Source organism: Pontibacter sp. E15-1, assembly GCF_022601975.1.
Lineage (GTDB): Bacteria > Bacteroidota > Bacteroidia > Cytophagales > Hymenobacteraceae > Pontibacter.
In genome coordinates this window covers 52,771-110,441 of sequence record NZ_JAKVIR010000021.1, presented here as the reverse complement: position 1 = coordinate 110,441, position 57,671 = coordinate 52,771, and the positions used below count along the sequence as shown (strand labels likewise).

Annotated in this window: 47 protein-coding genes (1 of these 47 running past the window's edge); 22 read left to right on the top strand and 25 right to left on the bottom strand. The window is 55.0% G+C overall.

Features of this window, described 5'->3' with window-relative positions; translation table 11 throughout:
- Window positions 1-246, top strand: partial view of an OmpA family protein gene (locus MKJ04_RS15550; RefSeq protein ID WP_241642570.1) — the final stretch only. It extends 633 nt beyond the left edge of the window; the window shows 246 of its 879 coding nt (coding positions 634-879); its start codon lies off the left edge, out of view; its stop codon occupies window positions 244-246.
- A 275-nt stretch (window positions 247-521) separates the two neighbouring features.
- Here the strand turns inward: MKJ04_RS15550 and MKJ04_RS15545 are convergent, their stop codons facing one another.
- Complete coding sequence (locus tag MKJ04_RS15545) at window positions 522-962, bottom strand: DUF2062 domain-containing protein (protein ID WP_241642569.1); 441 nt, start codon at window positions 960-962, stop codon at window positions 522-524.
- Window positions 963-1,467: 505 nt separating this feature from the next.
- On the opposite strand from MKJ04_RS15545, the gene MKJ04_RS15540 reads away from it, so the two are divergent.
- A complete protein-coding gene (locus tag MKJ04_RS15540; RefSeq protein WP_241642568.1) occupies window positions 1,468-4,245 on the top strand; it encodes a TonB-dependent receptor in 2,778 nt (925 codons plus the stop codon).
- A 97-nt stretch (window positions 4,246-4,342) separates the two neighbouring features.
- Here MKJ04_RS15540 and MKJ04_RS15535 read toward each other — a convergent pair whose 3' ends face one another.
- Window positions 4,343-5,437 (bottom strand): AI-2E family transporter, encoded by a 1,095-nt coding sequence (locus tag MKJ04_RS15535; protein WP_241642567.1) that lies wholly within the window; start codon window positions 5,435-5,437, stop codon window positions 4,343-4,345.
- A gap of 145 nt (window positions 5,438-5,582) precedes the next feature.
- Between MKJ04_RS15535 and MKJ04_RS15530 the strand changes: the two genes are divergently transcribed.
- From MKJ04_RS15530 to MKJ04_RS15515, 4 genes are all read left to right on the top strand, one after another.
- Entirely contained in the window at window positions 5,583-6,962 is a 1,380-nt protein-coding gene (locus MKJ04_RS15530; protein ID WP_241642566.1) for a DEAD/DEAH box helicase, read from the top strand.
- A gap of 236 nt (window positions 6,963-7,198) precedes the next feature.
- Complete coding sequence (locus MKJ04_RS15525; protein WP_241642565.1) at window positions 7,199-8,185, top strand: zinc dependent phospholipase C family protein; 987 nt, start codon at window positions 7,199-7,201, stop codon at window positions 8,183-8,185.
- 168 nt (window positions 8,186-8,353) lie between these two features.
- Window positions 8,354-9,688 carry a DNA recombination protein RmuC gene (rmuC, locus tag MKJ04_RS15520; protein ID WP_241642564.1) on the top strand — a complete coding sequence of 445 codons (1,335 nt, stop codon included), beginning with the start codon at window positions 8,354-8,356 and terminating at the stop codon, window positions 9,686-9,688.
- Window positions 9,689-9,798: 110 nt separating this feature from the next.
- Complete coding sequence (locus tag MKJ04_RS15515; protein ID WP_241642563.1) at window positions 9,799-11,643, top strand: M2 family metallopeptidase; 1,845 nt, start codon at window positions 9,799-9,801, stop codon at window positions 11,641-11,643.
- A gap of 87 nt (window positions 11,644-11,730) precedes the next feature.
- On the opposite strand, the gene MKJ04_RS15510 is transcribed toward MKJ04_RS15515, so the two are convergent.
- From MKJ04_RS15510 to MKJ04_RS15470, 9 genes are all read right to left on the bottom strand, one after another.
- Window positions 11,731-12,999 (bottom strand): pyridoxal phosphate-dependent aminotransferase, encoded by a 1,269-nt coding sequence (locus MKJ04_RS15510; RefSeq protein WP_241642562.1) that lies wholly within the window; start codon window positions 12,997-12,999, stop codon window positions 11,731-11,733.
- A 284-nt stretch (window positions 13,000-13,283) separates the two neighbouring features.
- Entirely contained in the window at window positions 13,284-13,628 is a 345-nt protein-coding gene (rplT, locus tag MKJ04_RS15505; protein ID WP_241642561.1) for a 50S ribosomal protein L20, read from the bottom strand.
- A gap of 83 nt (window positions 13,629-13,711) precedes the next feature.
- Window positions 13,712-13,906 (bottom strand): 50S ribosomal protein L35, encoded by a 195-nt coding sequence (rpmI, locus tag MKJ04_RS15500; protein WP_241642560.1) that lies wholly within the window; start codon window positions 13,904-13,906, stop codon window positions 13,712-13,714.
- A gap of 23 nt (window positions 13,907-13,929) precedes the next feature.
- Entirely contained in the window at window positions 13,930-14,454 is a 525-nt protein-coding gene (gene infC / locus MKJ04_RS15495) for a translation initiation factor IF-3 (RefSeq protein ID WP_241642559.1), read from the bottom strand.
- Window positions 14,455-14,572: 118 nt separating this feature from the next.
- A complete protein-coding gene (gene thrS, locus MKJ04_RS15490; protein ID WP_241642558.1) occupies window positions 14,573-16,510 on the bottom strand; it encodes a threonine--tRNA ligase in 1,938 nt (645 codons plus the stop codon).
- Window positions 16,511-16,515: 5 nt separating this feature from the next.
- Window positions 16,516-17,511, bottom strand: coding sequence for a tetratricopeptide repeat protein (locus tag MKJ04_RS15485; protein ID WP_241642557.1), 996 nt, complete (start codon window positions 17,509-17,511; stop codon window positions 16,516-16,518).
- A gap of 233 nt (window positions 17,512-17,744) precedes the next feature.
- Entirely contained in the window at window positions 17,745-18,533 is a 789-nt protein-coding gene (locus MKJ04_RS15480; protein ID WP_241642556.1) for a hypothetical protein, read from the bottom strand.
- A gap of 64 nt (window positions 18,534-18,597) precedes the next feature.
- A complete protein-coding gene (locus tag MKJ04_RS15475; protein WP_241642555.1) occupies window positions 18,598-21,348 on the bottom strand; it encodes a DNA gyrase/topoisomerase IV subunit A in 2,751 nt (916 codons plus the stop codon).
- Window positions 21,341-23,206, bottom strand: a complete 1,866-nt coding sequence (locus MKJ04_RS15470; RefSeq protein ID WP_241642554.1) for a DNA topoisomerase IV subunit B — start codon at window positions 23,204-23,206, stop codon at window positions 21,341-21,343. The genes MKJ04_RS15475 and MKJ04_RS15470 overlap by 8 nt, the downstream gene beginning before the upstream one ends.
- A gap of 342 nt (window positions 23,207-23,548) precedes the next feature.
- Here MKJ04_RS15470 and MKJ04_RS15465 point away from each other — a divergent pair, with 342 nt between their 5' ends.
- The 5 genes from MKJ04_RS15465 (at window position 23,549) to fbaA (ending at window position 30,366) form a co-directional block, all read left to right on the top strand.
- Entirely contained in the window at window positions 23,549-24,685 is a 1,137-nt protein-coding gene (locus MKJ04_RS15465; RefSeq protein ID WP_241642553.1) for an AI-2E family transporter, read from the top strand.
- A 135-nt stretch (window positions 24,686-24,820) separates the two neighbouring features.
- On the top strand, window positions 24,821-26,236 hold the full coding sequence (locus MKJ04_RS15460; protein ID WP_241642552.1) for an exonuclease domain-containing protein: 1,416 nt from the start codon (window positions 24,821-24,823) through the stop codon (window positions 26,234-26,236).
- A gap of 243 nt (window positions 26,237-26,479) precedes the next feature.
- The gene (locus MKJ04_RS15455; RefSeq protein ID WP_317246724.1) at window positions 26,480-27,454 is read left to right on the top strand and encodes an ABC transporter ATP-binding protein; all 975 of its coding nucleotides are present in this window, start codon (window positions 26,480-26,482) and stop codon (window positions 27,452-27,454) included.
- The gene (locus MKJ04_RS15450) at window positions 27,454-29,016 is read left to right on the top strand and encodes an ABC transporter permease/substrate-binding protein (RefSeq protein WP_317246723.1); all 1,563 of its coding nucleotides are present in this window, start codon (window positions 27,454-27,456) and stop codon (window positions 29,014-29,016) included. The genes MKJ04_RS15455 and MKJ04_RS15450 overlap by 1 nt, the downstream gene beginning before the upstream one ends.
- Window positions 29,017-29,286: 270 nt before the next feature.
- Window positions 29,287-30,366, top strand: a complete 1,080-nt coding sequence (gene fbaA / locus MKJ04_RS15445; RefSeq protein ID WP_241642551.1) for a class II fructose-bisphosphate aldolase — start codon at window positions 29,287-29,289, stop codon at window positions 30,364-30,366.
- Between the two features lie 126 nt (window positions 30,367-30,492).
- Here fbaA and MKJ04_RS15440 read toward each other — a convergent pair whose 3' ends face one another.
- The 6 genes from MKJ04_RS15440 to MKJ04_RS15415 form a co-directional block, all read right to left on the bottom strand.
- Window positions 30,493-31,437 carry a 1-phosphofructokinase family hexose kinase gene (locus MKJ04_RS15440; RefSeq protein WP_241642550.1) on the bottom strand — a complete coding sequence of 315 codons (945 nt, stop codon included), beginning with the start codon at window positions 31,435-31,437 and terminating at the stop codon, window positions 30,493-30,495.
- Window positions 31,438-31,504: 67 nt separating this feature from the next.
- Entirely contained in the window at window positions 31,505-33,922 is a 2,418-nt protein-coding gene (locus MKJ04_RS15435; RefSeq protein ID WP_241642549.1) for a glycoside hydrolase family 65 protein, read from the bottom strand.
- Between the two features lies 1 nt (window position 33,923).
- Window positions 33,924-34,751 (bottom strand): trehalose-phosphatase, encoded by an 828-nt coding sequence (gene otsB, locus MKJ04_RS15430; protein ID WP_241642548.1) that lies wholly within the window; start codon window positions 34,749-34,751, stop codon window positions 33,924-33,926.
- Between the two features lie 3 nt (window positions 34,752-34,754).
- Window positions 34,755-35,516: an HAD family hydrolase gene (locus MKJ04_RS15425; RefSeq protein WP_241642547.1), complete on the bottom strand. Its 762-nt coding sequence runs from the start codon at window positions 35,514-35,516 to the stop codon at window positions 34,755-34,757.
- A gap of 204 nt (window positions 35,517-35,720) precedes the next feature.
- Window positions 35,721-36,491 (bottom strand): HAD family hydrolase, encoded by a 771-nt coding sequence (locus MKJ04_RS15420; protein ID WP_241642546.1) that lies wholly within the window; start codon window positions 36,489-36,491, stop codon window positions 35,721-35,723.
- 424 nt (window positions 36,492-36,915) lie between these two features.
- Window positions 36,916-39,660, bottom strand: a complete 2,745-nt coding sequence (locus MKJ04_RS15415; RefSeq protein WP_241642545.1) for a cation-translocating P-type ATPase — start codon at window positions 39,658-39,660, stop codon at window positions 36,916-36,918.
- Between the two features lie 370 nt (window positions 39,661-40,030).
- Between MKJ04_RS15415 and pgi the strand changes: the two genes are divergently transcribed.
- Together pgi and MKJ04_RS15405 are read left to right on the top strand one after the other, a co-directional pair.
- Window positions 40,031-41,677, top strand: a complete 1,647-nt coding sequence (pgi, locus tag MKJ04_RS15410) for a glucose-6-phosphate isomerase (RefSeq protein WP_241642544.1) — start codon at window positions 40,031-40,033, stop codon at window positions 41,675-41,677.
- A 164-nt stretch (window positions 41,678-41,841) separates the two neighbouring features.
- Window positions 41,842-43,380 carry a hypothetical protein gene (locus MKJ04_RS15405; protein WP_241642543.1) on the top strand — a complete coding sequence of 513 codons (1,539 nt, stop codon included), beginning with the start codon at window positions 41,842-41,844 and terminating at the stop codon, window positions 43,378-43,380.
- Between the two features lie 111 nt (window positions 43,381-43,491).
- On the opposite strand, the gene MKJ04_RS15400 is transcribed toward MKJ04_RS15405, so the two are convergent.
- Entirely contained in the window at window positions 43,492-44,487 is a 996-nt protein-coding gene (locus MKJ04_RS15400; protein ID WP_241642542.1) for a 2-hydroxyacid dehydrogenase, read from the bottom strand.
- Window positions 44,488-44,959: 472 nt separating this feature from the next.
- Complete coding sequence (locus tag MKJ04_RS15395) at window positions 44,960-46,042, bottom strand: DNA topoisomerase IB (protein ID WP_241642541.1); 1,083 nt, start codon at window positions 46,040-46,042, stop codon at window positions 44,960-44,962.
- 154 nt (window positions 46,043-46,196) lie between these two features.
- Between MKJ04_RS15395 and MKJ04_RS15390 the strand changes: the two genes are divergently transcribed.
- The 4 genes from MKJ04_RS15390 to MKJ04_RS15375 all read left to right on the top strand — a co-directional run bounded on the left by MKJ04_RS15390 (window position 46,197) and on the right by MKJ04_RS15375 (window position 49,237).
- Complete coding sequence (locus tag MKJ04_RS15390) at window positions 46,197-46,601, top strand: hypothetical protein (RefSeq protein ID WP_241642540.1); 405 nt, start codon at window positions 46,197-46,199, stop codon at window positions 46,599-46,601.
- 153 nt (window positions 46,602-46,754) lie between these two features.
- Window positions 46,755-47,591 carry a M48 family metalloprotease gene (locus MKJ04_RS15385; protein WP_241642539.1) on the top strand — a complete coding sequence of 279 codons (837 nt, stop codon included), beginning with the start codon at window positions 46,755-46,757 and terminating at the stop codon, window positions 47,589-47,591.
- Between the two features lie 57 nt (window positions 47,592-47,648).
- On the top strand, window positions 47,649-48,779 hold the full coding sequence (locus MKJ04_RS15380; protein WP_241642538.1) for an App1 family protein: 1,131 nt from the start codon (window positions 47,649-47,651) through the stop codon (window positions 48,777-48,779).
- Window positions 48,780-48,979: 200 nt separating this feature from the next.
- Window positions 48,980-49,237, top strand: a complete 258-nt coding sequence (locus MKJ04_RS15375) for a twin-arginine translocase TatA/TatE family subunit (RefSeq protein ID WP_241642537.1) — start codon at window positions 48,980-48,982, stop codon at window positions 49,235-49,237.
- A 152-nt stretch (window positions 49,238-49,389) separates the two neighbouring features.
- Here the strand turns inward: MKJ04_RS15375 and MKJ04_RS15370 are convergent, their stop codons facing one another.
- Both MKJ04_RS15370 and mtgA read right to left on the bottom strand, forming a co-directional pair.
- Window positions 49,390-49,836, bottom strand: a complete 447-nt coding sequence (locus tag MKJ04_RS15370; protein ID WP_241642536.1) for a YybH family protein — start codon at window positions 49,834-49,836, stop codon at window positions 49,390-49,392.
- The gene (gene mtgA, locus MKJ04_RS15365; protein ID WP_241642535.1) at window positions 49,826-50,560 is read right to left on the bottom strand and encodes a monofunctional biosynthetic peptidoglycan transglycosylase; all 735 of its coding nucleotides are present in this window, start codon (window positions 50,558-50,560) and stop codon (window positions 49,826-49,828) included. The genes MKJ04_RS15370 and mtgA overlap by 11 nt, the downstream gene beginning before the upstream one ends.
- Before the next feature lie 184 nt (window positions 50,561-50,744).
- On the opposite strand from mtgA, the gene MKJ04_RS15360 reads away from it, so the two are divergent.
- Window positions 50,745-51,395, top strand: a complete 651-nt coding sequence (locus MKJ04_RS15360) for an LON peptidase substrate-binding domain-containing protein (RefSeq protein WP_241642534.1) — start codon at window positions 50,745-50,747, stop codon at window positions 51,393-51,395.
- A gap of 5 nt (window positions 51,396-51,400) precedes the next feature.
- Entirely contained in the window at window positions 51,401-52,630 is a 1,230-nt protein-coding gene (locus tag MKJ04_RS15355) for a metallophosphoesterase (RefSeq protein WP_241642533.1), read from the top strand.
- Here the strand turns inward: MKJ04_RS15355 and MKJ04_RS15350 are convergent.
- Window positions 52,625-53,536 carry a diacylglycerol/lipid kinase family protein gene (locus MKJ04_RS15350; protein WP_241642532.1) on the bottom strand — a complete coding sequence of 304 codons (912 nt, stop codon included), beginning with the start codon at window positions 53,534-53,536 and terminating at the stop codon, window positions 52,625-52,627. The two genes, MKJ04_RS15355 and MKJ04_RS15350, sit on opposite strands and share 6 nt — an antisense overlap.
- A 136-nt stretch (window positions 53,537-53,672) precedes the next feature.
- Complete coding sequence (locus MKJ04_RS15345; RefSeq protein WP_241642531.1) at window positions 53,673-54,482, bottom strand: M48 family metallopeptidase; 810 nt, start codon at window positions 54,480-54,482, stop codon at window positions 53,673-53,675.
- 288 nt (window positions 54,483-54,770) lie between these two features.
- On the opposite strand from MKJ04_RS15345, the gene MKJ04_RS15340 reads away from it, so the two are divergent.
- Window positions 54,771-54,962: a hypothetical protein gene (locus MKJ04_RS15340; RefSeq protein ID WP_241642530.1), complete on the top strand. Its 192-nt coding sequence runs from the start codon at window positions 54,771-54,773 to the stop codon at window positions 54,960-54,962.
- Window positions 54,963-55,096: 134 nt separating this feature from the next.
- Here the strand turns inward: MKJ04_RS15340 and MKJ04_RS15335 are convergent, their stop codons facing one another.
- Window positions 55,097-55,918: a murein L,D-transpeptidase catalytic domain family protein gene (locus MKJ04_RS15335; RefSeq protein WP_241642529.1), complete on the bottom strand. Its 822-nt coding sequence runs from the start codon at window positions 55,916-55,918 to the stop codon at window positions 55,097-55,099.
- Between the two features lie 264 nt (window positions 55,919-56,182).
- Between MKJ04_RS15335 and MKJ04_RS15330 the strand changes: the two genes are divergently transcribed.
- Entirely contained in the window at window positions 56,183-56,584 is a 402-nt protein-coding gene (locus tag MKJ04_RS15330) for a hypothetical protein (protein WP_241642528.1), read from the top strand.
- A gap of 36 nt (window positions 56,585-56,620) precedes the next feature.
- Here the strand turns inward: MKJ04_RS15330 and MKJ04_RS15325 are convergent, their stop codons facing one another.
- Window positions 56,621-57,016 (bottom strand): hypothetical protein, encoded by a 396-nt coding sequence (locus tag MKJ04_RS15325; RefSeq protein ID WP_241642527.1) that lies wholly within the window; start codon window positions 57,014-57,016, stop codon window positions 56,621-56,623.
- A 306-nt stretch (window positions 57,017-57,322) separates the two neighbouring features.
- On the opposite strand from MKJ04_RS15325, the gene MKJ04_RS15320 reads away from it, so the two are divergent.
- Entirely contained in the window at window positions 57,323-57,556 is a 234-nt protein-coding gene (locus tag MKJ04_RS15320; protein WP_241642526.1) for a hypothetical protein, read from the top strand.
- The last annotated feature ends 115 nt before the right edge of the window (window positions 57,557-57,671 follow it).

Below are 57,671 nucleotides of genomic sequence, written 5' to 3'. Positions count from 1 at the left end.
CCGATCTCGAAAGGCACTGTGGGCATGCAGGACAACTGGGACCTGAGCGTGCTGCGCGCCACCGAGATCACCCGCATCCTAACCTCTACTGGTGTCGATCCGCACCGTGTCACGCCATCGGGCCGCTCAAAATACGTGCCTTTGGATGAGGCAAGCACCAAAGAGGCGCGCCAGAAAAACCGCCGCACCGAGATCATCCTGACCCCGAAACTGGACGAGCTGTTCCAGATCCTGGAGACCACTTGATCCACCGCTTCCCGGAAGTATAAAATCTTAAACGGCAGATGCCCCGCATATATGTATGTGGGGCATCTGCCGTTTTGGGGTATAAAAGGTGCTTGACGGAATGGTTTTAGGGATGGATCGTGAAGGGAAGCCACACGCCCAGCGGCGTTAACTTTCGGAATGAAATTCTGAAAGAGCGACTTGGAATGCTGCCACAGCATTTTATACCCTCTGTTTTATACCCCCTGCCCTATCCATATATAAATAGTATAAGCGGAATGGTGCAGCAGATGGTATCAGGCAACAAGCTCCTGAGGCCTTGGCAGCACCTTTTTGAACAGCGGCACCAAAAGCAGGTAAAGCACGCCGCCCGTAGGCAGCGCCACCAGCACCCATACCAGTATACCAGCCAGATTGGCTACCCAAAGCTGATTCAACGCATCCAGCCAATCGGCGGAGAACATTCTCCGCATCTCGGAAAGCGATAGCCGCAGCGCCGCGAGGCCAAACAGCCGGATACCTGCCTGAATAAACGGAATAGCCAGCAACAGCTGCAAAGGCTGCACCAGGTAGCTGACCAGCACCGTGGCGGCGATGTTCAGCCGGAAGCGTGCCGCAAGCGCAGTGCTGAGCGCGGTGGTCACGCCAATGGCGGGGATAAGGCCTACCACCGATCCGAGTGCTACCGTGGCGGCCAGTTTATGGGGCGTCATTCCCTCCCGGAGCAAGTTGCGCATCGGAAGCACGACTTTGTTCCTGAAAAATTTGGATATAACGCGTAGCAAGGACACCCTGAAAAGTAGCTTAAAAAAGTAAAGTATAGAAACGCAGGGGAAACCGGGGAAATCCGCTAACACAGACAAGGTCCTGCGCCTGCATTTTATACGGTTTCAGCACAGAAGTAACCTACCGGGAATGGCTTTGTTTTGTGCCTGCCGGATATTTCTTTTTTTACCCGGCCGGAGTGGGCTTAACTCGGGCAGCGATGGCTGGAAAAACAGCCTGTGTTCCGGTATCAAAGACCTTGCAACTGTACGCAGCACTGCGGTATGGGATGCCCGAAAAAAATACTGCGGGGGCATTAAACCATGTTAAACTTCCGAAGTCTATACCCTTGCGCATGTTTGATAACTCGTTTGGGACGCATCCTTGTTTCTGCACCACCTGTCTACCCACTTTTCGCTCCCAGGCATAACCGCCAAACCTACGCGCAGCCATACCATTTCTTCTTAAAAAACTTCGATGAAAAAAATTCTCCTCTCTCTGGCGCTGCTGTTTGCTTCGGTGCAGGCCCATGCACAAAGCGCCACCGTTTTGGGCACGGTGAAAAGCACCACCGACGCCACTGTGCTGCCAGGTGCAACCGTATTGCTCGAAAATGCGGCCGGAACTTCTACCGCCACCGTCACAGACGCCGAGGGCGTGTTTCGGTTCGAGCGCGTATCTCCCGGCCAGTATACCCTTCGCGTGAACTACCTTGGCTTCAAGAGCTTTTCGCGCGCAATTAAGCCGGAAGGGCGGCGTATGGATGTTGGGGAAGTGATGCTGCAGGAAGAAACGACCACCATCAAGGAGGTGCAGGTAGTGGGCCGCGCCCCCTTGGGCGAGATGAAGGGCGACACGGTACAGTTCAATGCCAAGGCCCTGAAGACAAACCCCGACGCAAGCGCCGAGGACATGATCCAGAAAGTGCCCGGCGTCACGATCCAGAACGGCACGGTGCAGGCTCAGGGCGAGGACGTGAAGCAGGTGCTGGTAGACGGCAAGCGCTTTTTCGGCCAGGACGCCAGCACCGCGCTGCGCAACCTCCCCGCCGAAATAATTGAGAGCATCCAGGTGTTTGATAAAAAAAGCGACCAGGCGGAGATGAGTGGCGTGGATGACGGGAACCGCGAGAAAACCATCAACATCGTGACCCGCAAAGACCGCCGCCAGGGCCAGATGGGCAAGGCCTCCGCCGGGTATGGCACCGACGACCGCTACATGGTGGGCGCCAGCGTCAACTTCTTCAACAACGACCAGCGCATCACCGTCACGGGACTGAGCAACAACATCAACCTCTTCGACTTTTCGGTGGGCGAGACGCCGGGTGGCGGCATGCGCGGCCGACGGGGCTGGGGAGGCGGCAGCCCCAACGGCATTATCTCCACCAATACCCTGAGCCTGAACTACAGCGATGTATGGAAAGAGAAGATGGAGGTCAGCGGCAATTATACCTTCAACGGCAGGGAGATCGTGAACAACCAGTTCCGGTTTCAGGACTACATCTCCCCCCAGGACTCCGGGCGGGTATACACAGAAGACCGCCTGAACACCAACAAGGAAAACAACCACCGGTTTAACGCCCGCTTCGAGTATCAAATAAACGAGCGAAACAAGCTGCTGATCACCCCGAGCCTGACCGTGCAGGGCAGCGGAAACCTGTCGGAGGTGATGGGCCAGATCTTCAACGACAATGGCCCCGTGACCACAACCACCAACACCACGGACAGAGACGGCAACGAGTTTGACCTGCAAAACCGTATCTTTTTCTCGCACCGCTTAGAGAAGGCCGGGCGCATGTTCTCTGCCCGGCTAAACACCTCGTACGGCACCGACCAGGAAAACCGCTATTTGAACGCAAGGGAAGTATATTTCCGTGAGGACAAAGACTCCACCACAAACCAGTACACCAACCTCGACCGAAAAGGCTTCAGCTGGTCGGGCAACCTGAGTTATACCGAGCCGCTGAGCGAGAATGCCCGGTTGCAGTTTGAGTACAACATGGGCAACAAGCGCAACGACGCTGACCGCCGGACATACAACCGCGAGGAGCAGACGATGGAGTACACGCGGCTGGACACCCGCTTCAGCAACGTGTTTGAGAGCAAGTACCTGACGCAGAGCGGTGGGCTGGGGTATAACTATAATAAAGAAGCCATACGGTTGCAGCTGTATGCCAGCTACCAGTATGCTACGCTGGAAAGCAAGCAGGAATACCCGAAAAGCTACGACATCAACCGGTCGTTTACCAGTGTGCTCCCCTCGGCGGAACTGGAGTATAAAATAGACAAGACGACAAACCTGAGCCTGAACTACAACAGCAGCACCAACGCCCCTTCCGTAGGCCAGCTGCAGAACGTGGTGAACAACACTAACCCGCTAAAGCTCAGCACCGGCAACGCCAGCCTGGGCCAGGATTACCAGAACCGGTTGTCTGTGCGCTACCGCAACTTCAACCCCGAGAACAACCACATGTTTTTTGCAGGCCTCTTCAGCACCTTTACCCAGGACTATATAGGCTCCAGCACCATGATCAACCGCACCGGGGCCCCGATTGCCATTGAAAACGGGCTGGAACTGCGGGAAGGTGCCCAACTGACGCGCCCCGTTAACCTGGACGGTTACTGGAACGTCCGCTCGTTTTTCAACTACGGCCAGCCGGTCAACTTCATCAGCTCCAATATAAACGCAGGCGGCTCCATCGGCTATTCCCGCGTTCCCGGCCTGATCAACGATGAGATGAACTACGCCAACAACACGGACTTTGGGGTGCGCCTCACGCTCAGCAGCAACATCAGCGAGAACGTGGATTTCACGGTATCGACCAACTCCTCCTACAACATCATCAAAAACACACTGCAGACCACCAGAAACAATAACTATTTCAGCCAGAGAACCAACCTGCGCTACAACTGGATTTTCTGGAAAGGGATGGTGTACCGTACCGAGCTCAGCCACCAGCTGAACTCCGGCCTGAACCAGGGGCTCGACAACAACTACCTGCTCTGGAACATGAGCCTCAGCAAGAAGGTGTTCAACAACCAGAAAGGGGAAGTGAGCCTGAGCGTGAACGACTTGCTGAAGCAGAACGTGAGCGTGCAGCGCAACGTGAGCGACTTCTACGTGGAGGATGTGCAGTCGAGCGTGCTGCAGCGCTATTTCATGCTGACCTTCACCTACAACATCCGCAACTATACCGGCCCGGCACCTGCCGAGGAAAACGGCAGGCGGCGCGGGGACGGCCCGCGCCGCGACTAAGCACAAAGGCACAGCCATTTCTGCGCAACAGCCCGGCAGCTCCTGTCGGGCTGTTGCGTTTTATACCTCCGGACCAGTGCCCTCACCCAACGGAAAACTAACGAAACCACTGCTTCAACTTACTGAAGGTAAGGGCATGCTCCTCAGTTCCCTCAGTGCCCAGAAGGTAAGCCCAGGCGCGCATCGACTCGCTGTGGTCGCAGTATACCTTGAACATCCCCAGCAGCGGGACGGCCACGAACATGCCGGGCAGGCCCCAGAGCATACCACCCACAATAATGCTCAGGATCGTGAACATGGGGTTGATGCTTACCTTGCTCCCCGTGATGTTGGGCGTGAGGATGTTGTTCTCGGTGAATTGCACCAGCAGAAAGAGCAGCAGCACCCAGAAGGCTTTTTGCGGCGACCCCTGCACCAGCAAGGCATACAAGAGCGGTATAGCTCCGCCGATGAGGGTGCCAAAATACGGGATGAAGTTCATCAGGGCCGAGAGCACCCCCAGCATGATGGCATACTGCAGGCCGATCAGCAACAGCCCCACCGAGTTGATGACGCAGAGCACCAGGATAACGAGCACCACCCCGCTCATGTAGCGCCTGGTCACGTGCGAGATTTCCGCAATGATTTTGCTGGTCCTGGCATGCGCTTGCGCCGGCAGCTGCCTGTACACCACGTTTTCGAATTTGTTGCGGTAAAACAGCATCAGGAAAATGTATACCGGCATCAGGCCAAACTTGGTGATGGTGTTGGTCATGCCCAGCAGCAAATCTGCCAGAAAGCCCCCGCTGAGCTCAAAGGCGTTTTTCACCTGATGGCGCAGCCATTGCTCGTCTTCCAGGTTATTGTTGCCGAGGGCCTGATCAATGGTGTGCTGCAACCGGTCAATGTTTCCCAGCGCCTGCTTTTGCAACGCCGGGAAATCCCGCAGAAAAACCGAGAGTTGGGTATAAAGCAGCACCACCAGCCCAACAAAGACAGCCATACCGGCCAGGATAGTCACGAGGTTGGCGAAAATGCGGGGCATCCCCCACGCCTCCAGCCGCTTCACGACAGGGTATAGCAGATATGAGAACAGAAGCGCCATAAAAATCGGGTACAGGAAATTACGCGCCTCCACCAGCACGTATACCAGCAGCACCCCGCACAGCAGCAGGTACGTCAGCGACTTCAGCCGATTCTTACGTTTGCCCATACCCCTCATACCGGAACCGACGCGGCTTTAGTTGTTCTTTTTTGAGGGTTGGAGGTATAATCCCGGCCATCGTCTGCAGTGGCTTTCGCCCGGCACACGGTCATGCGGATTGGTTTGCGTACCTTTGTGTTTTATACCATGCGCCATGACATCTTTCGAAGACCTGAAGCTAAAGACCGAGCTGCTGCAAAGCCTGCAGGAACGCCAATTCACCACCCCCACCCCCATTCAGGCCAGCGCCATACCCCTGCTGTTGCAAGGGCGGGATGTGGCCGGGCAAGCCGAGACGGGCAGCGGCAAAACAGCGGCCTTTGGGCTGCCCCTGCTGCACAGCATTAACACCGACCTGCAACAGGTGCAGGCGCTGGTGCTGGTACCCACCCGGGAGCTTGCGGTGCAGGTACGGCAGGAGTTGAAGCAGCTGGGAAAAAACCTGGCGAACCTGAAGATCAGCGCCTTTTACGGGGGGCACGCCTTCTCACAGGAGCGTGCGTCGCTGGCGCACCCTCCTCAGGTGCTGGTGGCCACGCCGGGCCGCTTCACCGACCACCTTAGCCGCAGAACATTAGATTTAAGTGCCGTCCGCCATCTGGTTTTGGATGAGGCAGATAAGCTGCTGGAGATGGGCTTCGCCGAGGAGATAGATCAGGCCGTGGCCGCCTTGCCCGCCAACCGGCAAACAATCCTTTTCTCTGCCACCATGGACGAAAAGGTGAAAGAGCTGATCGCTGACTCGCTGCAAAACCCGCAGTTTGTGAAGGCCACAGCCACTACCATACCGGATCAGGTGAAACTGGTGGGTATAAAAGTAGAGCACACGCAGCGCCAGGAAGTGGTCGTGCAGCTGCTGCAGAGCATCCGGGCGGCGGGCACGGTGGTGTTTGTGAATACCCGGGTCGATGCCGACGAACAAACCGCGTTGCTGCAGGTGCAGGGGCTGGTGGCGAAAGCGCTGCACGGGGGTATGGAGCAGCCCGACCGCGACAAAGCCATGACACTGTTCCGCAATGGCACCACGCAGATACTGGTGGCCACCGACCTGGCGGCACGCGGCCTCGATATCGCCGCGCTTCAGAACATTGTGCACTACGAGCTGCCGATTAACGCGGATGCTTACCTGCACCGCAGCGGGCGCACAGGCCGTGCAGGTAGGAGCGGCACCGTCTATACCCTGGCCACTTCCCGCGACGAGCAGAAACTGCAGGAATGGAACCTGCTGGAGATGGACGAGTGGCTGAATCTAAGTACGCTTCAGAAGTCGGCCGCCACTAAACCGACCTCGCAAGCCGCCGCGTTTGCCACGCTGCACATCAGCGGCGGGCGAAAGGATAAACTCAGCCCAAAGGATATCGTGGGGGCGCTGATTGCGGAGGCTGGGCTGCAGGCAAACGAGGTCGGCAAAATTGAGGTGCAGGACCGGCAAAGTTTTGTAGCGGTGCCAGCCACTGCCGTTAACGCCATCATCGAACGCCTCAACAACGGCAAAATAAAAGGACGCAAATATAGGATAAGCCCCGTGCGTTAAAACCCCAAATATGTAATTATAAATCAGATATTTGAATCCATTTTGTAAACAATTGCATGAAGACTTACCACATCGGATAATAGACTTTGGATTGCAATTGCAGCAGCGGCAGTAGGATGCCCGGATGGCAAGAATTACGCGGCAGCTATTTTGCATTTTTACAGACTGCACCCTTCCCGTTTTTTGTAATGGCCCCAAACCGTTAATTTGCACTTGATATTATACCCCCTACTCACATGAAAAAAATTTCGCTTCTGGCCGTCCTTCTGGTGGCTTGCAGTGCCCTCTCCTATGGCTGGGGCTTCTTTGGCCACAAGCTGATCCACCAATTGGCGATCTATAACCTGCCCAAGCAGTTGCAGGGCTTTTACTTCAAGCATCAGGATTACATCATCTCGAAATCAGTGCGCCCTGACGAGCGGCGCAACGACGACCCAACCGAGGCCCCGCGCCACTACATCGACATCGATGTGTATGGCGAAGAGGCGGTGCACACCATGCCCGAGGCCTGGGAGGCCGCTGCCACCCGCTATACCCCCGACACCCTCCTGAAGTATGGCATCGTGCCCTGGCACGTGGTGGTGATGCAGAAGCGCCTGACAAATGCCTTCAGGCAGCAGAACCTGGATAGCATCCTGTACTACTCAGCCGATCTGGGCCATTACATCGCCGATGCCCACGTGCCGCTGCACACTACGGTTAATTACGATGGCCAACTCACCAATCAGAAAGGGCTGCACAGTCTTTGGGAGTCGAAGCTGCCGGAGCAATTTGCCCATACCTATAAGTTGGAGGCCAAGCAGGCACAGCACCTGGCAAACCCCGAAGAAGAGATCTGGAAAGTGGTGCGCCATACCTATTCCCTTACCCCGCAGACGCTTGCTGATGAGCAGGAAGCCAGCAAGGGCTTCACAACTGCCACCAAGTTCGACGAGGTGGAGCGCTACGGCAAAATGCGGCAATATTACTCCGACGCTTTCGCGAAAGCCTATCAGGAAAGGCTGGGCCCGATGGTAGAACAGCAAATGAGCGCGGCGGCACAGGAAGTCGCAAATTTCTGGTATACCGCCTGGGTAGACGGCGGCAAGCCCGACATGGAAAAACTGATGTATGAAAAACTCACCAAAACTGAAAAGAAACAGCTGAAGCAGGAAAAGAAAGCCTTCAGAAAAGGAAAGCTGTTTGATAAGAACCTGATAGTTGCCGCGCAAGCAACAGAATAGACATTCCGCTTAACCCGGATAGAGCTATACGGCTATACTTGCGAGGGCAGGTATAGCCGTTTTTGTTTGGATTGAAATAACCCCGACGCCGAAACTTGCTCGTACCCGAAGGCTAATTTGGTTAGCAAACAGTAGCCAGTATCTACTAAAAGTTTATACCTTTACCCTATGGAGATCTTGATAGGTATAGCGGCTTTTCTGGCTGGGTTGGTAGTGGCCTATCTGGCCCAAAGGGGAAAGATGAGCGCGTTGCAGCAAACCGCAAACCAGGCGGCAGTGGCACTTGGCGTGGTGGAGGGGCAGGCGAAGGAAAAGGCCGGTGAGCTGGAGCAACTCAAAATGCTGCTCCGCGATGCCCAGACCGAGACACTGGAGCTGACCAACGCCCTGACGAAAACCGAAACGGATTATGAACACCTGAAAGCCCGCCTGCAGGAACAGGGCAGGGAACTGGAGCAGCTGCGCGAAAAGTTCCTGCAGCAGTTCCAGAGCATCTCCAACCAGGTGCTCATGACCAACGCCGATCACTTCAACAAAGCCTCGTCCGACAACCTGGAGCGCATCCTATCTCCGCTGAAAGAACGTATCAAAGAGTTTGAAGCAAAGGTTGACCTAACCTACGAGAAAAACCTGAAAGACAGCATCTCCCTGAAAGAACAGATCACGCAGCTCGCCGCCCTGAACCAGCAGATGAGCCAGGATGCCCTGAACCTGACCCGTGCCCTGAAAGGCGAGAGCAAAACCCAGGGAAACTGGGGCGAGTACCTGCTGGAGAGCCTGCTCGAAAAATCCGGGTTGCGGAAGGGCATACACTATGAGCGCGAGGAGGTGCGGCAAAACGACGAAAGCAAGGTCTACCGCCCCGACGTGATCGTGCGCCTGCCGGATAGCAAGCACCTCATCATCGACTCCAAGATGTCGCTGGTGGCGTATGAGGCCTACAACAGCTGCGAAGACGAGCTGCAACAGCAAATGTACCTCCGTAGCCACATCAACTCGGTGCGCACGCACTTCTCAGACCTGGGCCGTAAGAGCTATCACCGCCTCGCGGGCATCAACTCCCCCGACTTTGTGCTGATGTTTATCCCCCTGGAGCCTGCCTTTAACCTGGCCGTGCAGCACGACCACGACCTGTTCACCGACGCCTTCGACCGCAACGTCGTGCTCGTGACTACCTCTACCTTGCTGGCCACCCTGCGAACCGTGGCGGGGGTATGGCGCCAGGAAGACCAGAAGCGGAACGTCCTGCGGATTGCCGAGGAAAGCGGGAAACTGTATGACAAGTTCGTGGGCTTTCTGGATGACCTGAAAACGATCGGGAAACACCTCGAAAACAGTCAGACGTCCTACAACGCCGCGATGAACAAGCTCACCGACGGAAAGGGAAACCTTATCCGGCGCGTGGAGATTTTGCGCGAGCTGGGTGCCAAAACAAGCAAGACGATCGACGAAAGCCTGCTGAAGGAAGCCCAGATAACCGAGCTGCCCGGGCATCAGGACTAAAGCCTGCGGCACTTTTTTGTCCGGCTGCGTATCGGTGCGAAGCTGTCTTCGCCACTTTTGCGCTTCCACCGTAAGGTGTAGTATCTTTATAGAAACAACTACTACGCTACATGAAAAAACTACTCCTTTCCGGCCTGTCGGCCGCTATCCTGCTCACGTCGTGCCAAAAAACGGCCACTACCAGCACCACCGCCGCAAGCACGCCGGTGGCAGACGCGCCTTCCAACAAGACGCCGCAGGAACAGGCGGCCGCGTTTCTGACGCAGTACTCCACCACGTACCAAAAACTTTATACCCTCTCAACCGAGGCAGAATGGGCATCCAACATTAAGATTGTGGAAGGCGACTCGACCAACGCCGTGGCTACACGCAAAGCCAACGAGGCACTTGCGGCTTTCACTGGCAGCGCCGAGAACATCCAGCAAGCCAGAGCCCTGCTCGGGCAGAAAGACCAGCTGACGGACCTGCAGGTGAAGCAGCTGGAAGCTGTCCTGTATGCCGGGGCCAACAATCCGCAGACCATACCGGATGTGGTGAAAGCCCGCATCAAGGCCGAGACAGAGCAGACGGAAAAACTCTATGGCTTCGATTACCGCATCTACCAAAAGTCGGTTAGCACCAACGACATCGACAACATCCTCAGGAGTGAGCGGAACGTGAAAAAGCGCCTGGATGCCTGGCAAGCCAGCAAGGAGGTTGGCCCTGGCCTGAAAGATGGGCTGCTGAACCTGCGGCAGCTGCGCAACCAAACCGTGCAAAGCCTCGGCTACGACGATTACTTCACCTACCAGGCCTCTGACTATGGTATGACCAGGGCGGAGATGATGGACCTGATGCAGCAGATTAACGAGGAGCTCCGCCCCCTATACCGCGAGCTGCATACCTACGCCCGCTACGAGCTGGCCAGGCAGTATGGCGTGAAGCAGGTGCCAGACTACCTGCCTGCCCACTGGCTTCCGAACCGCTGGGGCCAGGATTGGAGCGCGATGGTGGAGGTAAAAGGCATGGACCTCGACGCCGCACTGAAGCCGAAGGGTGCCGAATGGGTAGTGCAGCAGAGCGAGCGCTTTTACACAAGCCTGGGCTTCCCGTCGCTGCCGCAGACATTTTACACCAAATCCAGCTTATACCCCCTGCCTGCTGACGCTACGTACAAAAAGAACAACCACGCCTCTGCCTGGCACATGGACCTGGACAAAGACGTGCGCAGCCTGATGAGCGTGGAGCCTAATGCAGAGTGGTATGAGACATCTCACCATGAGCTGGGGCACATCTATTACTACATGACCTATACCAACCCGGATGTGCCTGTGCTGCTCCGTGCGGGTGCCAACCGGGCCTACCACGAGGCAATTGGCTCGCTGATGGGACTGGCGGCGATGCAAAAGCCTTTTCTGGCAGAGCTTAGCCTGGTAGATAAAAACGCGAAGACAGATGAGGTGCAGACACTGCTGAAGGAGGCGCTTAGCTATGTCACCTTTATACCCTTCTCGGCTGGCGTGATGAGCGAATGGGAGCATGATTTTTATGCGAAAAGCCTTCCCGCCGATCAGCTGAACAAGCGCTGGTGGGAGCTGGCTAAAAAGTACCAGGGCATCGTGCCGCCAGCCGAGCGGGGCGAGCAATACCTGGACCCTGCCACCAAAACGCACATAAACGATGATGCGGCGCAGTACTATGACTATGCTCTCTCCTATGTCATCCTCTTCCAGCTACACGACCATATCGCCAAAAACATCCTGCACCAGGACCCACACGCCACCAACTATTACGGCAGCAAGGAGGTCGGGAATTTCCTGCGCGACATCATGTACCCGGGTGCCTCCGCCGATTGGCGGGAAATGCTAAAGGAGAAAACCGGGGAAGAGTTGAGCGCCCGCGCCATGGTGGCATACTTTCAGCCCCTGATGGACTACCTGAAACAGCAGAACAAAGGACGCAAATACACTATCTGATCTCACGCGAAAGCTTACTTGCAAAAAGAGGAGGCCCCGGTTATGCAAACGGGGCCTCCTCTTTTATACCGCATATACTGCAGTCTTTCAATCTGATAGCTGCACCGAGAGCGAGAGCACAGGGTCTTTCTCTGCCATCGTTTTGGGCGCTTGCCTGTAGGTAGCGAAAAACCGCTCCATTCTTTCCATCGTATCCTGCAGCACCTCAACCTCGGGCAGGTACACAATCCGGAAGTGGTCAGGTTTATGCCAGTTAAAGCCACTGCCTTGCACCACAAACACATGCTGCTGCGCCAACAGGTCCAGCACGAACTGCTGGTCGTTATGAATGTCAAATTTCTTTATGTCTACCTTCGGGAACATATAAAATGCTCCCATCGGCTTCACACACGACACACCGGGTATAGCCGTCAGCAGGTCGTAGCAGGCTGCGCGCTGCTGCCCTAGCCTTCCTGTGGGCAACACCAGATCCTGTACGCCTGACCCTCCCTCCAGCGCCACCTGAATAGCGTACTGGGCAGGCACGTTGCTGCACACCCGCAAACTTGCCAGCGTGTTCAGCCCGTCTATATAATCAGCTGCCTTGTGCTTTGCGCCGCTAATCACCATCCAGCCAGCGCGGAACCCCGCTGCCAGGTAATTTTTTGACAAACCGCTCATGGTGATGCAAACGGCAGCGTCCGTCAGGGTAGCCGTCGGGATGTGTACTGTGCCATCATACAGGATTTTATCATAGATCTCATCCGAGAAGATCAGTAGCTCATGCTCTTCGGCCAGCGCCACAATCTGCTGCAGTATTTCTTTGGAGTATACCGCCCCCGTAGGGTTGTTTGGGTTGATGATGACGATCGCCCGTGTCTTCGGGGTGATCTTGCTTTTGATATCCGCGATGTCGGGATTCCAGTCGGAGGCTTCGTCGCAGAGGTAATGCACAGCCTTGCCCCCCGAGAAGTTCACGGCTGCGGTCCAGAGCGGATAGTCCGGGGAAGGCACCAGCATCTCGTCGCCGGGGTTCAGCAAAGCCTGCACCGACTGCATGATCAGCTCGCTGAGGCCGTTGCCCAGAAAAATATCGTCTACGCCAACGTTGTGTATACCTGCCTTTAGGTAATACGCCTTTACGGCTTCGCGGGCGCTCAAAAGTCCTTTATGATCAGAATAGCCCTGGGCGATGCCCAAATTCTCGATAATGTGCTGCAATACCGCTGGCGGTGCGTTAAAGCCAAAAGGGGCCGGGTTGCCGATGTTCAGTTTGGTAACCGAGTGCCCTTGTAACTCAAGCTCTTTCGACTTCTCATACACTGGCCCACGCAGTTCGTAAGAAACATTGTGGAGCCTATCGCTTCGTTTGATCATACGCTATTAAATTGACTACTGTAACATTGCCGCAGCACCTTTTTCAAGTTTCCACGGAAAGCCTGAATATATTACAAAATTGATAAAGATAAAAATCCCCGATTGCTGGTTTTATAACCAACTTCTGCATAGAAAGATTTTTCAGCTTTGGAATCAACTGTACATCCCATACCTGGACCCGCAACGCCAGAGACAGAGCAGGCGCTCAGGATTTAGTGAATGGGGTAAAAACAAAAAGGGCCTAGCAATCTGCTAAGCCCTCTTTCTCTATATGTGAAAGTAAATTACTTTACTTTGTCAACAATCGTTTTGAAAGCTTCCGGGTGGTTCATTGCCAGGTCGGCAAGCACCTTGCGGTTCAGGTCGATGTTCGCCTTCTTCAGGGCACCCATCAAGACAGAGTAAGACAAGCCGTGCTGACGGGCACCTGCGTTGATACGCTGGATCCATAGCGCTCTGAAGTCTCTCTTCTTCGCTTTTCTGTCGCGGTAGGCATAGCCTAAACCTTTTTCAACTGCGTTTTTCGCAACTGTCCAAACGTTCTTGCGACGGCCAAAGTAACCTTTGGCCATTTTCATTATTTTCTTTCTTCTGTGTCGTGCTGCTACGACATTGACCGATCTAGGCATTTCTTTTGAGTTTTAGCGGCTGGTGGGTATAAATCCTTTAAAAACCAGACACTGGGTTCGTACTAATTAGTAACCTGAAATAATTAAATGTTCAGCATTGCCTTCACTCTGTCAGTGTCAGCAGAGCTAACAAGACCGATGTGCGTGAGGTTGCGCTTCTGCTTGGTGGTTTTCTTGGTCAGGATGTGGCTTTTGTAAGCGTGCTTGCGCTTAATTTTGCCAGTACCTGTCAAAGAAAAACGCTTCTTTGCACCAGATTTAGTTTTTACTTTTGGCATGGTTATATAATTGATTTAAAAAATTACTTCTTGGCCGGTGGTGCCACCTTCGGCGAAAGGATCAGGAACATCCGTTTTCCCTCCAGCTTCGGCAACTGCTCTACTTTGGCTACCTCTTCCAGGGCCTGTGCAAATTTAAGCAGCAGAATCTCGCCCCTTTCTTTAAACACAATGGATCGTCCCACAAAGTGAACATAAGACTTCACTTTGAAACCGCTTTCCAGAAAGCCTTTCGCGTGCTTCAACTTGAACTCGAAATCGTGGTCGTCGGTGTTCGGGCCAAAGCGGATCTCTTTGATCACCACTTTCTGGGCCTTCGCCTTCATCTCACGCGTCTTCTTCTTCTGCTCGTACTTAAACTTAGAGTAGTCGATGATGCGGCATACGGGAGGATTGGCAGTGGGCGAAATCTCAACCAGGTCAAGATTCTGCTCATTTGCCATGCGCTGGGCGTCTCGCGTCGAGAACACACCCTGCTCTACATTGTCTCCAACCACCCGGACTTCTCTGGCAGTTATTTTCTCGTTGACTTTGTATGGCTCCTCCACTTTACCTCGTGGGATGTAGCGCCTATTTTGAGTAGCTATAGTATTACCTCCTTAAGTTAGTTATTACAATCAGGGTGCGAATATCGCAATTATTATATCAAAAAGAAAATTACTTTCTTTATTTGTTCAATACATCGGCAACTTTGCCCTGGAAGAAACTGATGAACTCGTCCACCGTCATGGTGCCGATATCGCCTTCGCCGTGCCTGCGCACCGACACGGAGCCGCTTTCCTGCTCTTTCTCTCCCACGATCAGCATGTAAGATACTTTTCGAACCTCGGCATCCCGTATTTTGCGGCCGATTTTCTCGTCGCGGTTATCTACGAAGCCACGGATATCCTCCAACTGCAGCCGGTCATATACCTCCTGCGCAAAGTCCTGGTATTTCTCAGAGATGGGCAGGATGGCAAACTGCTCAGGGCTCAACCACAGCGGGAAATTGCCGCCGCAGTGCTCGATCAGCACCGCCACAAAACGCTCCAGCGAGCCAAATGGGGCACGGTGGATCATGACTGGTCGGTGCTTCTGGTTGTCGGCGCCAATGTACTCCAGCTGGAAGCGCTCCGGTAACTGATAATCCACCTGAATGGTTCCCAGCTGCCACTTGCGACCCAGGGCGTCTTTCACCATGAAGTCAAGCTTAGGTCCGTAGAACGCAGCCTCTCCCAGTTCGGTTACAGTTTGCAGGCCTTTCTCTGCGGCGGCCTCGATAATCGCGGTCTCCGCTTTTTCCCAGGCCTCATCGCCCCCGATGTACTTTTGCTTGTTCTCCGGGTCGCGGAGAGAGATCTGGGCGGTATAATCCTCAAAGCCCAGGGCCTTGAACACGTACAGCACCAGGTCAATCACCTTGATGAACTCATCCTTCACCTGATCGGGACGGCAGAAGATGTGGGCATCGTCCTGGGTAAAGCCGCGCACGCGTGTCAGGCCGTGCAGCTCCCCACTCTGCTCATACCGGTATACCGTGCCGAACTCGGCATAACGCACCGGAAGCTCTTTGTAGGAGCGCGGGCGCACTTTGTATATCTCGCAGTGGTGCGGGCAGTTCATGGGCTTCAGGAAGAACTCCTCCCCCTCGTTTGGCGTCTTGATGGGCTGGAACGAATCGGCCCCGTATTTTTCGTAGTGCCCGGATGTCACGTAGAGTTCTTTGCTTCCAATGTGCGGGGTGATCACTGGCTGGTAGCCGGCGCGCATCTGGGCCTTGCGCATAAACTGCTCGAGGCGCTCGCGCAACAGCGTGCCCTTGGGCAACCACAGCGGCAAGCCCATACCCACTTTCTCGGAGAAGGCGAACAATTCCATTTCTTTACCCAGCTTGCGGTGGTCGCGCTTTTTGGCTTCCTCCAACCGCTCCAGGTACTCCGTCAGCTCTTTCTGCTTCGGGAAGGTAATGCCGTAAATTCGGGTCAACTGCTTCTTCGACTCGTCGCCGCGCCAGTAGGCACCCGCCACGTTCATCAGCTTTGCAGCTTTGATGAATGAAGTGTTCGGCAGATGGGGTCCGCGGCAGAGGTCCACAAACTTGCCCTGCTCATAAAAGGTGATGGTGCCGTCCTCCAGGTCCTTGATCAGGTCCAGCTTGTACTCGTCCCCTTTCTCGGTAAAGTAGGCAATAGCCTCCTCCTTGGACACCTCGCGACGGGTAAACTCGTTTTTGGCGCGGGCCAGCTCCAGCATTTTTTGCTCTACCTTCGGGAAGTCATCCTGTGAGAAAGTGCGGTCCCCGAGGTCGATATCATAATAAAAGCCGTTCTCCACCGGTGGGCCAATGCCGAATTTCACGCCAGGGTACAGTTCTTCCAGGGCTTCTGCCAACAAGTGCGCAGAAGAGTGCCAGAAGGCAGACTTGCCCAGCTCATCGTTCCAGGTAAGCAGCTGCACCCGCGCGTCTTCTTGTATCGGCCGGGACAAGTCCCAAACCGTGTCGTTTACTTTTGCGGCGAGTACGTTGCGTGCCAGCCCCTCGCTGATGCTTTGCGCTATTTCCAGGCTTGTGACGCCTTGTTCGTACTGACGTACAGAGCCGTCAGGCAGTGTGATATTAATCATGTTTTCTACTGTTCTGTCTGTGCCTGCCGCACTACTGTGCTGTCAGGCATTGGTTTAGCAATTTTATTCCTGAGCCGGTAGATGGCTTGATTTGCATAGGTATAACTCGGGGCCACCTGCAGCAATCGCTGGTATGTGGCCAGCGCGGCCCGGTTCTGCCCTGTGCGCTCGTAGGCATTTGCCAGCGTGCTCAGGTACTTTGGATGGGCGCCATACGCCGGTGCGGCTTTCTGCAAATGCTCCAGTGCAACGTCGTTCTGCCCCAATGCATACTGCCTAAGCCCCAGCCAGTAATGTGCCCCGGCGATGGTATCGGCGAAGGATACTGCCCGCTCATATGCCTGCAGCGCGCTGTCCTGCTTTTGCTCGGCCTGAAGCACGGTGCCCTTGTAAAACCAGAGCAGCCCATCCTGTGGAGCAGCCTTTTGCGCACTGGCAATCAACTGTTTCGCCTCCTCGTATTCGTGTCGGTTCACGAGCAGTCCGCCCAGTTCCCGCTGTGCCTCCATAAACTTCGGAGCCTGCTGCAGTGCGAGCCGGTAATTTTTCAATGCCCGGGCGGTATCGCCTGTTGCTGTGGCTATGCGCCCTTTGTAGTAAAAAGCAAATTCGTCGGTCGGGGCCAGTTCGTGCGCCTTGGTCATGTACATGCGGGACTGCTCATACTGCTTGCGCTGCAGGTATAACTCCCCGAGCAGCACATACAGCGACGCGCTTTGGTATGAGTTGCGCTCGGCAAGAAGCGCCAGTGGCAGGGCCTCATCCGGCTTGCCCAGCGCCCGCAGCACCTGTGCTTTCACAAAAAGGCTAGAGGGCTCGTTCTGTGTCAGCCGCACGGCCTCGTCCGCGTCTTCGAGGGCCTGCGGCAGTTGGCCTTTGCGCAGCAGCACCAGGGCTCTGCGCGCGTATAAACTGCCATCTTTCCCGCTTTGCCCGATGGCAACTGTAAGGTGACTGAGCTGGGCCTCCGGATCATTTTTCACCTGCTGCAGGTCCACCATTTGTTCACGGTTTCCTTCTTCAGGGGAGCACGCGGCAAGAAGAACACACACATACAGGAAAATGAATCGGGATACTCGCAGCACCATGCACGGCTATATTTACTATTTACAGGGCAAACCCTAGCGCTAAATTAAGACATTTTACCTAAAAGCCACCACCCCTGTGCGACTAGCTTTAAAACAAAAAGCCTGCAACCGTGGCGGGAGCAGGCTTCAGGTGAGTTTATCCTGACTTACGATTTATGCTGCTGTTGCAGCATGATTTTGCAGCGCCTGCTCAGTTCCAGTTCTTCTTTCGTCTCGTACCGAAGCGCTATCGCTTTCTCCAGCACGCTTTTACAGGCGACGGTGTCCTTCATTTCGGCGTAGACACTGGCCAGGTCATAATAGTAACGGATGTTGGTGGGGGAATAAGCGATAGCTCTCTCAAGCGCGTAGGCTGCCTCTTCATTTGTTGCATTGTCGCTGATGCCGCCGAAAAGCATTTTTGAGGCGAGTTTCTCTGCAAAGTTCAGGTTAGCCATTTTGAAGTACCAGCGCCCCAGGATGTGCCAGGCCCCGGCGTGGCTGCTGTCGCAGGCGAGGGCAGCATCAATATACCCTTTTATCTGGTTGATCTCCGCCAGTCGCTGTCGCGGCCCTTCCACCATGGCCTGGCAGCCTATGGATAGCCCCATCACAAAATTAGATTCCGCGTCTGTGGGGTTTAGTGCATACGCCTGCTCAGCCAACTGCCTTGCCTTCAGGAAATGATTGATCTTAGAAGTTTCGTCGCCGAACCGGTCTCCGATTCGGCAATGCAGATAGCTGGCTTTGCACAGGGCCTCGTAGTTTTCGGGGGCCACGGCCAATACCTGCTCATACACCTGTAGGGCTTCACTGTCTTTGTAATTGACCAGTAACTCTTTTGCCTGCTGCAACAATTGCTCATACCCTGCTGCCGGTTCGCCCGCTGCCATAGCGGCAGGCGAACCGGCACAGAGTAAGAAAGCACAAACAAAAGCCTTACAAAGTCTTTTCATATATAAACACTAATTCCGAATTTACAGAAATCCAAAGACTAATACAAGGGGCACTTCCCGAAGGTTAAAAAATATCCAACTGCTTCCTCCGCTTCAGCGCTTCCTTCGCTGCATCATCTGCTTCTATTATTACGTCATCATTTTCAACAGGTTGGGAGCTGCTCAGCTTCGCGGCTTCGTCGGCCATTTCCTTCAGGGCGCTCGGCACGGTTACGGGTCCTTTTCTGGATGCGGCTTTCTTCGCTTTCGCTTTGTCGTCCTCCGGCTGCTCTACTTGCTCCATCTTTGGCAGGGCCACGTCCAGCACTTTGTAATACGTGAGTTTGTTGCCCAGCGCCTTCCAGCCCTTCACATCTATAAACTCGCTCAGCAACAGTTTCTCCGTCTCTTTCTCGCTGCGCCGGTCGCGTTTGAAAGTGATACTGGCCAATGGCTCCGGATGCGAGGACACCGCCTCGAGCCGCGACCCCTTGGTTTCAGGTATAAAGGCAAAGCGCTTGCCGATGGTTGAGGTTTCTACCTTAAAGCGCTTCACATAGTATGTCTTGTTCTCTCCTTCGTAATATATGGCCGAGAGCACCAACTCCGGATCGTATTTCTGCAGCACCTTGATCTTCTCCACGGTATAATGGTTCGTCAGGTCAAAGGAGGTCAGCTCGTAACTGCCGTCTTCGTAAATCACCAGGATCGTGTCTTCGGTGTTGAAGGAGCCCAGGTAGCGGCCCCGGCCCTCCGTGTTTAAACGGCCGATCACCTCGTCGTAGAAAATCTCGCGCCCTCCCAGTGTAGACTCGCCCAGGCTTTTCTGCACCACTTTCTTCACCGAGTACTTGGTCACGATGTTGCCGTTTGATCCCTTGCCTTTGATCATCAGCTCGGCAAAATCATAGTCCAGCACCTTTACACGCGCGGAGGCTTGCGGAGACAAAGTGATCGTCACCACCTCAGACTCCGAGTTCGGGTTAGCGGTGAGGTAGAGTACCTTCGAGCCTTTGTTGCCTTTGGTCAGGTCATACTCCTTGTCGCGGGTGATGGATTTAACCGAGAAACGCTTGGCATAAGACACCCCGGATTTGCCGTCGAGATAGATCATGTTATACACCATCCGCTCGTCGTTTTTGTTGTACACGCTGGCCAGGAGGATATCTTTGCCCACAAAGGTTTTCTCGGCCACCTTGGTTACCGTGAACTTGCCGTCCTTACGGAACACGATGATATCGTCCATGTCGGAGCAGTCGCACACAAACTCGTCTTTGCGCAAGCTCGTCCCGATAAAGCCGTCCTTGGCGTTCATATATAGCTTCTGGTTGGCGATGGCCACGTTCTGCGCGTTGATCACGTCAAAGGTTTTGAGTTGCGTCTTGCGCTCGCGCCCCTGCCCATACTTCTTCAGGAGTCCCTCAAAATAAGCGATGGCATAGCGGATGAGGTGAGCCAGATGATCGTCCACCTCAGCCATCTCTTCTTCCAGCTTCCGGATATACTCGTCGGCCTTGAAGGCGTCGAATTTGGAGATACGCTTGATCCTGATCTCCGTCAGCCGCACAATGTCCTCCTCCGTCACGACACGGCGCAGGAGTGGCTTAAACGGATCCAGGCCGGTGTCTATGGCGTTCAACACCGCCTCCCACGTTTCGCATTCCTCGATGTCGCGGTAAATGCGGTTCTCGATGAATATTTTCTCCAGCGAAGAATGGTGCCACTTGTCTTCCAGCTCGGCCTTCCGTATCTCCAGTTCCCGCTTCAGCAGGTCCACGGTTTTAAGAGTAGAGATGCGCAGGAGCTCATCCACGCTCAGGAAGTGTGGCTTGTCCTCGATGATGACGCAGGTATTCGGGGAGATGGAAACCTCGCAGTCGGTGAAGGCATACAGCGCGTCGATGGTCAGGTCAGGGGAAACGCCAGTCGGCAGGTGCACCTGGATCTCTACATCGGCGGCCGTGTTGTCGATCACCTTCTTGATCTTGATCTTATTGTTTTCGCTTGCCTTCACGATAGACTCCATCAGGCCGGTGGTGGTGATGCCGTAGGGCACGTCCCGGATGATGAGCATGGTCTTGTCCGCCTTCTCGATGGTGGCGCGCACGCGGAGCTTGCCGCCGCGCATACCTGTGTTGTAGTTGGACGCGTCTACCAGCCCCCCGTTCGGGAAGTCAGGGAGCAGCTGCGTGGTGCGCCCCTTCAGCACGTCGATGGAGCCTTTGATCAGCTCGCGGAAGTTGTGGGGCATGATCTTGGTAGACAGGCCCACGGCGATGCCCTCCACCCCCTGTGCCAACAGCAGCGGGAATTTTACGGGCAGCGTGACCGGCTCATTCTTACGGCCATCGTAGCTTAGCTGCCACTGCGTGGTCTGCGGGTTAAACACCACATCCAGCGCAAATTTGGATAACCTGGCCTCTATATAACGAGGCGCGGCGGCGCTGTCGCCGGTGCGCACATCCCCCCAGTTTCCCTGCGTCTCAATCAACAGGTCCTTTTGGCCGAGGTTCACCATGGCATCGCCGATGGAGGCATCGCCGTGCGGGTGGTACTGCATGGTCTGCCCGATCACGTTAGCCACCTTGTTGAAGCGGCCGTCGTCCATCTCTTTCATCGCGTGCAGGATACGCCGCTGCACGGGCTTCAGGCCGTCTTCGATGGCGGGTACTGCACGCTCCAGAATCACATAGGAGGCATACTCGAGGAACCAGTTCTCATAAAGGCCTGCCACAGGTGTTACGTTATGGATCAGCTCTCCCTCCCCGTCGGTAAAGGTCACTTCCAGCTCGTCTTCGTGATGCGTCTCTTCCTTGTTCAGCTCGTCGTTATGCATATAATTCTTCTACTATGTCTTTCTCAATCTTCAGGTTGTCGATAATAAAACTCTGCCGCTCCGGGGTGTTCTTGCCCATATAGTAACTGAGTATCTTCTGTATCGTGGTATCCTTCTGCAGAATCACGGGCTTCAGCTTGATGTTCTCGCCGATGAACTTGCCGAACTCATCCGGCGAGATCTCGCCCAATCCCTTAAAGCGCGTGATCTCCGGTCGCTTGCCCAGCTTCTGGATCGCCTCCTGCTTTTCCGTTTCGTTGTAGCAGTAGATGGTCTCCTTCTTGTTGCGCACCCGGAAGAGCGGCGTCTCCAGGATGTACACGTGGCCGTTCTTCACGAGGTCGGGGAAAAACTGCAGAAAGAAGGTGAGCAGCAGCAACCGGATGTGCATGCCGTCCACGTCGGCATCGGTGGCCACCACCACGCGGTTGTAGCGCAGGCCATCCAGGCCCTCTTCTATGTTCAGGGCATGCTGCAGCAGGTTAAACTCCTCGTTTTCATACACCACCTTTTTCTTCAGCCCGAAACAGTTCAGCGGCTTGCCCCGCAAGCTGAAAACCGCCTCGGTGTCCACGTTGCGCGATTTGGTGATGGAGCCGCTCGCCGAGTCTCCCTCTGTGATGAAGAGCGTCGACATGAGGTTGCGCTCGTCTTTGTCCTCGTTAAAGTGCAGGCGGCAGTCACGCAGCTTGCGGTTGTGCAGGTTGGCCTTTTTGGCGCGCTGGTTGGCCAGCTTTTTCACGCCCGCCATATCCTTGCGCTCACGCTCGCTCTGCTCGATCCGCTTCCGGAGCGCCTCGGCAGTCGTGACGTTTTTATGGAGATAGTTGTCGAGGTGCTCTTTAATGAAGTCGTTGATAAAGGCGCGCACCGCTGGCCCGTCCGGTCCCATTTCGATGGAGCCCAGCTTGGTTTTAGTCTGCGACTCGAATACCGGCTCCTGCACCCGGATACTGATCGCGCCCACGATGGAGCCCCGGATATCCGCCGCGTCGTAGTCTTTCTTGTAGAAATCGCGCACGGTTTTCACTATCGCCTCCCGGAAAGCAGCCAGGTGCGTGCCGCCCATGGTGGTATACTGGCCGTTCACGAACGAGTAGTACTCCTCTCCATAGTCGTTGCCATGCGTCACGGCCAGCTCAATGTCCTCCCCTTTTAGGTGGATGATCGGGTAGCGCATGCTCTCCTCGTCTGCTTTGTTGCGCAGCAGGTCCAGCAGGCCGTTCTCAGAGTAGTATTTTTTGCCGTTGAAGTTGATGGTGAGCCCCGCGTTGAGGTACACGTAGTTCCACATCTGATTCTCCAGGTAATCGGGGTTGAACTGGAAGTTCTTGAAAACAACCTCGTCGGGCACAAATGTGGTCAGCGTTCCGTTGCGTTGGCTCGTCTCCTGCAGCTCGGCGTCATTGGTCAGCACGCCCTGCTCAAACTCGGCCACTTTCATCTGCCCGTCGCGCACCGACTGCACCCTGAAGTGGCTGGAGAGCGCATTCACGGCCTTGGTGCCCACCCCGTTCAGACCTACAGACTTCTGGAAAGCCTTGCTGTCGTACTTGCCGCCGGTGTTGATCTTGCTCACGCAGTCGATCACCTTGCCCAGCGGAATGCCGCGGCCATAGTCGCGCACCTGCACCTTGTGGTCCGAGATTTTGATCTCGATGGTCTTGCCGTGCCCCATCACATGCTCGTCGATGGAGTTGTCGACCACCTCTTTCACCAATATATAAATACCGTCATCCGCGGATGACCCGTCGCCCAGCTTGCCAATGTACATACCCGGCCGCAACCGGATGTGCTCACGCGGCTCCAGCGACCGTATGCTGTCTTCGTTGTAGTTATTTTGCGCTAACTCTGCCATTCTTTAAGCGTAAGTGTAGTTGTTGTGGTAAAATCAATCGGAAATATAGAAAAATATAAGAGATCGGGCATCATCTTTTGTTCCGGCCAGGCTGCCGCCCAGTGTATTGCCGATGCTTGTGTGCTAAAATGATTAGTCAAATATACTCATTTTTCAGCTTCCTAGCAAGTTTAACCCATATTCCCATACAGAAGTTCACCTATCCCGAACAATACGCCGAATATTTCAGCTAATTTAATTAGCATGTATAAAATGCTTTTTTTAGATACCAAACTGCTACTTTCGCTTTGCAAACACACACGCCTGCGGCGGCTGTCCGTGTTTTGATAAATGTATACCTAGATGGAAATAAAATTACCCAAGTACTTAAAGGCTGTCGTTCTCTTGCTGGGCATTATCCTGCTGGTTTGGCTGCTGCAGCTGTTTAAGTCTATTTTTGTGCCGCTGGCCTTCTCCCTTCTTTTCGCCCTGCTGCTGCTACCCCTTAACCGCGACCTGGAGAAACTCAAGGTGCCCCGGCCGCTTGCCATCATCTTTAGTATTATACTGGTGATGACGGTGCTGGTCCTCGTCATTTGGTTCATCTCCGCGCAACTGATGGGCCTCACCAGCGAGCTGGACACGATCAGCGGAAACATCGGCACGCTGCTGGAGAATGTGCAGGGGTTTCTCTTCGACAAGTTCGGCATACAGCCCAGCAACCGCACAGACCTGATCACGAACATGATCTCGAGCCTGCAGGACATTGCGGGCACCTTCCTGGGAAGCACGATCTCCATGACGACCGGATTGCTGGCCGCCCTGACGGTGGTACCCATCTATGTGTTCTGCCTGCTGTACTACCGCGATCACCTGGAGCAGTTTCTGTTTAAGCTCGTCACTAAAGACCGCCGCGGCAACCTGATCCATACCATCACCAACATCCAGCGGGTGGTGCAGAGCTACCTGTCAGGCCTGATGATCGTGATCGTGATCGTGTCGCTGCTCAACTCGGCGGGGCTGCTGCTGCTGGGCGTGAAATATGCCATTTTCTTTGGGGTGTTCGCCTCCATACTCACCATCATCCCCTACATCGGCATCCTGATCGGCTCGCTGCTCCCCGCCCTGATCACGCTGGCCACCACCGGGCACCTGCTGGACGCTTTCCTGGTGGTGGGCGTTTTTGTGTTTGTGCAGTTTCTGGAGGGCAATTTCATCACGCCCTTTATTGTGGGCTCCAAGGTGAGCATCAACCCGTTTGCGGCGATCCTCGCCTTGCTGACTGGTGGTGAGATCTGGGGTGCGGCAGGCATGGTGATGGCCCTGCCCGTGATTGCCATGCTCAAGGTTATCTTCGACTCATACCCCCCGCTGGAGCCGCTGGGCTTTTTGCTGGCTGACATTGACGACGTGAAACCGCACAAGCGTAAACGAAAGGTAAAGGACTTCTTTATGGAGATAATCAACGGCCTCGGGCACGGCAAGAAAAGCGATGACTGATTTGCGGATGAACCTGAGGAAGTTGCAGCGGGGTATGGCTGTTTTGAAACGGAATGCTAATAAAATTGGTTTACTTTACAGCTTCGGGCGCGTGCCACGGCTATACCATCCATTCAGGCTTAAAAATTTAGCAATTTGTACGCTATCATAGACATTGAGACCACTGGCGGACAGCCCGCGCAGGACAAAATCACCGAAATCGCCATTTTCATTCACGACGGGGAGAAGATCGTGGACAAGTACAACACCCTCATTAACCCGCAGCGGCCTATCCCCTATTTCATCTCACAGCTCACCGGCATCACCGACGAGATGGTGCGGGATGCCCCCAAGTTTTATGAGGTAGCCAAGGAGATCGTCGAGTTTACGGAGGGCAAAGTGTTTGTGGCCCACAACGTGCGCTTCGACTATTCTTTCATGAAGAAGGAGTTTGGCGACCTGGGGTATATGTTCCAGCGGAAGACGCTCTGCACCGTGCGCCTCAGCCGCACCCTTATCCCGGGCTTGCCATCCTACAGCCTGGGCAAGCTCTGCAAAAGCATCGACATCGAGCTGAAGCAGCGCCACCGCGCCATCGGGGATGCCGAGGCAACGGCCGTGTTGTTTGACAAGCTATTGAAAATCAACCGCCCGGTTGTGGACGGCAACATGAACATGGTGGCCGACACTGCCTCATTGGTCATCAAGCAGGAGATCAAGACGTCGCTGCTGCCGCCTAATATTCAGAGAGAACAGGTGGATGCGCTGCCAATGGTGCCTGGGGTATACTATTTCCACAACGAGGCGGGCGAGGTGATCTATGTTGGGAAGAGCATTAACATCAAAAAGCGCATCATTCAGCACTTCAACATCGACTATAAGAGCCGCAAGTCGCTGGATTTCAAGAATAGCATCGCCGATATCACCTACGAGCAGATGGGCAATGAACTGGTGGCCCTCCTCTTTGAGTCGGCGGAGATCAAGCGCATGAAGCCCCAGTACAACCGGCAGCAGCGCCGCTCGGTGTTTAACACCGGCATTTTTGTGTATGAGGACGGAGATGGCTACAAGCGGCTGTCTTTCGGAAAGTTAAACAAGGCCGACAATGTGAGCATGACGCCCATCATCGCCCTGTCTAACCAGTTTAAGGCAAAAGGGTTCCTTTTCCATAAGGTCAGCAAGTTTAACCTTTGCCAGAAGCTCTGCGACCTGTATAAAAGCAATGGGGCCTGTTTCGACTATCAGGTGCACCAGTGCAAGGGCGCCTGCATCGGTATAGAAAGCCCGGAAGAATATAACAAGCGCGTGGATGCCGCCATCGAGTCTTTCACGTTTGAACACAACAGTTTCGTCATCATCGGCAAGGGGCGCGAGCCTGGCGAGAAGTCGGTGGTAGTGGTGGAGCACGGCTCATACCTGGGTTTTGGCTTCGTAGACGAAACTTTCTCCGCCTCTACTCTCGACGATTTTAAAGGGGCCATCAAACGCTACAACGACAACAAAGACGTGCAGCAGCTCATTCGGGGGCACATGCGCAGCAAGCACAAAGACAAGGTGATTGTGTTTGACTGAGCAAGCTTTAGGCGGTTCGGTTTATACCGGCTTGCCACTGACTTTAAAGCGCTCGGTTTTATATGGCTGGCACAGAACGTAGCCTGATCGGGCTTTGAAAACTGTGTAGCCGCTGGCTATACCCTCCAATGTGATTCGGATTCCATTTGTATGCTCCCGAAAGGTTGCTTAATTTATACCTTTGGATTTTGGGAATTTCCCTGATAATGCCCATGTTGTTCAAGCGCCAAAACCCTTCCTCTTATGATTCGGCTACAAAACGTGAGTAAAAAGTATGCTGCCGCCGTGGCCGTCAATGACGTGTCGCTGGAGGTGAGCGAGGGGGAAACCCTGGTGCTGCTGGGCACGAGCGGATGCGGCAAAACCACCACGCTGAAGCTCATAAACCGGCTGGAGGAGCTGACTGCCGGAAGCATCACGGTAGCGGGCGTGGCCATACAGCAGCAAAAGCCCGAGGAGCTGCGCCGCCAGATCGGGTATGTGATTCAGGGGGCCGGGCTCTTCCCACATTATACCGTGCAAGAGAATATCGCGGTGGTGCCGCGCCTGCTAAAATGGGGCAAACCGGAAACCGCCACGCGCACCCACGAGGTGCTGGAATTGCTGGGTATGGCTCCGGCACAGTTCCTGGCCAAGTACCCGCATGAGCTGAGCGGCGGCCAGCAGCAGCGCATCGGTCTGGCCCGCGCCCTCGTCACGGACCCGCCTGTCATGCTGATGGACGAGCCTTTCGGGGCATTGGACCCGATCACGCGGGCGCACATCCGGAAAGAGTTTAAGCACCTGGAGCGGCGGCTGCAGAAAACCACGGTGCTGGTCACCCACGACATACAGGAGGCTTTTGAACTCGGCGACCGCATCTGCCTGATGGACGCCGGGAAGATTCAGCAACTGGGCACTCCGCAGGAGCTTGTGTTCAGGCCCGCCAACGCGTTTGTCTCGCGCTTCCTGCAAGACCAGCTCTTTCAGTTGCAGCTGCAGGTGCTACGGCTGCACCAACTGCGCCCGTTTCTCTCACCTGAGGCTTCGCCATACCCTGCCGCTGCGCTCACCCTGCCCGATTCCGAAAGCGTGCTGGAAGCCACGCAACAGCTGGCCTCGGCGAACCTCCCGCAGCAAAGCCTGCAGTTGGAAGCCACCGATCGTGCCCCGGCACAGTGGGCTACGCTGGCCGAGCTAATGGGCGCTGTGGCTCACTTCATCCCTACCTTGCGCTGATGATGGCTATGTTACTGGATTTCTGGGATTTTGTGCAGCTGCAGTGGGCCAAACTGCTGGAGCAGACGCTGGAGCATATCGGCCTCACCTTTGTCTCGCTGGCGCTGGCCATCCTGATCGGCCTGCCGCTTGGCCTCTTCATCACCAGGTATAAAAAAGCGGCCGGTTCGGTGCTTGCCGTGGCGGGCATCCTGCAGACCATCCCGAGCATCGCGCTGCTGGGCTTTCTGATTCCGGTGCTGGGCATCGGGCCGAAACCCGCCATCTTTGCGCTGTTCCTGTACTCGCTGCTGCCCATTATCCGCAACGCGTTTACCGGCGTCTCGCAGGTGGATGCGACTGTAAAAGAGGCGGCGCGAGGTATGGGCATGACCGACTGGCAACTGCTGACGCGCGTGGAGCTGCCGCTGGCGCTGCCGGTGCTGTTTGCCGGTATCCGCACGGCCGCAGTCCTGAATGTGGGGGTGGCCACGCTGGCAGCCTATATCGCGGCCGGGGGGCTGGGCGAGTTTATCTTTGGCGGCATTGCCCTCAACAACACGTCCATGATTCTGGCCGGCGCGCTCCCGGCTGCCCTGCTAGCGGTGCTGATTGATTTTCTGCTGGCGCGGCTCCAACACCTGCGCCAGCCCCTGCTGCGGCCTGCCTCGCTTGGGCTGGTGCTGGCTTTGCCCATACTCTCCTCCTTTTACCTGCTGCCAAACAGCGGCGGGCTTTTGGCTGGCCTTAGCCCGGAGTTCGCGGGCCGGGCAGATGGATACCCCGGTTTGCGGCACACATATGGCCTTGACCTGAACACCGTGATTATGGGGCCCGCGCTGGTGTATAAAGCCGTGCATGAGGGCGATGTGGATGTGATCGATGGCTACTCCACAGACGGGAAGATCAAGACCTTCAACCTCCGTGTGCTGGAGGATGACCAGCGTGCTTTCCCGCCCTATTACGCCTCGTTCCTGGTGCGGGAGCCCGTGCTGCGGAAGCACCCCGAATTGCGAGAGGTGCTCCAACTGCTCAGCGGCACCATCACCGACTCGACCATGACCGCCCTGAATTACCAGGTGGACTTTTCAAAGCAAGCACCGGCGCAGGTTGCCCGGGAGTTTTTGGAGCAGCAGGGCCTTTGGCGGGAAGCGCGGAACGGCACCGGCGAAACGATCCGGCTGGGCTCGAAGATTTTCACAGAGCAATACATCCTCACCGAAATGCTCACGCAGCTGATCCGGGGGTATACCGACCTGCAGGTGTCGGCGCAAACCGGGCTGGGCGGCACCAAGATTTGCTTCGATGCGCTGGCCGCCAACGAGATTGACGCGTACCCGGAATACACTGGCACGGGTCTGCAAGTGATTCTGAACACAGCACCCACCGAGGCCGCAGCGCTGTCGCAGGACAAAGACCGCGTGTTCCGGTATGTGGCCGACAGGTTTTTGAAAGAGTATGGCATTCAGTGGATGCCGCCGCTGGGGTTTAACAACACCTATGCCCTCATGATGCGGGAAGAGCAAGCCGAAGCACGCCACATCCGAACGATCTCGGACCTTAAAAACTACATGACGCACTAACCTAAGAAGCCCTGAACGCTCTATCTGGGTTAAAGCGGAGGTATAATCTCCAAGAATATCGGCCGCCGGAACTTGCCTTTCGGGCCTGTTTATATCCCTTATCAGGACGATTGCCAAAATGCTAACATTTGCCCCGATGCAATATTAATTGTGCGGCGATTTCCTTAATTCTAAACTATACAGTAAATTTACTGGTGGATGATCGCATATCGACAGCATTGGCAAGTATAAGATCATCAGAAATTTGTATAACCTTAATCTTTATAAACTGTGAGTGAAACAAAAACAAGATTCCGGGCCGGCGTATTGTACGGAGAGGAAGTAACTGAGCTATTTAAATACGCCAACGAGAACAACTTTGCCCTACCGGCAGTGAACGTAATTGGCACGAACTCCATCAACGCGGTTCTGGAAACGGCAAAAGAGGCTAATTCTCCTGTTATCATTCAGTTCTCACACAGTGGGGCACAGTTTTACGCTGGCAAGGGCCTTGCAAACGAGTTGCAGAAGTCTGCCATCGCCGGGGCTATCTCTGGTGCGCACCACGTGCACATTATGGCTGAGGCCTACGGCGTGACTGTTGTGCTGCACACAGACCACGCGGCCAAAAAACTCCTCCCCTGGATTGACGGGCTGCTGGACGCGGGTGAGAAATACTTCGCTGAGCACGGCAAGCCCTTGTTCAGCTCCCACATGCTGGACCTCTCTGAGGAGCATATCGAGGAAAACATCGAGACGTGCGCAAAGTACCTGGAGCGTATGAACAAAATCGGCATGACCGTGGAGATCGAGCTGGGCGTGACCGGTGGCGAAGAAGACGGCGTGGACAACACTGACGTTGACAGCTCCCGCCTGTACACACAGCCGGAAGAAGTGGCGTTGGCATATGAGAAACTGAACGAGATAAGCGACCGCTTTACCATCGCCGCTGCCTTCGGTAACGTGCACGGCGTGTACAAGCCGGGTAACGTGGAACTGCGCCCTGAGATCCTGAAAAACTCACAGGAGTTTATCCAGGAGAAATTCGGAACCGGAAAAAACCCTGTGAACTTCGTGTTCCATGGCGGCTCTGGCTCTGAGAAAGAGAAGATCACGGAGGCCATCGAGTATGGCGCCGTAAAGATGAACATCGACACAGACATGCAGTGGGCTTTCCTGGAGGGCATCCGCGATTATGTGGAGTCTAAGAAAGACTACCTGCAGAAGCAGATCGGTAACCCGGAAGGCGATGACGTGCCGAACAAGAAGTACTATGACCCGCGTGTATGGCTGCGCGAAGGCGAGAAAACGTTCATCACACGCTTGAAAGAAGCGTTCACAGACCTGAACGCCATCAACCGAAACGCTTAGTCTTAAGCCTATATAAAACAGAAAAGGTGGAGCCCATAGGTTCCACCTTTTCTGTTTTAGGGGGTATAAAATGCTGTCATTACGGAGGCGCAGCTTAGGTATAGCCCTTCGTAATCTGACTGCCGGTTACTTATGCTCCAGCAGCCACTGGTATATTTCTTCGGTATCCTCTTTTTTGCACAGCTGAGAGCCGGGGGTCATGGTGGCGGCGGTTCCGGCGGCCACGCCGTAGCGCACTACTTCCTCGAGGCTGCACCCTTTGATCAGACTCAGCACCATACCGGCCACCATACTGTCGCCGGCACCTACCGCGCTTTTCTGCTTCACGGCCGGCGACACGATGTAGCTGATGTTTCCCTCTTTGGTGGCCAGCATGGCTCCGCGCGGCCCTAACGACACGACCAGCACCTGGCACTTCCCCTCGTTGAGCACCTGCATGGCTAGCAGCTCCTGCTCCAGCGCCGACACCTCTTCTTTGCCTACCAGCGAAGGCAGTTCCACCATATTGGGCTTCAGGAGGTATACCCCTTCGCCAGCCGCTTTCACAAGGGCCTTGCCCGACGTGTCCACCACCAGCCGGAAGCCGCGCCGGTTGGCAATCTCGGCCACCTGCAGGTAGAAGTCGTTGGGAACACCCGGCGGCAGGCTGCCGCTGGCCACCACGTATTTGGGCAGCGCATCGTCTGCCATCTCCTCCAGCCACGTGATGCATTGCCGCCACTCCTCCTCCGCCACTTTCGGGCCGGGCATACCGAACCGAAACTGGTTTCCGGTGTTTTCCTCCATCACCATCAGGTTTTCCCGCGTCCAGTCCTTAATCTGGATAGCCTTGAAGTCAACGCCTTCCTTGCGCAGCAGATCGCACAAAATCTCACCGGAGGGGCCACCTGATAAGAACCAGGCGCAGGACGTGCCGCCCAGCTTTTTTATGGCCCTGGACACGTTCACGCCGCCCCCGCCCGGCTCGTAATACGGGTTTTTGCAGCGCATCTTTTTTTCGGGACGCACCTGGTTCACAAACGTGCTTTTGTCCAAAGCCGGGTTCAGGGTAATCGTGATGATGTCATACATATGCAGGTGCGGTTAAATTTGCGTTTATCATACGGGAAAAGGGCTTTCCACGGTAATGGGAGGCTACTCAGGAAGCAGGGTTTTTAGGCAGGGCAAACTCGCGCTGCTCCCCTGTCAGGAAGGTATACACTTGCCCGAGCACCCCGATCTTCACCTCTTTGAACCACCCGATGTCGATGGTGACGCGGAGTGTCTCGTGTGTGCAGTGCAGGGAGATCCAATGGCTGCGGTAGCGCAACTGAAAATGCAGCGAGCCGATCTCATCGGGTAAGGCCGGGTCCAGCCACAGGACATCATCGCGTATCTCCAGGCCCATAAATCCGCGCTGCACCAGATCCACGGTGCCCGCCATGGCGCCCAGGTGAATCCCCTCGGCGGTGGTGCCTCCCTGCACGTCCTCCATGTCGCTGACCAGGGCCGTCTCGAAGTTTCTCCAGGCGCGCTTGCGGTCTGAGCGGGCCAGCACCCAGGCATGCACCACCTTGCTAAGCGTGGAGCCATGCGAAGTGCGCTGCTCGTAATAGGCGATGTTCTCGGCAATGGCTTCGGCGCTGAACTTATACTGCAGGAGCTCAAAGATGTGCAGGAGCTCCTGGGCGGAGAAGAGATAGAAAAGCATGATCACGTCGGCCTGCTTGCTGGCTTTGTACTTGTTCACGTTGTCGCCCTCGCTTTCCAGAATCCTGTCAAGCCGCATCGACTCGCCATACTTCTCGGTATACTCCCGCCACGGAAACTCCTGCAGCTGGTCATACCCATCGAACTGCGCGATGATGTTGCTCTGGCCGATGAAAGGGATGTACATGCGCTTGCTGATGTCGCCCCAGCGCTGAATGTCTGCCTCCGAGATATTACGCTTCTGGAAGAGCTCCTGCAGGCGCGAGTCGTCCAGCATCTGGAAGAGCTGCAGCGCGCGCTGGATCACCCATACCGCCATCACGTTGGTATAGGCGTTGTTTCGCAGTCCCTCCTCGCCCGAGCCCGGGTAATCGGTATGGTACTCGTCCGGCCCCACTACTTTATGGATCTCATACCGCCCGGTGTCCTGGTTCAGCACCGCGATGGACGACCAGAAAAGTGCAATGCTGAAGATCATCTCGGCCCCCACAAAGGTGAGGAACTCCATGTCTTCGGTGGCCTGGTAGTACTGCCATACATTGTAAGCGATGGCCGCGCTGATGTGGCGCTGCAGATGCGTGTTATCGGGGAGCCAGCGCCCCGACTGGGGGTTGAGGTGCGTAACCTGGGTTTCCTCACGCCCATTGCTGCCGCTTTGCCACGGAAACATCGCCCCCCGGTAACCAGCCTGCGACGCGGCGAAGATGGCTTCGGGCATGCGCCGAAAGCGGTAAAGCAGCAGTTCCCGGGTAAGCTCGGGCAGGCGCAGGTTCAGGAAGGGGAAGATAAAGAGCTCGTCCCAGAAGATATGGCCCCGGTAGGCCTCGCCATGCAGCCCGCGGGCGGGCACCCCCACATCCAGCCCGACAGTGTTGGAAGAAACGGTTTGCAGCAAATGGAAAATGTGGACCCGAAGGATTTTCTGCGCCTGGTTGTTACAGGCTATCTCCAGGTCACAGCGGATCCAGAGCCGTTGCCAGGCAAGTTGGTGCTGCCCCAGCAGGTGGGCGAAGTTGCCCTGGCGGCCGATGTTTTTGCAGGCCTCCTCCAGCGGTTCCGTGATCGCCTTGTCGCGGGAGGTATGGAGCTGCACCACTTTCTCTACCCGGACTGGTTTGCCCTGCTGGCAGTCTACGGTAAACAACTGCGCGGCATACCCTGGCTCAGTCTGCAGTGCGCCCTCCAGCGGGGTGCTGCCTGGCCCGGCAAACACGTGCGTGCGGGCCGCCTGCGCCATGCGCAGGTTCGACTGGTTCGTCTGTACTTCCAGAAATATAGTATGATCGTCTTGCTGGCCTTGCTTAAGCGGGGAAAGGTGCTGGCTGGCCAGTGCACGGTATCGGGCAACCCCACGGTTGGCCACGCGCCCATCCAGCGCCGCCCGCAGCTCAACGGGCCCGGACCAGTTCAGCGGGGTCAGTTCCCATTCCAGCGCCGCCACGTGGGGGTTTGCCATGCTCACGAACCGTCGGCTCACGAGGTCGCTTTCACGGCTGCTGGTGTCCCGGAAGCGTACCCGTCTCTCCAAAAGCCCCTTTGCCAGGTCCAGCTCCTGCCGGAAGGAAATCACCTCCACCTCGCGCAGCTGAAACCAGGACGATGCGTCTTTGTGCCGGAAGGAAATGGGCAACCAATTGGGCCAGTTAACCAGGTCCTCGTTCGAAATCTCCCTGCCCGCCACCTCCGAGAGCAGGCGGTTATACCCTCCGGCCAGATACGTGCCCGGATAATGGAACTCCTCGTCGGCAGCGGCTTCCTCAAAAGCCCCACGGGTGGCTATATAGCCATTGCCCAGCGTGCAGAGCGCCTCCCGTAACGGCTGTTCGGCAGGGTTCCAGTTTTCATAAACAACGGACCAGTCCAGCATGCTATCTGTTTTTGATGGTTTGGGTCAGTTCTTCCAGTAGCGCCTTCACGTCTTCCACATCGTCCAGTCTGTAGGTGGCCGCTGTTTTCTCGTCGTGCTCCCCCACCATGATGCCGATCCCCTGCCCCTGCAGCGTGGCGAAAGCGTCTTCATCCGTAAGGTCATCGCCGATATATATGGGCAGGATATCCGGTTTGTTCAGGTCCAGCTCCTCCATCAGCCACAGCACGGCCTTGCCTTTGTGCCAGTCCAGGTTCGGTTTCAGCTCCATCACTTTTTTTCCGGGGCCTTTCTTCAGCTCCGGGTGCTGCGCAATGACTTCTTCCGTGACCTGCAGCACGCGGCCCACCTGCTCGTCGGGCACATTGCGGTAGTGCACGGCGATGGCATAGCGCTTCCGTTCTACCAGCACGCCCTGCACGTCTTTCAGTTGGGCGTCAAGGGTTTTGTTGGCCTCGTCCAGGGCAGGTATGGCCGCCTTCGCGCCGCCGGGCTCGGTGTGCATGTTGTTGGGGCCGGAAATGTCGAACCCATGGGAACCGGCATAGTAGAGGTTGTCCAGTTGCACGAGCTTTTCTACGTTCGCGCGGTCGCGGCCACTTACCACGGCCACGCTGCACACGTCGGCCAACCGACGCAGTGTGTCGCGCATCTGATCAGTCAGCACCGCCTTTTCCGGGTCTTTTACGATTGGGCTCAGGCAACCGTCGTAGTCCAGGAAAATCGCCGGCTTTTTGCCGTTCAGCAGCTTGGGGAGGTTCTCGAGTGCGTGCGGCAGCTCACTTGGGTCGCGTCGTGTCACGTCCGTGTTTTGTTGTTCTTTCGTCATAGTTTATGGTGTAGGGAATATAGCCAGTACCAGGTCGGCACCGTGCTCTGTTAATTCTTTCGCTTGATTTGTCCGGTCGATACCGACCACCAGGCCGAAGTTGCCGGCTTTGCCCGCCTCAACACCCGATATGGCATCCTCAAAAACGGCGCAGTGCGTAACCGGTATACCCAGCCGGCGGGCGGCCTCCTCGAACACGTCGGGGGCGGGCTTTCCTTTGAGGCCCAGCTCGGCGGCCAGCTGCCCGTCTACGCGCACCTCAAATAAATCCTCCACGCCTGCGGCAGCCAGTATGGTTTGGCAGTTGCGGCTGGCGGAGATCACGGCGACGCGGTAGCCATCGGCCAGCTTCTGTTTCACAAACGCGATGGTATCGGGGTATACCTCCACCCCACCCTGCTGCACCAGTTCCTGAAAGTAGTTGTTCTTCTCGTTGCCTAGCGAAACCACCGATGCGGTGTCCGGGGCGTCTGCAGGTGCCTCGTCCGGTATGGAAATGCCCCGGGAGGAAAGAAAATTACGCACCCCGTCGTAGCGCGGCATGCCGTCGATATACTGTTTGTAGTCGGTGGCAATGTCCAGGGGTTCATACGCTTTGCCGTCCTGGTGGCCGCGCTGCAGCAGAAAGGCGTCGAACATGCGTTTCCAGGCCGTGGCGTGGAGTTTGGCAGTCTGCGTAATCACGCCATCCATATCCAGGAGCAGGGCGCTGATGTGGCGTTCGCAGAGTAACTGCGCTAAATCGGGGGAAGGCGTGTGCTGCATAGGCTAAAATATAGCGATAGAAGCTTATAGCTACTTAGTACCTGTTCCGTTTGGTTAAAGTTGTTTTGAGCCGGTATTTTAAGCAAAGCGGGCACCCATCTGCCCCAAAACAGACATAGCCCCTTACCGGAAGGGGCTATGTCTGTTAAATTCAGGTATACGCTGCGTTACACCGTGGGCAGCAATGCAGCAGGTGTCCCGGCCCTAAGCTTCTATGTTTTGCTTTTGCAGTTGCTGTGTAAAGCCCTGGATGACAAGGTCAGCCCCTTTTTTCTCCAGCACCTCCCCGCGGGATCCGTGGTCAACACCGACTACCAGGCCAAATCCACCTGCCTTTGCGCCCTCGATGCCGGCTGGGGCATCCTCAAACACGGCCGTCTCCTGCGGGGAAAAGCCCAACTGGCGCGCCGCCTCCAGGTATAAGTCCGGGGCAGGCTTGTTCTGCAGGTTTCGCTCCGCTGACACCACTTTATCCACGCGCACTTCAAACAGCTTGTCGAGGCTGGCGCGGCGCAGGATTGTCAGGCAATTGCGGCTCGCGGAGACAATGGCTGTCTTCATACCGGCCTGCTGCTGCTCTTTCACCCACTGCACGGCACTGTCGAACACCACTACGCTGTTTTGCTTCAGCAACTCATGGAAGTAAAGGTCCTTGCGCTCACCCAGGCCCACGATGGTGTTCTCGTTGGCGTCATCTTCCGGCTGGCCCTGCGGCAGGTCAATGCCGCGGGAGTCCATGAAATTGCGCATGGCTTCCAGGCGGGGCACGCCATCCACAAAGGCACGGTAGTCTTCCACAAAATCAAACGGCTTATAGGTATTTCCGTCCTGCTCACTGCGCTGCTTCAGGAAGGAGTCGCAAAGTTTCTTCCATGCCTCCGCGTGCAGCATCGCTGTATTCGTGATCACGCCATCCATGTCCAGGATGAGCGCCTTGATGTTTCGTTCCTTTATAAGTTTATTCAGATCACTCATTATAATAGTAAGTTAGATGTTGTTACAAACAAAAGTATACCCTGCGCTCAACTTCAGGGGGAGGCAGGATGAGACAGATCGCTTTCTCTCCGGGGGTATGGAGCGGTGTCTTCCTCTATATACGCACACCCTGTCAATTATTCCAGCCGATGCCACTACATACCTGTTTCCAGCGATATGGTTTCCCGTTCATGGCTCCCCATCGCGGAGAAATGAAGTTTACCTGCCAGTCAGCCGGGTATGGCCGCGCCACAGGCCCGGGCGATTTGACCAAATATAAATAATTGCCTATTTAAATCGGCATCTTCCCGGGCTTAATTTCGGGGCGAGGGGCCCGTAACGCTGATTTACCGACGCATCTAGCGAATCATACCCCTTTTGGAGATACATTACCAGCTTTAAGGCTGCGGCCCAGCGGTGATTTTTACTCACTTTCAGCCTTCTTCCCAAACCTGATATACTTATATACCTCTGCCACCCAGATTACCAGACTGGAGAGTGCCAGCAGCAGCAGCAAATCCTGCAGCGGCAATTCATGGAACCGGAACAGCCCGCTCAGCAGTGGGGTATAAATAACGGCCAACTGCAGCGACAAAGACACCACAAAGGCAATATTGATGTATTTGTTGCTGAAAATCCCGATGGAGAAAACTGACTGTTTCAGAGTGCGCATGTTAAAGGTATTGAACACCTGTGTCATGGCCACCACCAGGAAAACAGCTGTGCGCGCTACCTCCACCCCCTGCGGCAGATAATAGGCAAAAGCCCCTAGAGACAGCCCCAGCATGATGGTGCTCATGAGCAGGATGTAGGGCACCACTTCTCTGTCCAGAATATTGGCGTCTTTGGGCAGTGGCTTTTGCCGCATGATGTCCGCATGCCCGCGCTCTGTGGCAAGGCCCAGTTCCATCACACCGTCCGTAACGAGGTTTACCCACAGGATCTGGGTGGCGGTGAGCGGAAAGGGCCAGCCGATGGCAATCGCCACGATGAAGACGGCCACCGCGGCAAAGTTCGTGGTCAGGAGGAAGTAGCTGGTCTGCCGCACGTTCTGAAACACAGTCCGTCCTTCCCGGATCGCGCGCACGATGGTGGCGAAATTGTCGTCGGAGAGCACAATATGCGCCGCGTCCTTGGCCACGTCGGTGCCCCGGATGCCCATGGCGATGCCCACGTCGGCGCGCTTGAGGGCCGGGGCGTCATTCACCCCGTCGCCGGTCATGGCAATCAGGAACCCTTTCTCCTGGAGGTTCTCCGCGATCCGCAGCTTGGTGCGGGGGCTCACGCGCGTGAAAACAGAAACGTGATCGACCAATCGGCTGAACTCCTCCGCATCCACCTCCAGCTCGTCTTCCTGCAGCGCCTCCGGGTAGGCAGCGTCTGCTGGTTGCCCGTCTAGAATCCCCACCTCGCGGGCGATGGCCGCGCCGGTCTTCTTATGGTCGCCGGTCACCATCATGACCCGAATGCCCGCAGACCTGCAGGCGGCCACAGCCTCCGGCACCCCTTCCCGCGGCGGGTCAACGATGCCCGTGATGCCCACCCATACCAGGTCCCGCACTTCCTCTGGCAGCACTTCTGTGGCGTTGTCGGGAGCGGGGCGGTAGGCCAGCGCCAGCACGCGCATCGCCTCTCCTGCCCACTTGTCCATCTTCGCCTCCAGTTGCCTGCGGCAGTCGTCGCTTAGCGGCACTGGGCCATCTTGCGTCAGGACATGCGTGCTCAAGGCCAGGATTTTCTCGGGTGCCCCCACCGCCATGATCTCCAGGTGTCCGTTCACCTTCACCAGCGAGCCCCGGAATTTGTGCTCGGAGCTGAAGGGCAGATCGTCCACCACCGCTACATCGGGCAGCAGACCGGCATGGGTGGCCTGCACTTTCTTTGCCAGCACCAGCAGGGCCACCTCGGTGGGGTCCCCGAAAACGCCCGGCTGCCCGGATGCCTTTCCGGGTGCGGTGTCCGCATCATCGGGGGCACCCAGGCGGGCGTTGTTGCAGGCGCTGGCTATCAGCAGAAACTGCCGCAGGGCCGGGATCTCCGCCGCATCCACCGCAGAGTCTTCTCTGGAGAGCCCGCCCTCAATGGCATATCCCGTACCCGACACCGCACACTCGGTCCCGTCGCCGAGAAAGATTTTCTTCACCGTCAGGATGCTGTTGGTGAGGGTGCCGGTTTTGTCTGTCATAATCACCGAGACAGCCCCCAGCATTTCGGTGGCGCTGAACTCCCGGACGATGGCGTGCTGGCGGGCCATGCGCTTTGCGCCAATGGCCAGAACGATGGAGATAACCGCGGGCAAGCCCTCCGGGATAGACGATACCAGCGTGGCCACCGTCACGAGCAGCACCTCATCAAAAGGATAGTCCCGCACAAAATAGCCAATGGAGAAAACAACCAGCGAGGTGGCCACGGAGATGTAGGCCATCGTTTTGCCGAGACGCTGCGTCTTCTTGCGGAAGTTGGTGGTCGTGATCTTTATATCGCCCAGCGAGGTGGATATTTTGCCGAGCTCCGTATGGGGGCCCGTGGCCGTCACCACCGCGCGCGCCGCACCGCGGGCCACGTGGGTTCCTTTCAGCAGCATGTTCAGGCGGTCGCCGAGGTTCGTTTTTTCAGGAAGCGGGTCAATGGATTTATTCACGGGGAGGGATTCTCCGGTCAGGGAGCCCTCGACGGCCTGCAGGTTTTTGGCATATAGGATCCGGGCATCCGCCGGGATGCTATCGCCCTCCTCCAGCAGAATCACATCGCCGGGCACCAACGCGCTGGCCTCCTTTTTTGCCGCATGCCCGTCGCGCAGCACGGTGGCCTGCTGCTTGATCATCCCCTTCAGGGCTTCGATGGCTTTCTCCGCCCGATACTCCTGCATAAAGCCGAGCACGGCGTTAAACATAATCACACCCAGGATCACGTATACATCCACCATGTGTTGGGCATACCAGGCAACGCCCGCCGCCGCAAACAAGATAAGGATCAGAAAATCCTTGAACTGCCTGAGAAAAAGAAGAATGGGGTTAATGCCTTCTTTCCCCGTCAGCTCATTTGGGCCTATCTCCCGGAGGCGCTTTTGGGCCTCTTCCCCAGTCAGGCCTTCGGCCTGCGTCTGCATCTTTTCCAGGGCCTCTTCTGCCCGCACACTGTGGTAAGGGTATGTCTGGTCAATAGCCATAGGCTTCAGCTATGTATAAATGTATTCTAGTGGAAACGGGTTTACCCGCGGTTCGGGTTGGCGATCAGCAGTCAATCGCAGTGATTGTCAGGGGGTAACAGCTGTTCTGCGAAACAAAACTCTCCAACCTATACCTATAAGGAAGATTAAATTAAACACGTAAAACACTGATATACAATGATTCATACCGTTTTATAGAAAAATCATGGGGCAACTTTTTTGAATGCGTACCATCAAACCCCATAAATTTCTATTTTTGAGGAATCATACATGCCGTTGCGGGAGCAGCGCTATTCCGCATTTCTTCTTCTGTTCTTCACTCTGGCTAGCGTTAATTAAGAGGGAGAACAAATAACTGACATATAAAACGATGCTAAAAAACCAATCCCCGACACAAGCCGCCGCCTGGCAAAAACTAACCGCGCATTACCAGGAGGTAGCGCCCAAGCACCTGCGCGACCTTTTTGCGCAGGATCCTTCGCGTTTTGAGAAGTTCTCGCTGCAACTCGATGACATGCTGATTGACCTCTCTAAAAACCGCGTGACGGAGGAGACCATGCAGTTGCTCACGGAGCTTGCCCAGGAACTGGAGTTGCCAGCCGCCATTGAAAGCATGTTCCGGGGGGAGGCCATTAACGCCACCGAGGGCAGGGCGGTGCTGCACACAGCCCTGCGCAATTTCTCGGATGAGAAACTGGAGCTGAACGGCGAAAACATACTGGACGAAGTACGCGATGTGCAGCGGCAGATGAAGGCGTTTTGCCAGCAACTGCACAGCGGCGCCTGGACGGGGTATAGCGGCAAGAAAATAAACCATATCGTGAATATCGGCATCGGGGGCTCCGACCTGGGCCCGCAGATGGTATGCGAGGCCCTCAAAAGCTACCAGCAGGAAGGTTTCCAGATCAGCTTCATCTCGAACGTGGACGGCACCGACGCGGCGGAAGTGCTGCGCCACCTGGACCCGGAGACCACGCTGTTTATCATCGCCTCCAAAACCTTCACCACCAAGGAGACCATCACCAACGCCAAAACGGCCCGCGACTGGTTCCTGAAGAAAGCGCAGGACAAGGCGCATATCAAGAAGCACTTCATTGCGCTTTCCACTAACGTGGAGGCCGTGGTGGAATTTGGCATAGCCCCGGAAAACGCCTTCCGCTTCTGGGACTGGGTAGGCGGCCGCTTCTCGCTCTGGTCTGCCATCGGCCTTTCCATTGCCTGCGCCCTGGGCTACGACAAGTTTGAGGAATTGCTGAAAGGCGCCGAAGCCATGGATACCCATTTCCGTGAGACACCGCTCCGCCAGAACATACCCGTGCAGCTGGCCTTGCTGAGCGTCTGGTACACAAACTTTTTCGGGTGCCAGACCCACGCCGTGCTGCCCTACGACCAGTATCTGCGCCTGCTGCCCGACTACCTGCAGCAACTGATGATGGAAAGCAACGGCAAAAGCGCCGGACGCGATGGCAAGCCTGTCTCCTACCAGACGCAGCCTGTCATCTGGGGGGCCGCCGGCACCAATAGCCAGCACTCCTTCTTCCAGCTTATACACCAAGGCACGGTGCTGATCCCGAGCGACTTCATCGCCCCGGCCATCAGCCACAACCCGGTTGGCGATCACCACGCCCTGCTCCTTTCCAACTTCTTTGCCCAGACCGAGGCCCTGATGAAAGGAAAAACCGAGGAAGAGGTGCGCGAGGAGCTCAGCTCTAAAAACCTAAGCAGCGATGAACTGGAGCAACTGGTGCCTCACAAGATTTTTGAGGGCAACAAGCCTACCACCTCCATCATGTTCAAGCTCCTGACGCCGTATACCCTGGGCAAGCTGATCGCCATGTATGAGCACAAGACGTTTGTGCAGGGCGTGATCTGGAACGTGTACAGTTTCGACCAGTGGGGCGTGGAGCTGGGCAAGCAACTGGCCGGATCCATCGAAGGCGAGCTGCTGGGCGACAAACAGGGCGACCACGACAGCTCCACCACCGGCCTGATCAACTACTACAAAAATAACCGCTAACAAGGCCGTAGAGGATACGTTAAAAGCGAGGCATGCCCATCAAAGCGGTGTGCCTCGCTTTTATGATTTCAACCTATACCTGTTTTTTGTTCCGACATCCCACTCCCACCCCTTGTTTGCGCTGGCTGCTGCCGCTGGCTGTCGTTTTCTGTCTGAGCAGCTGTGTGGATGAGAACTTTTTTCAGGAAGATGCCCGTGTCTCTGCCGACGAACTGCCGGGTATGGCCCCAGTCGGGCCAGACAGTGTATGGGCCATCGCGGGACGCCATTACGACCGCAGCGGCTTTCACCGGTTTTTCTGGGGCGACCATAACCGCAAGGCCTGGACCACCCCGGTAAAAGTGCCGGTGCTGCGGCTCCAAGAGCTATATGGCGGGCTAACCATCGAGAAAAAAGGGGGCGGCTTCCAGACCACCAGCTTTACGCTGCAGGACAGCCTCGGACGACTGTATGCCCTGCGCTCCCTCGACAAGAACCCTGTCTCCGTGGTGCCGCCCTTCTGGCGGCGCACCTTCGTGGCCAACGTGCTCCGCGACCAAACCTCGGCGAGCAACCCGTATGCGGCATTGGTCGTGCCTGTGCTGGCTGCGGCCACGGGGGTATACCATTCCAATCCGCGCATTTTCTACGTGGACAAGCAAGACACCAGCTTCGGCCCGTATGCGCCTGAGGTGCAGGGCAAGCTCTTCCTGCTGCAGGAGAAATTCGAGTCCACCGCCGACCTCTCTCCGGCCCATGGCACCACCGTTGATTTTGAGGATTCTGACAAGGCCTTCCAACAGCGGTATGCCCGAAACAACTACCGTTTTAATCAAAAGGCTTTTGCGCGGGCCCGTCTGCTCGATGTGCTGCTCGGGGATTGGGACCGGCACAAACGTCAGTGGGAATGGGCTGTAGAAAAAAACGGGTCGGAATTTACCTTTACCCCCATTCCGAAAGACCGGGACCAGGTGTTCATGAAGATGGACGACGGCCTCGTGCCCGCCATCGCGACAAGCAAGTTCCTGGTGCGCAAATTCCATAGTTTTGATGAGGAAATAAACGATGTGAAAGCCTACCTGATCAATGCGCAGTTTATGGATGAGCGCTTGCTGAACGAGCTGAGTTTACAGGACTGGCTACAGATAGCCGGAGACATGCAGCGGCAGTTGACGGATGCGGTGATCATGCAGGCTATACGCAGGCTGCCACCGCCCATATACCGTCAGTACGGAGCACAAACCATCCGTAACCTGAAAAGCCGGCGCGACCAACTGCCCAAGGTTGCAAAGGAAATATACCTCCTCCTAGCCGAACACGTCGCGATTGCGGGAACTGATGAAGATGAGTTTTTTGCCCTAAATCGCCTGAGCGATGCCCAGACCGAGGTAACCGTATACCGTGGTAAATCAGCCAGTCCCCATACCTCCCCGCTTTACCACCGCGTCTTTAACCGCGACGAGACTGAGCGCATCACGCTGTATGGCTTGCCCGGAGACGACACGTTTACAGTACGAGGAAATGTACGGCAGGGCATCCTACTCGAAATTTATGGGGGCCGCGGAGAAGACACCATCGCTGATAGCTCGTCGGTGGGTGGTTTACGGAAAATGACCAGGATATATGATACGAAAAGGGGGAACAACCTCTCCTTCGGCACGGAGGCAAGAGACATGACTTCCCGTGATGTGCGTGAATTTGCCTATGACCGCGAGGGAAATTAAGGTATGTTCTGCTTTTCGAAAGCGGGATATTGTTCTCTTCTCAAAAGTTGCGCTGAATGCTTTGAAAGTGGTAGAACTTAGTTTTCCTTTTTTGGGGGAGTACTTTTAAGATCAGCCACTTTTCACCTCGTTTGTGAGTTGTGTGCCTGTCGTAAACTCCTGGATGTTCTGTAGCGTCACGTTTGCGATGGCCTGCATGGCCTCGCTGGTGAAGAAGGCCTGGTGCCCCGTGATCAGGACGTTGTTAAAAGACAGCAGCCGCATAAAAACATCGTCCTGAATCACTTTATCAGACATATCCTCAAAGAACAGGTCACCCTCTTCCTCATACACATCCAGGCCCAGGTAACTGATGTGGCTAGTTTTCAGGGCATCGATCACGGCGGCAGTGTCGATAAGCGCGCCGCGGCTCGTGTTGATCAGCATCACCCCTTTTTTCATTTTGGCGATACTTTCAGCCGAAATAAGATGGCGCGTGGCTGGGGTAAGCGGACAGTGCAGGGAGATAATGTCGGACTGGTTATACAACGTATCGAGGTCTGTGCACGCGATGCCCAGGCTATCCGCAGCCTCAGGCTTTACGATATCATACCCCAACACCCTGCAGCCGAAGCCCCTCAGGATGCCCGCGGTCACGAGCCCAATCTTGCCTAAGCCAATCAGCCCGACGGTTCTGCCGTGCAGGTCAAAGCCCATGAGTCCGTTTAGGGCAAAATTGCCTTCCCGCACCCTGTTGTAGGCGCGGTGCGTCTTGCGGTTCAGGGTCAGGATCAGGGCAAGGGTATGCTCGGCTACAGCATAGGGCGAATACGCGGGCACCCGCACCACCTTTATACCCAATGCATCGGCTGCCTTCAGGTCCACGTTATTGTAGCCGGCACAGCGCAGTGCCACCACCTGCACCCCCTGCTCCGACAAAGCCTTTAATACCTCGGCGTCCAAGGTGTCGTTCACGAAAACACACACCGTTTTATACCCTTTGGCAAGCACGGCAGTACTTTTCTGCAGATGCACCTCCAGAAACTTCATCTCAAAGTCAAACTCCTTATTCGCCTCCCTAAAAAACTGCTTGTCGTAGGCTTTGGCACTAAAAAAAACAACTTCCATACCCTTCGTTTTAGTTAGATTCAATCAATTTCCCATCATCGGATGCATCGTAACACAAATAAAATTAGCATCTGAGCCTGGGTAGTTACTTTAGGTATACCCCATAAAGAGCAAGCGGTTTTCCAGAACTGCCTCATACCCACGCAGCATGGCATTTTATACCTGTAGGGTGGTATGATTTTTTGGTTAGGGTATAACTGGTTGGGGTATGGCCTTTGCTTATACCCTACCCCGTTGAAAGGAGTGCATACCGTTTACTTTGAAGTAAGAAAATTCAGCTCCTGGTAATAAGCCTCCTTCAAATAGGTTAGGAATGGGGTATATTTCACTCCCAAACAAGTTCCTATACATGCGCGCCCTCTATTTGAACTGGGCATTGGCTGAGAAAAAAGAAAGAAAAGCTTAATAAAAAAAGGAGCCCGAAAGTATGTTATTTCCGGGCTCCTTTTTTATCGTTTATTACGCTATCCTTTTAGGCCAACTTTTTTTCCTTGGCCACCTGTTGCAGCATTTTCAGCACGAACCCCTCTGTACCTGTCAGGTGCTCTATTTCAGCGGAGTTCTCATGGTGGCGCTTGAGGTATTGCAGCAGTTTGTCTTCCCTGAACAGGTTCACCACTTCGGGGTGTATGTAGTATTTGCTGCAAACACTCGGTGTGTTGCCTAAGCCCTTGGCCACTTCCTTCACGGCCTCTTTGATGTGCTTTTCCTTGTCGAGGTTGCCGTCCTGCTCCAACACCTGCTCCAGGCACTCTACCATCTTCACGGTGCCTCCCCACGTTCTGAAATCCTTTGCGGTGAAGTCCTCGGTGGTCACTTCGCGCAGGTACTCGTTCACATCCCCCGACTCCAGCGTCTGCCGATCGCCGTTCTCATCGAAATACTGAAAGAGGTCATACCCCGGGATATCGCGGCATTGTTTTACGAGGCGCGCCAGCCTACGGTCGTTGAGGTCTATTTCGTGCTCCACCCCTTTTTTGCCCTTAAACGAGAACCGGATACTGCTTCCCTCGATCGTCACGTGCTTGTCGCGCAGGGTGGTGAGGCCATAGGACTTGTTGGACTTGGCGTAGTGGCGGTTCCCGACGCGGATCAGGGCGTTGTCCATTAGCGAGAGCACCAGGGCCGTCACCTTCCGGCGATCCAGTTTCCGGGAGCCGATATCGGTATGGATGCACTCGCGCAGCTTGGGCAATTGCCGGCCAAACTCAATCATGCGCCCGAACTTGGTAAGGCTGCGGGCCTCCTGCCACTTCGGATGGTAGATGTATTGCTTGCGGCCCTTCTCATCGCGGCCCGTGGCCTGCAGGTGCCCCTTCGCAGATTTGCAAATCCACACATCCGTCCAGGCGGGGGGTATAACCAGCCCTTTCAGGCGCTCCAGCACTGTTTCGTCTGTTACGCGCTCTTGTTTCTCGTCCAGGTAAAAAAATCCTTTACCGGCCTTTTTCCGGGTATAGCCGTGCTTTGCGTCGGTGGTATAGCGCAGGCCTGCCCTGTTTGCCGACTTGGAGGGGTCAGCGTATAATTCGTGATAATCGTGTTTCTTCGCCATTGTATGAGGCCTTGAATGCGCGCCTCAGCACTTCATACTTCGGAACGGGGTAAAAGTTGTGCCATCAAGCGGCCCATCAAGACTGCTGCAGGGGTTAATTGGGATTTGCCCTATATTTGTCCTTTCGTTTCACGCTTTCAACCAGGATCATACCATGTACAAGAATATCTCCTACCTCTACGCTTTCTTCGGGTTCTTTATGCTGGCGTGTGGCGTCGTGGCCGTCGACCTGGCGGGCGAACAGGCGAAGACCGCGCTGTATACCGGTGTGGCGGGCGGCCTGCTCGGCCTTACGGCGGGGCATTTTCTGAACCGTGGCAAACGCTGGGGCTTCGTGCTGGGGGCCGCTGAGGCCGCCCTGCTCACGTTGCTGCTTGGCTGGCGCTCGGCCACCTACTTCCTGCGCCTGTTCGGCATGGGGCAACAGGCACAGAGCGCCACACCGGCCGATACCGCAGGCATGGCCTTTCTGCTGACCACCGCCATGCTGGTGATCGCGATGCTTACGCTGGCGGTGTCGGTCCTGTTCAGCAGGCAGGTGCTCCGCGAGACGAAATGAACGCAACCGAGCCCCGGCGCAAATCCTAATTTGGCCTGACTGCGTATGGTGTTGTGCAAGCCCATTTTGTACAAAGGGTACTTTTTCTTTCACAAAAAGCGAATGTATACCCAAGGCTGATGGTGCGTTGTACTAACACACACATATTCTGGTATGCTTCAAAGCAGTAAAATTTCGATTTGGTTTCTGGGTGTCCTGGGCGTGTTGCTCATGGGCAGTTGCGATAACGGTGACGGGGTACTTTTCTCGGTCGATGATGACATCAAGCTGGGCCAGCAGGTGTCGGAGAAGATAGACTCCACCAACCGGGCGCAGGGCAAGCTGATAGAGCGCAACAGCAGCAGCGCAAAGGACCAGCAGGCCTACCAGCACCTCGATAAAATCGTGAACCGAGTTCTGAATTCGGGAAAAGTGAAATACCGTCAGGAGTTTCCCTGGAGCGTGAAACTGATCAAAGACGACCAAACCCTGAATGCCTTCGCCACCCCCGGCGGGCACATCTATGTATACACTGGCCTGATCAAGTACCTCGCCGACGAAGACCATTTTGCCGGTGTGCTGGCCCACGAGATTGCTCACGCAGACAGACGGCATAGCGCCAAGCAACTGCAGCGCGATTACGGTATAGCATTGCTGCTATCCGTGGCATTGGGCAACGACCCGGGTACCCTGCAACAGATCGCCGCCCAACTGACGGGTTCCTTGGCGGGGCTGAAGTTTAGCCGCGACGCCGAAACGGAGGCAGACAGCTACGCTGTGGAGTATCTGGGGGGCACCAACTATTACGCCTGCGATGGAGTGGCGGGCTTTTTTCAGAAGCTGGAGCAGGATGCGGCGCAGAGCGGAGCCCCTCCTGAGTTTCTGAGCACCCACCCCAACCCCGGCAACCGCATCGAGCAGATTTCGCAGAAGGCCGAGAAAGAGGGCTGTAAGATCACCTCCGCCCCTGACACGGATTTCAACCAGCTGAAAAACGCACTGAACCTATAACCTCTGCTATGGCTGCCCTCAAAAGCAGGTGTTGTGTAGCGCATCCTAATCAAAAATATGAAAAACAAGGTAGTTAAGGGAATACTGAAGGCTGAAAGCAAAATCGACTCCCTCACGTTTGCGCTCAAGAACAAACTGGGGATGCTCAAACCGCTCCAGATCATGACCTACCGGAGTTACGGCACCCCCGACAGGCTCTATGTGAAAGGGCGCGTGCTGGTGAACAAGGGCATCACCCGGTCGGAGGAGGACGATACGCTATGGGAAAACCTCCTGAACATGTACCGCCGCTTTGAGAGTGACGAGATTCCCAATGCGCGGGTGCAACTGACCCTGCAGGGGCGAAAACACGAAATCACAACAGACGCCGAAGGCTATTTTGTGATCAACATCGAACCTGCCGCCCCGCTGGAGTTAGAGGATATCTGGCACCCCATCCAACTGCGCCTTGTGGAAGCCCCGGTTAAGCTGGAGGAAGAGGTGACGGAGACGGCCTTTGTGCTGGTGCCGCCTCCTGACGCCGAGTATGGGATCATCTCCGACATCGACGACACCATCGTACGGACAGGAGCCACCAGCATGCTGGAGACCGGTAGAAACGTGCTGCTGAACAATGCACATACCCGGATTCCTTTTCATGGGGTTTCTCAGTTTTATCGCTCCCTGCAACTTGGGCGCAACGGGAAGCGCAACAACCCCTTCTTCTATGTTTCCAGCAGCCCCTGGAATAATTACGACCTCCTCTACCATTTTCTTGAACTGAACCAGATTCCGCAGGGGCCGCTGCTGCTCCGCGACTTCGGCATCGACGAAGCGAAATTCATGTCCACAGACCACATGAGCCACAAGTACAAGGAGATCGAGAACATCCTGATGACATACCCGAAACTTGATTTCATACTGATCGGCGACAGCGGCCAGCAGGATGCCCCCATCTACCGCGAGGTGGTGAAGAACTATCCCGGTCGCATCATGGCGATCTATATCCGGGACGTGAATGTTGCGGCGCGCACACAGGCTGTGACCAGCATTGCCGACGAGCTAAAGCTAAACGGAGAGGTAGAGCTCGTGTTGGTGAAAGAAACCACTGCCGCCGCCGCGCACGCAGCCGATAAAGGCTATATCTTTCAGGCTGAAGTGGAAGAGGTTAGCCGTGAGGCAGCGATGGATGAGAAGGGCGATGCCTAGGAAATGGGTATAAATTTAGCCATTTTTGAAGCAGAATTGAACTTTGTTTGCCGCTCGTGCTTTACAGGGTATGAAAAGCGAGACAGCTTTGTCCAAGTATTGCCGGTTGCCGATTAATTGTGCGTCCAGGCAATCCGAAAGCATGTCGCCTTCGTTTATACTCACGCAACATTAGCTAAAAAATATTTAAATTGACGACTATGGAGCTTAACAACATATTAGTATTCATCGGTGGCCTTGGAGGCACAGAGGTAATCATAATTCTTATTGCCGTGCTTTTGCTCTTCGGGGCTAAGCGCATTCCTGAGCTGGCGAAAGGCCTTGGCCGCGGAATCCGGGAGTTTAAGGATGCCACTAATGAAATCAAAAACGACATCGAAAACCCAAAGCGCGAGGAGCCAAAGCCAGCAGCCAAGACCTATACCGCTGACACCACTGCTGAAAAAGCCGCTTTGTAACGACTGACAATAGCTGGTTAAATGCTTTGAATTTCACCGATTTTGTAAAGGAGATTAGCCCTTTACAACCGGGAGATTCAACCTAAATCAAAAAGGCAGGCGCTGTACATGATTGTACAGCGCCTGCCTTTTTGATTTATACCCTATACCTTTTAGCTGGAATGGTCAGCGATGATTTTCCACCCTTCCGTAAACTTCCGGAATATCACGGAGAAATGCCCTTCCAGGTCACCGGCTGCGGCGTTGCGCTGCAAATGCCATTTGCCCACTACAAGCATTGTTTCTGGCGAGAGCTCCCGCATCTCTTTGAGGTTAAAGGTGAGGTGCCCCATGGCTGTGGCCGTTGGATAGCTGCGCTGGTAGTTCTCCAGCGTTTGTTGCCATCCATACGTAAGGCCACGGGAGCCGACAAAAAGGAGTGAGTCGGACTTCCAGTACCCTTGCATGTAACATTCCAGGTCGCCTTTGCTCCAGCATGCGCTCTGTTCAGTTAGCACCTGCCGCACCTCTGCTTTTGTGTCTGCGTCGAGCGAGGGCTGGCGTGGGCTTACACAGGCAACGGCAAGAAACGGGAGCGCATACAGCAGCTTATTTTTCATCTTTTGCAGGTATGATTTCTTGGATATACGTGGTGCCCCCGAGGTTGCGCATGGCATTGGCAATGCGCCTGCGTCGGTTCAGCACGTAGGCGGAGGGCCTTGCAGCCGAGTATTTGATAGGGTTGGGCAGCACTGCGGCGAGCAAGGCGGCCTGCTGCCGGTTCACGTCTTTGGCGGGCTTTTTAAAATACGACTGGCAGGCAGCCTCCACCCCAAATATCCCGTCTCCCATTTCGGCAATGTTCAGGTATACCTCCAGAATGCGCTCCTTCCCCCAGAGCACTTCCACGAGCATGGTAAAATAGGCTTCCACCCCTTTCCGGAAATAGCTACGGCCGTGCCACAGAAATACGTTTTTGGCCACCTGCTGACTGATGGTGCTTCCGCCCCGGATGTTGCCGCCTTTGCGGTTGCGTTTCACGGCATCCAGAATGGCATCCACGTCAAAGCCATTGTGCACCGGGAAGCGTTGGTCCTCTGAGGCGACAACGGCCAGCGGCAGCTGATCCGACATCTCCTCCAGCGGCACAAAGGCATACCGGATATGCGGGTTTTCTTTGGCTGCGGCCCCAGCCTCCGCACGGCGTTTCAGCATATGGAGCGTGGCAGGCGGCGCGACCCAGCGGTATAACAAAACCCAGGCGATGCTCAATAGGAACAGGCTCAGCGCCAGCTTCACCACAAGCATTTTGATAAACTTCAGCCCAACACGCTTTTTACTCATTTTAACACCTCTACTTCGAGGTCGCAAAGGTAAACAGTTCTAAAGATTAAGCAAGCCACGTCATCCAGCCAAAGATATACCTCCTAACACTTGTGTGCTTTGTGCGTAAGCGATGAAATTGGCACCAATCTGAAAAAGACAAAAAACGCTTTGCACTGTTAGGTTTCAAAACCCTTTATCGAATATGGCTAGATACCTCCCCCTTTTCCCCTTGAGCATAGTCGTTTTTCCGGGCGAGAAACTGAACCTGCACGTATTTGAGCCACGCTACCGGCAGCTCGTGCTGGATTGTGTGGAAGACAAGAACACCTTCGGCATCCCTACCTATATTCAGAATGGGGTTGGCCTGTACGGGACCGAGGTGCGACTCGTGCAGATCGAGAAGAAGTATGATAGCGGAGAGATAGATATCCGTACGGAGGGCATAGAGGTGTTTAAACTTCTGCAATTTGATAAAACAGCTCCGGCAAAGATGTATGCCGGTGGCGAGCTAGAGACCGTCCCCCAGATCGATGATGAGGACTTGGTGATGAAACAAAACATCACGGCCTTGCTGCACGAGCTGTATGAGGCGCTTGGCCTTAGCAAGCTGTCTGTGGAGCTCCCTGAAAACTACAAAATATTCTCCATCGCCCATGAGCTTGGCCTCACTCTGGAGCAGGAATACGCCTTGTTGCAGCTGAAGCGCGAGTCCGCGCGGCAGGAACTGGTACTGCAGCATTTGCAGCAAACCCTGCCGGTGGTGCAGCAAACGGAGCAGCTTAAAGACAGGGTACGCCTGAACGGGCATTTCAAAAATCTCCTGCCTCCAAATTTTTGCGCACCTCTACTCTGACCTATATGCTGATCTATTTCGCTACCATCATCCCCATTCTGCTCTTCGCGTTTATTGTGTTCAGTTACTTACAGGAGCGCAAATACCGCCGCAAGCCATTCTATAAGCTGGCAGACCTGGGCTGGCAGCGCCATACCCCCTCAGAAGGGGCTGAACTGGTGCATTCCGTGGCCATGCTGGGAGATATCGGGGCCATTGCATTAGATGGAAGCGACCCGGTGATGCAGCTGTTCGAAAAATGGCAGCAAAAGGCAGGGAGCGCCAGCACAGCCGTTTTCCTGGGCGACAACCTCTATCCCATCGGTCTGCCCGAGGAGGGCCACAGGCTGCGCGATGTCGCCGAGACGCGCCTGAACCTGTTGCTGGAGCATATCGATAGCTTCCAAGGCAAAGGCATCTTTCTGAGTGGCAACCACGACTGGCTGAAAGGCAGAGAGGGGGGGTATAAACAAATGCTGCGCCAGGAAGAATACGTGTTGGCAAAACTGCAAGATGAGGACAGCTACCTGCCGCGCCACGGCTGTCCGGGGCCCGTGAGTTTGCAACTGGCTGAGGGGCTTCTGCTTGTCGTGATCAACACCCAGTGGTTTGTGCAGCGCGGTGAAAAGCCACTTGGCAGCAAGTATGGCTGCCCGTATACCGACATTGAGGAGTTTTTCATCGCCTTCAATGATCTGCTGCGGCGCAACAGGCACCAGCGCGTTTTGGTGGCCGCCCACCACCCTTTGTACAGCAATGCCCTGCATGGCGGCAAATTCACGATGAAGCAGCATATCTTCCCGCTCACCGCGGCGCACAAGCGCATTTACATCCCGCTGCCTATTTTTGGGTCGCTATACCCGTTTTACCGCAAATTTTTTGGGGCTTACGAAGACATGTCGCACCGCAAGTACAAGAAAATGCGCAAGCGACTGCTGGCCATCATGCACCGCTACAGCAACATCATCTACGTGGCCGGGCACGACCATAACCTGCAGCATTTTGAGGTGCGGCAAAATCATTACATCGTGAGTGGCTCTGGCAGTAAGACGGCGTTTGTGAAAAAGGGTGGAAAGGCAACCTTCACGCTGGAGGAACTGGGCTTTTTTGTGCTCAATTACTACAGCAACGGCGAGGTATGGATGGAGGCGCTCGCCGCAGCCGTGCCCGATCAGGAAACGGTGGTGTTCCGGAAAAAGCTAGACAGCCTCCTGCAAACCGCCCCTCAACAGGCCACGGTTCCTTCGCCGTCATAAATACTCTTCATCTTGATGTGGGGGCAAAATAACCTTCAGGCTTTTCGTGTGCATTTCCACTTTTACCTCTTCCCCCAGGTCAACTGGCTCGCCGTCTATGTGCATGATTTCTCTCTCGAGGTTGTATATGGTGGCGGATTTGCAGCTCAGGCGTCGCGAATAAACGGAGGTATCTATACTGTCGGTATACAGCTTATACATTATGCCGATGCCCGCCGCCTTTGGAAAGGGCTCAATCAGGCATATCTCGAAGCGCCCGTCGTTCAGGATGCCGGTGGGGTTGATACTGGCATTGCTCCCGAAAGCATTGGCATTGGCGATCGTCACCATAAAGGCCTTGCCCTCATACGTTTCAGAGTCTGTCTCGATGCGGTAGGTTTTGGGCTCGTAGTTCAGGTACTCCTGCAAGGCGATGCGGGCATAGGAACCCGGGCCGCGCGTGCCGCTCTCGCAAAAACCCTGCACCACCAGGGCATTGAAGCCGAGGTCGCTGAGGTGGATGGACGGATGGCCATTAAGCGTAAGTGTATCTATGCTGCGGATGATGTTGTGGTGTATCAGTTCAAGCGCCTCTTCAGAGTCCTGCGGGATGCCAAGGTCCTTGGAGAGCCCATTGCCTGAGCCCAGCGGGATCATGCCCAGCGGCGTCTCTGTGCCAATCAGCAGCGAGGCGACAAGGTTGACGGTTCCGTCCCCTCCGGCGGTAAACACACCGTCGTAGGCATTTTCCTTTATTTTAGCCCGCAGCATCTCCTGGTCCTTTTCTCCGGTGGTGCGGTAGATTTCACATTTGATTCCGTGCTCCTGACACATCACCACTATTTCCTCTTCCAGTTCTTCTTTGTCAATGTCTCCGGCAATAGGGTTGATGACGAAGAGCAAGTTGCTGAGCAGTTTGTTTTCCATGAGTGATCATACCTGATTACAGGTTTTTGATACGATAAAATGAGCATTAAGTGCCTGCCCGGTGTATGCTGCTCTAACGCTACAAGTGGGTGTAGCTTGCACGTTTTGGGAGAAAGTATTATCCCCCCACCGCAGATTACTGCTGCAGGCCTTCCGGAACACCGTTTGGATAGGTTTCCTGAATGGCCCGCTCTATTTCCGCGATGCGGTTGCCCGGATTGGGGTGCGTTTGCATAAACTCAGGTCCGCCTGCCCCACCGCTTGCCTGCTCCAGGATGCGCATCACTTCAATCATGGCCCTGGGGTCATAGCCGGAGGCTCCCGTCAATTGCACCGCCAGCTTATCCGACTCCAATTCATCATCCCGGCCATAGCGCATGGTCAGCAGCTTGCCCACCATGGCAGCGGCCACTGCCCCTCCCCTGCTGGCAGGGTTCTCCGGGTCGTAGGTAGCAATGGCGGCGGCACCTGTGAGGCCCTGCGTAAGCTTGGCCTTAGCCAGTTGCTGCGCAGAGTGGCGGGCCACCACATGCCCGATCTCATGCGCCAGCACCCCGGCGAGTTGCCCCTCAGAGCTCAGCCGTTTCAACAAGCCTGCCGTGATGAATATTTGTCCGCCGGGCAAGGCAAAAGCGTTTACCGTTTGCTCGTCTGCCAGCAGATGGAAGTCGAAGGTATAGGGGGTCGTGCCAGCTTTGGTGTTTTGCACGAGCTTCTGTCCGATAGCCTTCACCGACTGCGCAGCTTCCCGATCCGCGTGGAGCCCGCCATACTGCTCAGCCATTTGCGGTGCGGCCTGTAGCCCAAGGGCGATCTCCTGGTCCACGGTCATGTCCACGTGCTGCGACTCTCCGGTGAATTCATTCTCCTGGGTGTTGCACCAGTACGTGACAAGCGACACAGCCGCTAGCAGCAGGGCTACAATAAATTTTATCACTCCTCTCATTGGCGTATTTGTTTAAGTGGTGTTTTCCCGCGCCCGCCGGTATACAGCAGCTTTGGTAACATGTGAACGGCACACTATCGGGAGTGGTTGCGCTATTTTTCGGGAACGCGATTGGCGCGCGCCTGCTGTTACAAAGGCATCGGAAAAACAAAACAGATGCACTGAATTTTGCCTCTGTGGCTGTTAAACCGATGCTATTATCACCTTTTAAGCACTTTCCCGTAAGAAGATAAAATTAACTGCCTGAGTAGGCATTTTGTAGTATATATAAATCTGAAAGATATGAATATGAAGCGAATATTCGGAGCCATACTGGTCATCCTGGGGATCGTAGGCATCATTTGGGGAGCATATGCCTTTGTGATGGGAGGTGACGGTGCCATGGTGGGTAAGTTTACCTCTGCCGTTCCTTTTGTTGTCGGGCTGATCTTTTTCTTCGCCGGCATCAATCTCGTCAAGACTATCAAGGATACCGTTTAACGAGCAAGCACAGCCTATATAAACAGCGCGCCCCTGCATGGATTCATGCAGGGGCGCGCTGTTTATATGCCTATAAAATTTATACCCGTCGGGCTTTGCATCATCTATGATGCGCGAGGTGGCAGGCCGAAGTGTTAGATGGCCGCCATAGTTGCAGCAGCAGAATGTTCCAGGGCAAACGTCTCCACTGCCTGCTTCGGATTAAGATAATCGGAGGTATAGCGGCTGTCATTGCCGTGGATGTAGATAACTGTCTTGTCTTTGATCGCGGTGATGATCTCCTTGGAGAACTCCTGCGGCACTGCCGGGCATCCGAGGCTACGGCCGAGGCGGCCATACCGCTTCACAAAATCAGAGGTGGCATAATCGGCCCCATGCATCACGATAGCGCGCGCCATGGCATTGGAGTTATACTTGCCATCCATACCATTGAGGCGCAGCGACAGGCCATGCTTCCCGAAGTAGGTGGCATCAGTCAGGTAAAAGCCAAGACTGCTCATATAAGAGTTGGGCTGGTTCGAGAATTTCACGGCTTTGTCTTCACCCGTATTGCGGCCATGAGCCACCAGCGTGTTGAAAAGCAATTTCTTTGATTTAAGGTCTATAATCCACAGGCGCTTGTCCCGGCTTGACTTCGTAAAATCGATCACGGTCAGGATGGATTTGTCGGAGGCGTTAAGGTGCTGCCGCTTGAAGTTCTGGAAACCCACCACCCCGTTTTTGAAGACCTCAAAAGAAAGGCCTTTTTGTTTGAGATTGGTCTCGTTGTAGATGTCCAGAATGTGATCGTCGAAGGCGGCTTCTTTCTCAGAGAAAGAAAGCGCTGAGGCGTTTACAGCGATGGCAGTGCTGACATCGGAAACGGTTACTGGGGCGGCTGCGTCAACAGCGCTTGAATGTGGAGAGGTAAACGATAACAGGCCGAGGGCTAGCGACGTTAGGGTTACTCTAAGCATATATCTTTATTTTTGGCTTCAGTTGTATGTTTTCAAGTAAGCAACAGGCACAGCCGTCTAAATTGTTCCGGGCTTGCCGAAAGATACTGCAAATAAATGGCTTGGAGAGGTTTAAATCGAGTTATACATAGCCTTGCGGTGTATTTTATCACCGTTTATACCTCTAGCGCAGAGCAACATACCCACAGCGGCACCTGATTTTCACGCTATAACTTGTGTGTCACCGATTCAAGCTGCAACTTTGAGACTCTAGACGTAACTGATATGTATAAGCGTATTCTATTTGTGCCGGTGCTGACTTTGGCGCTGCTCGCATCCTGCACTACCCCCGAGGGTTTGAGAGACTTCGACAGTGAGGGCTGGAAAGCTGACACGTATGCCTGCGAAGGGAAGCGCAGTGAACTGGTCGGGGCTTTTGAGAAAATCAGGAAAGAGCTTTATGGCAAGAAAGAGTACGTGCTGCGCAATTTGCTCGGGAAGCCGGATAGTGAAGAGCTGTTGGAACGAAACCAGCGCATCTATTACTACTACCTCGAACCCGGCGCACAGTGCAAGGACCGCTCCCGCATGTCGGATGCAAACCGTGTGGAGGTACGCATCAACGCGCTCGGAAAGGTATCGGAGGTAACGTATCACCAGCCGTATAACGCAGCAAAGCCCGACTGAATCGGGCTTTGCTGCGTCACTTGCACTTATGGTGTGTTAGTCCTTAATCTCAGACACGAACTGCACGTTAAACCGGCCTTCCAGGTCCAAGAGATGGCGCATCTGCTGTTCACTGAGGATTTCACGCAACACCTGGTCTCTCTCCTTCACAATGTTTTGAAGCGTCTTGGAGCGCTCCGGCGCGTTGGCAGCGTAAAGCTGTTCAGCGGCAAGCATTTTCTGATAGCGGTCAGCATTCAGGCGTTCTACCATTTCATACTGGTTCTCGCTGAGTGCCAGTTCTTTTTTCATTTCTATATTAGCCATGGCAGAGCCATCCAGCGCCACAGCCAGCACAATTTTGTCCAGGCTGTCATCGGTCACGTGTAAGTGTTGGGCATAACTCGCCATGCCGGGCAAAAGCAGGAAGAGGAAGAGTATATTTCGTTTCATGTATTCAGGTTTATGTTGCTACTGCACTGTGTCAACTTCTGCCCTGTTTAACGGATTTAATCTGCTCGGGTTTATGCTGCCGTACTTTTTAATTATACTATACTGATGTTTTTTTTCATACATCATACCTCGTTTTAAAATATCCCCACTCAAAATAACATAAAGCTCACCATTTATTGGGTATTTGCCTTTTCCATGAAACAATAGCTGTATACATGGGTATACCTAAGGGGAAATAAATAGAACTTTTACATTCAGAACACTTACATACGCTCTTTCAGGCGATTGTTATTAAATAAAAACAGTATGAGGACAACGCATTACAACCCCAGTAAACTTGAAGTCACTTTTGCACAGGCGCTAGAAGAACTTGCCCCGAATTTAGAGCACAGGCTGGAGGATGGCCACCGGGTAATCGAAATAGAATCTATCCTGGATGCTGATAACCCCATGGTTATCTATAAGTTAGAGGACCGGGAGGGTGACTTGCATGAGGTGGTTGTACAGATTATCCAGCGGCCGGACCATATTGTTAAATAGATCAGTGCGGCACAAGCAAAGAGGCCCGGCTGCGATTGCAGCCGGGCCTCTTTGGGTTTTGCCCCCCCCACCGGAGAGAAAAAAGGGGAGGTGTGGCCGGTGTTGGGGGGGGGGC

Coding starts and splice junctions, on each gene's coding strand:
- pgi (WP_241642544.1), top strand. CDS start 40,031: ATGCTAAAAAACCAATCCCCGACACAAGCCGCCGCCTGGCAAAAACTA.
- MKJ04_RS15390 (WP_241642540.1), top strand. CDS start 46,197: ATGTACAAGAATATCTCCTACCTCTACGCTTTCTTCGGGTTCTTTATG.
- MKJ04_RS15480 (WP_241642556.1), bottom strand. CDS start 18,533: ATGAAAAGACTTTGTAAGGCTTTTGTTTGTGCTTTCTTACTCTGTGCC.
- MKJ04_RS15335 (WP_241642529.1), bottom strand. CDS start 55,918: ATGCTTAGAGTAACCCTAACGTCGCTAGCCCTCGGCCTGTTATCGTTT.
- MKJ04_RS15530 (WP_241642566.1), top strand. CDS start 5,583: ATGACATCTTTCGAAGACCTGAAGCTAAAGACCGAGCTGCTGCAAAGC.
- MKJ04_RS15420 (WP_241642546.1), bottom strand. CDS start 36,491: ATGAGTGATCTGAATAAACTTATAAAGGAACGAAACATCAAGGCGCTC.
- MKJ04_RS15465 (WP_241642553.1), top strand. CDS start 23,549: ATGGAAATAAAATTACCCAAGTACTTAAAGGCTGTCGTTCTCTTGCTG.
- MKJ04_RS15350 (WP_241642532.1), bottom strand. CDS start 53,536: ATGGAAAACAAACTGCTCAGCAACTTGCTCTTCGTCATCAACCCTATT.
- MKJ04_RS15320 (WP_241642526.1), top strand. CDS start 57,323: ATGAGGACAACGCATTACAACCCCAGTAAACTTGAAGTCACTTTTGCA.
- MKJ04_RS15425 (WP_241642547.1), bottom strand. CDS start 35,516: ATGCAGCACACGCCTTCCCCCGATTTAGCGCAGTTACTCTGCGAACGC.
- MKJ04_RS15525 (WP_241642565.1), top strand. CDS start 7,199: ATGAAAAAAATTTCGCTTCTGGCCGTCCTTCTGGTGGCTTGCAGTGCC.
- MKJ04_RS15415 (WP_241642545.1), bottom strand. CDS start 39,660: ATGGCTATTGACCAGACATACCCTTACCACAGTGTGCGGGCAGAAGAG.
- MKJ04_RS15355 (WP_241642533.1), top strand. CDS start 51,401: ATGCTGATCTATTTCGCTACCATCATCCCCATTCTGCTCTTCGCGTTT.
- MKJ04_RS15330 (WP_241642528.1), top strand. CDS start 56,183: ATGTATAAGCGTATTCTATTTGTGCCGGTGCTGACTTTGGCGCTGCTC.
- MKJ04_RS15475 (WP_241642555.1), bottom strand. CDS start 21,348: ATGCATAACGACGAGCTGAACAAGGAAGAGACGCATCACGAAGACGAG.
- MKJ04_RS15440 (WP_241642550.1), bottom strand. CDS start 31,437: ATGTATGACATCATCACGATTACCCTGAACCCGGCTTTGGACAAAAGC.
- MKJ04_RS15545 (WP_241642569.1), bottom strand. CDS start 962: ATGCGCAACTTGCTCCGGGAGGGAATGACGCCCCATAAACTGGCCGCC.
- MKJ04_RS15515 (WP_241642563.1), top strand. CDS start 9,799: ATGAAAAAACTACTCCTTTCCGGCCTGTCGGCCGCTATCCTGCTCACG.
- otsB (WP_241642548.1), bottom strand. CDS start 34,751: ATGACGAAAGAACAACAAAACACGGACGTGACACGACGCGACCCAAGT.
- mtgA (WP_241642535.1), bottom strand. CDS start 50,560: ATGAGTAAAAAGCGTGTTGGGCTGAAGTTTATCAAAATGCTTGTGGTG.
- MKJ04_RS15370 (WP_241642536.1), bottom strand. CDS start 49,836: ATGAAAAATAAGCTGCTGTATGCGCTCCCGTTTCTTGCCGTTGCCTGT.
- MKJ04_RS15375 (WP_241642537.1), top strand. CDS start 48,980: ATGGAGCTTAACAACATATTAGTATTCATCGGTGGCCTTGGAGGCACA.
- MKJ04_RS15340 (WP_241642530.1), top strand. CDS start 54,771: ATGAAGCGAATATTCGGAGCCATACTGGTCATCCTGGGGATCGTAGGC.
- MKJ04_RS15360 (WP_241642534.1), top strand. CDS start 50,745: ATGGCTAGATACCTCCCCCTTTTCCCCTTGAGCATAGTCGTTTTTCCG.
- MKJ04_RS15470 (WP_241642554.1), bottom strand. CDS start 23,206: ATGGCAGAGTTAGCGCAAAATAACTACAACGAAGACAGCATACGGTCG.
- MKJ04_RS15455 (WP_317246724.1), top strand. CDS start 26,480: ATGATTCGGCTACAAAACGTGAGTAAAAAGTATGCTGCCGCCGTGGCC.
- MKJ04_RS15510 (WP_241642562.1), bottom strand. CDS start 12,999: ATGATCAAACGAAGCGATAGGCTCCACAATGTTTCTTACGAACTGCGT.
- MKJ04_RS15400 (WP_241642542.1), bottom strand. CDS start 44,487: ATGGAAGTTGTTTTTTTTAGTGCCAAAGCCTACGACAAGCAGTTTTTT.
- thrS (WP_241642558.1), bottom strand. CDS start 16,510: ATGATTAATATCACACTGCCTGACGGCTCTGTACGTCAGTACGAACAA.
- MKJ04_RS15435 (WP_241642549.1), bottom strand. CDS start 33,922: ATGCTGGACTGGTCCGTTGTTTATGAAAACTGGAACCCTGCCGAACAG.
- MKJ04_RS15395 (WP_241642541.1), bottom strand. CDS start 46,042: ATGGCGAAGAAACACGATTATCACGAATTATACGCTGACCCCTCCAAG.
- MKJ04_RS15485 (WP_241642557.1), bottom strand. CDS start 17,511: ATGGTGGACCTGCAGCAGGTGAAAAATGATCCGGAGGCCCAGCTCAGT.
- MKJ04_RS15540 (WP_241642568.1), top strand. CDS start 1,468: ATGAAAAAAATTCTCCTCTCTCTGGCGCTGCTGTTTGCTTCGGTGCAG.
- rplT (WP_241642561.1), bottom strand. CDS start 13,628: ATGCCTAGATCGGTCAATGTCGTAGCAGCACGACACAGAAGAAAGAAA.
- rmuC (WP_241642564.1), top strand. CDS start 8,354: ATGGAGATCTTGATAGGTATAGCGGCTTTTCTGGCTGGGTTGGTAGTG.
- MKJ04_RS15380 (WP_241642538.1), top strand. CDS start 47,649: ATGAAAAACAAGGTAGTTAAGGGAATACTGAAGGCTGAAAGCAAAATC.
- rpmI (WP_241642560.1), bottom strand. CDS start 13,906: ATGCCAAAAGTAAAAACTAAATCTGGTGCAAAGAAGCGTTTTTCTTTG.
- MKJ04_RS15345 (WP_241642531.1), bottom strand. CDS start 54,482: ATGAGAGGAGTGATAAAATTTATTGTAGCCCTGCTGCTAGCGGCTGTG.
- MKJ04_RS15385 (WP_241642539.1), top strand. CDS start 46,755: ATGCTTCAAAGCAGTAAAATTTCGATTTGGTTTCTGGGTGTCCTGGGC.
- MKJ04_RS15325 (WP_241642527.1), bottom strand. CDS start 57,016: ATGAAACGAAATATACTCTTCCTCTTCCTGCTTTTGCCCGGCATGGCG.
- MKJ04_RS15450 (WP_317246723.1), top strand. CDS start 27,454: ATGATGGCTATGTTACTGGATTTCTGGGATTTTGTGCAGCTGCAGTGG.
- MKJ04_RS15535 (WP_241642567.1), bottom strand. CDS start 5,437: ATGGGCAAACGTAAGAATCGGCTGAAGTCGCTGACGTACCTGCTGCTG.